The following is a 47,532-nucleotide window of genomic DNA, read 5'->3' on the forward strand; positions in this document are numbered from 1 at the left end:
GTCGGCTTCGAACTCGCCATAGGCCAGGCTCAATGCGTTGAGCAGGTCGAGATCGAAGGCGTTGCGCTTGGCCACCCGATCCAGACCGATCAGGAACACATGGCCATGTCGTTCGCGGCTGACTCGACTGGAGCTGGGCTGATTCATGGAGCGGTCCTCGGGGTGGGAAAGGCGTGCCAGACCGGCGGTCTGCACGGCAAAGGGTGAACCGTTTTAGCGCCATCACCCGCAAGGCCGGGCCTTTGAAAAATAGACGGCTGACCGATTATTCGCAAAGCCTGTTACACAACGGTGTATTCGGTGGGTTTCCGATAAAAAAAGCTCCCTTTTTGGGCGAATTCCGGTATAGTGCGCGCCGGCCTTTAACCGGGCCGCGTTTAGGTAGCGCAATTCCCCGAAGCCAGCTTCGGCTGCACGTCCGCCCAGCGGACTCTTCCTTGACGATTCTTTTCATTCATTCGTTTTCGCAAATCCCCGCCGACAAAGCTGCCAGGGCGACTCTTGAGTCTCAACACGGCATGTGCAGCTTTGGAGCATGGGTCTTTGCGGATGCACTTAGAGGCAGACCCATGACCCAGGAAATCGGCGGCTTCGCCGCTCTTGAACTTCATCCAAATATTGTCGCTGCAGTAGTCGCTACCGGCTATGAAGAGCCTTCGGCCATTCAGCAGCAGTCGATCCCGATCATTCTCGCCGGTCACGATATGATTGGTCAGGCGCAAACCGGTACCGGTAAAACCGCTGCCTTTGCCCTGCCAATTCTGCACCGCATTGATCCGTCCAAGCGCGAGCCGCAAGCTCTGATCCTGGCCCCAACTCGTGAGTTGGCGCTACAAGTTGCAACCGCTTTCGAAACCTACGCCAAGCAAATGCCGGGCGTAACTGTTGTGGCTGTCTACGGCGGCGCGCCGATGGGCCCACAATTGAAAGCAATCCGTAATGGCGCACAAATCGTTGTCGCCACTCCGGGCCGTCTGTGCGACCACCTGCGTCGCGACGAAAAAGTACTGGCGACCGTGAACCACCTAGTTCTCGACGAAGCCGACGAAATGCTCAAGCTGGGCTTCATGGACGACCTGGAAGTCATCTTCAAGGCCATGCCGGAAACCCGTCAGACCGTACTGTTCTCGGCAACCTTGCCTCAATCGATCCGTGCCATCGCCGAACGCCACCTGCGCGATCCGAAGCACGTCAAGATTCAGAGCAAGACCCAGACCGTTACCGCGATCGAGCAGGCTCACCTGCTGGTTCACGCTGACCAGAAGACTTCGGCCGTTCTCAGCTTGCTGGAAGTGGAAGATTTCGACGCCCTGATCATGTTCGTGCGCACCAAGCAAGCGACCCTGGATCTGGCCAGTGCCCTGGAAGCCAAAGGCTACAAAGCCGCTGCGCTGAACGGTGACATCGCCCAGAACCAGCGTGAGCGCGTGATCGACTCCCTCAAGGATGGCCGCCTGGACATCGTTGTGGCGACCGACGTTGCCGCTCGTGGCCTGGACGTTCCGCGCATCACTCACGTGTTCAACGTCGACATGCCGTACGATCCAGAGTCCTACGTTCACCGTATCGGCCGTACCGGCCGTGCCGGTCGCGAAGGCCGTGCGTTGCTGCTGGTGACTCCGCGTGAGCGCCGCATGCTGCAAGTGATCGAGCGTGTAACCGGTCAAAAGGTTGCTGAAGTTCGCCTGCCGGACGCTCAAGCCGTTCTGGATGCGCGCATCAAGAAACTGACCAACAGCCTGTCGCCGCTGGTGGCCGAGGCCGAATCGACTCACGGTGATCTGCTCGATCGCCTGACCGCCGACATCGGTTGCAGCCCGCGTGCCCTGGCCGCAGCCCTGCTGCGCAAGGCAACCAACGGTCAAGCGCTGAACCTGGCCGCTATCGAGAAAGAACGTCCACTGGTGCCGAACAATGCACCGCGTGGCGATCGTCCAGAGCGTTCCGGTGATCGTCCTGAGCGTGGCGACCGCGAGCGTCGTGCTCCGATGCCACTGGGCGAAGGCCGTGCACGTTGCCGTACCGCGCTGGGCGCGCGTGATGGTATCGCCGCCAAGAACCTGCTGGGCGCCATCCTCAACGAAGGTGGTCTGGCGCGTGAAGCGATCGGTCGCATCCAGGTGCGTGACAGCTTCAGCCTCGTCGAGCTGCCGGAAGATGGTCTTGAGAAGTTGCTGACCAAGCTGAAGGACACTCGCGTTGCCGGTAAGCAGTTGAAGCTGCGTCGCTACCGCGAAGATTGATCCGCTCTCGGGCTGATTGATCGAACATGAAAAATCCCCGACTGGTTCGGGGATTTTTTATGCCTGCTGATTTGTGGTCGGCCATGGATTTGTGTCGCCGCCCTTCGCGAGCAAGCCCGCTCCCACAGACGACCGCTTTACTTCAGAAAGAATGCGATCAAATGTGGGAGCGGGCTTGCTCGCGAAGGCCGTGACGCGGTCTGGCTGTCAGCCGAATCGATAGATGTCCATCCCCAGTGCGCCCATGGTGAATCCCTGGTGGGCAACCCCGAACTGCCCACCGGCAGCGCGGGCAAAGTACAGCGGCAACAAGTGTTCGTCGCTGGGATGGTTACGTACGGCATTCGGTGCTTGTGCGCGATAGTCGTGCAGCGCGGCCTCGTCGTTCGCTGCGAGTTTCTCGATCATCCAGTCCCGAAATGCCAGGGCCCAGGGCTCAACGCTCTCGGGGCCGGCATGCCAGTCCAGTTCCCGCAGGTTGTGAGTGATGCTGCCGGAGCCGATCAGCAGCACGCCATGCTCACGCAGGCTGGCCAGCGCGTGGCCAACGCGGGTCTGCAAGGCGGGGCCGCCACGGGTGGGCAGCGAAACCTGGACAATCGGGATATCTGCCTGGGGGTACATCAGCGATAACGGCACCCAGACGCCATGGTCGAAAGGCCGATTGCTGTCGATACGCGCAGGCAAGCCCGCGGTTTTCAATAACTCGGCAACCTCTGTGGCGAGTCGTGGATCGCCGGGTGCCGGGTATTCGACCTCGAAAAGGGCCTTGGGGAAGCCGCCGAAGTCATGCCAGGTTTCCGGTTGTGGACTGCCGCTGACCAGCAGCTCATTGCTTTCCCAGTGTGCGGAAACAATCACGATGGCTTTGGGCTTGGGTATCTCGGCGGCCAGGCGGGCGAGTGCCGGCCCGCTGGCACCGGGTTCCAGGGCGAGCATGGGGGAGCCGTGGGATATGTACAGGCTGGGGAACATGAATGAGCTCCTGAGAGTTAAGATGCAACATCTTCAGTCAGATCATTAATCTAAATCTAATATAAGTTTTAGAGTGTTTTGATCGAATTTTCGGGGTTATTTATGCAGCCTGAGTTTTGGCACAAAAAGTGGGCGGCGAACCAGATCGGCTTTCACCTGCCGCAGGTGAACCCTCATCTGAAGCGGTTCTGGCCAGCGTTAAGCCTTGAAGAAGGCGCACGCGTGTTGGTGCCGCTATGTGGAAAAAGCCTGGATTTGCTCTGGCTCGCCCATCAAGGCCATGAGGTCCTGGGAGTCGAACTGTCGGAAAAAGCCGTCGAGGAGTTTTTCAGCGAACATGGCTTTGATCCGGCCGTCAGCGAGCAGGGACCTTTCAAGGTCTATCGGGCAGGTTCCATTGAGCTTTGGTGCGGCGATTTCTTCGAGCTGACGGCCGGCGATGTTGCCGATTGCTCCGCGCTTTATGATCGCGCGGCGTTGATCGCGTTGCCGGCGGAAATGCGAGAGCGCTATGCCGCCCATTTGAAGCGGATTCTGCCGAGGGAGTCCCTTGGCCTGCTGATTACCCTGGACTATGACCAGGAGCAAATGCCCGGTCCGCCGTTTGCTGTGCTCGATGATGAGGTGCGGCGGTTGTTCGGGGACTCATGGGCGCTGAAGATCCTGGAAGATCAGGACGTGTTGAGCGAGAGCGGGAAGTTTCTGGAGGCAGGGGTCACGCGGCTTGAGGAGCGGGTGTATCGGGTTTCCAGTCAGTAATTACTTGTTAGTCCAGGCCTCTTCGCGGGCAAGCCCGCTCCCACAATGATCTGTGGCGTTCATAGATCCTGTGGGAGCGGGCTTGCCCGCGAAGGGGCCCTGAAAAGCACTGAAGCTTTTGAACAGACAAAAAAAGGCCCGCATCGCTGCGGGCCTTTTGCTTTGCTGTGGCGTGTATCAGCCCCGACGACGAGCCAGAGCGTCGATACGCTCTTCCAGCGGCGGGTGGCTCATGAACATGCGAGCGAACCCTTGCTTGATGCCACCGTTGATGCCGAAGGCGTTCAGGGTGTCGGGCATGTGCACCGGCAGACCTTGTTCCGCCCGCAGGCGTTGCAGGGCGCCGATCATCGCGGCGGTGCCGGCCAGGTTTGCACCGGCTTCGTCGGCACGGAATTCGCGCTTGCGCGAGAACCACATGACGATGGCGCTGGCGAGGATGCCCAGAACCAGTTCGGCGAAGATGGTTGCCACGTAGTAGGCAATGCCCTGGCCTTCTTCGTTCTTGAAGATCACCTTGTCGACGAAATTGCCGATGATCCGTGCGAAGAACATCACGAAGGTGTTCACCACGCCCTGGATCAACGCCAGGGTAACCATGTCGCCATTGGCTACGTGGCCGATTTCGTGGGCCAGGACGGCTTTCACTTCATCCGGCGAGAAGCGCTCGAGCAAGCCCTGGCTGACCGCGACCAATGCGTCGTTCTTGTTCCAGCCGGTGGCGAAGGCGTTCGCCTCGTAGGCCGGAAAGATACCGACTTCGGGCATCTTGATCCCGGCTTCGCGGGACAGTTGCTCGACGGTTTGCAGCAGCCATTGCTCGTGACGGGTGCGTGGCTGGGTGATGATCTGGGTGCTGGTGCTCATCTTCGCCATCCACTTGGAGATGAACAGCGAGAACAGGGAACCGGCGAAACCAAAGACCGCACAGAAGATCAGCAGCTGATTGAGGTTGAGATCAACCCCATTGGCCGCCATGAACCCGTTGAAGCCGAAAAGGCTCAGGGTGATGCTGGCAATCAGCACGACCGCCAGGTTAGTGGCCAAGAACAGCAGGATGCGCATCATGGTTGTAGGTATCTCCTCATGCTAAAGATGTAGCGTACTGCGGGGTATATAAGGTGCGGCACCGGGGTATTCAACCGGGTGACTATTTCAAACTGTGTCCTACGGCAACAGTCTAGCTGCTTGCAGGGCATTTCCGACAAGTATGCGGGAAGTGTTTGTCAGTCAATTCGTGTCGGAGGCCCCGCCTTTGTTAGGCGCGAGCAGGCAAGGCACTGACCGGCAGCGACAAAGCGACTGCCAGTGGCGCAATGCAAACAAATGTTGCCGGATGAATGACCGTGCGACCTGCGGGAAGGTCGCACGGTGACAGATCGCTTACTGGCGGTAGGACTTGAGGAAGCCACCGATGCGTCCGATGGCCATTTCCAGGTCATCGACACGGGGCAGGGTCACGACGCGGAAGTGGTCTGGCCATGGCCAGTTGAACGCGGTGCCTTGAACCACCAGCAGTTTCTCGGAGAGCAGCAGGTCGAGGACGAACTTTTCGTCGTTGTGGATCGGGCAGACCTTGGGATCGATCCGTGGGAATGCATACAGCGCGCCCATCGGCTTGACGCAGCTTACGCCCGGAATGTCGTTGAGCAACTCCCAGGTGCGATTGCGTTGTTCCAACAGTCGGCCCTGGGGCAGAACCAGGTCATTGATGCTCTGATAACCACCCAGGGCGGTCTGGATCGCGTGCTGGCTCGGCACGTTGGCGCACAGGCGCATGTTCGCCAGCATGTCGATGCCTTCGATGTAGCTCTGGGCGTGGTGTTTCGGGCCGGAAATGGCGATCCAGCCGGAACGGAAACCGGCCACGCGATAGGACTTGGACAGACCGTTGAAGGTCAGGCACAGCAGGTCCGGCGCCAGGGAGGCGGTGCAGATGTGTACGGCATCGTCGTAGAGGATCTTGTCGTAGATCTCGTCGGAGAACACCACCAGATTGTGCTGGCGGGCCAGTTCCAGCATGCCCAGCAGCACTTCCTTCGAATACACCGCACCGGTCGGGTTGTTCGGGTTGATGATCACCAGGGCCTTGGTGTTCGGGGTGATCTTGGCCTTGATGTCGGCCAGGTCCGGCCACCAGTTGGCTTGCTCGTCGCACAGGTAATGCACCGGATTGCCGCCGGACAGGCTCACGGCTGCGGTCCACAACGGATAGTCCGGTGCTGGCACCAGTACTTCGTCGCCATTGTTGAGCAGGGCCTGCATCGACATCACGATCAGTTCGGAAACGCCATTGCCCAGGTAGATGTCTTCAATGCCGACGCCTTCCACCTGCTTTTGCTGGTAGTACTGCATGACGGCCTTGCGCGCACTGAACAGGCCCTTGGAATCGCTGTAGCCCTGGGCGGTCGGCAGGTTGCGGATCACGTCCTGGAGGATTTCATCCGGTGCTTCGAAACCAAAGGGCGCCGGGTTGCCGATGTTCAGCTTGAGGATGCGATGGCCTTCCTCTTCCAGGCGCTTGGCGTGCTTGAGCACCGGGCCGCGAATGTCGTAGCAGACGTTGGCGAGCTTGTTCGATTTGCTGACCTGCATGGCGATGTGTTCCCGAAAATGAACGATCCAGACGGCGTTTGGGCAACCGTGCTGGGAATCCTGCGTATTCACACAGGCCTGACGCCTTGAGATGCAGCACCCATATTTCCGTTTGAATGCGCGTGGTCTGGCTGCCAGACTGGCGTTTGACGAGGCGCAATCATACGTGCCGCCCGATCCGTGGAAAAGGTACAGATCGGGCTTTTTCAGCCGCTGAGGTGTGATGATGGAAAAGTTGGAAAAAACCCTGGAAGAATGGAAGGCGATGCTCGACCCGGAGCAGTACAACGTGTGCCGCCTCAAAGGCACCGAACGTCCGTTTTCCGGCAAATACAACGCCACCAAGACCGACGGTATCTACCACTGCATCTGCTGTAGCGAGCCACTGTTCGACTCCACGACCAAGTTCGATTCCGGCTGCGGCTGGCCGAGTTTCTACGCGCCGATCGGCGACAGCGCCATGACCGAAATCCGCGATGTCAGTCATGGCATGATCCGCACCGAAGTGGTCTGCGCCAAATGCGATGCGCATCTTGGCCACGTGTTCCCCGACGGCCCGCCCCCGACGGGCCTGCGCTATTGCATCAATTCGGTGTGCCTGGACCTGGTACCCCGCGAGTAAGTCCCCGAAGCGATCCGATGATCGCTTTCCCGATATTTAAATTGTACACAATTCAATTGCTCGCTATTTTGTTTGTACTTCCATTCACTCGGAAACTCAAATATGAGCGACAACCTGCTGAGCATCCCTTGCACCACGATCAAGGGTGAACAAAAGACCCTGGCGGATTTCGCCGGCAAGGCCGTGCTGGTGGTCAACACGGCCAGCAAGTGCGGTTTCACTCCGCAGTACAAGGGCCTGGAAGAGCTGTGGCAGACCTATAAGGACCAGGGCCTGGTGGTGCTCGGCTTTCCCTGCAACCAGTTCGGCAAGCAAGAGCCGGGTAACGAAGGGGCGATCTCCGAGTTCTGCGAGCTGAACTTCGGAGTCAGCTTCCCGCTGTTCAAAAAGATCGAGGTCAATGGTGCCGACGCCCATCCGCTGTTCGTGCAACTGAAAAAACGCGCACCGGGTGTGCTGGGTTCCCAGGGCATCAAGTGGAACTTCACCAAGTTCCTGATTGGCAAGGACGGGCAACTGGTCAAGCGCTTCGCTCCGGCGACCAAGCCGCAGGACCTGACCCGCGAGATCGAAGCCCTGCTCAAATGAACACCTTGTCAATCGATTCGCTGAAGCTCGACAGCCAGCTGTGTTTCAAGCTGTACGCGGCTTCCCGGGCGGTGATTCGCGCCTACAAGCCAATGCTCGACCAGTTGGGCCTGACTTACCCTCAGTACCTGGCGATGCTGGTGCTGTGGGAGTGGCAGGAAGCGGCCCCGGAGCAGCCGACCGTCAAGGCGCTGGGCGAACGTCTGGCCCTGGATTCCGGCACGCTGACACCCTTGCTCAAGCGCCTGGAACAACTGCAACTGGTGCAGCGTCAGCGTTCGGCGCGCGATGAGCGTGAAGTGCACATGAGCCTGTCGCCAGCCGGCACGGCCTTGCGCGATCAGGTCGGGCCACTCAAGGCGCGCCTGTTGTGCGACAGCGGGGTCGATCTGAATCGTCTCAACGACTTGCGCGATGGCCTCGATCACCTGTTGGGGCAGATCAAGGCACTGTCGTAGCGGGGATCCACAAATCCAGCAGGGCGGCCAGTTCTTCGCGCCGGAAGGGTTTGGCCAGATAGTCGCTCATGCCCGCGGCACGACAGCGTTCGCGTTCCTCCGACATGGCGTTGGCCGTCAGGGCGACGATGGGCAGTTGAGGCCAGCGTCCGCTGCGGCGGATTTGCCGGCTGGCTTCATAGCCGTCCATCACCGGCATGTTGCAGTCCATCAGCACCAGGTCGAATTCCCGTTGCTCGAGCTGGTCCAGGGCCTCGCCACCATGAGCCGCGGTGGTGACCTCGCAGCCGAGTTTGCCGAGCATGCCCTTGGCCACCAACTGGTTGACCGGATTATCTTCCACCAACAGCACGCGCCCTCGGCGTTGCGGGCATTGCGTGTCGAGCCGGGTCTCGTTGACCGGGTGGGTTTGCGGTTGCAGGATCCGCCGCAACGTCTGAAGCAGCATATTGCGGGCCAAGGGGCGGGCCTGTTGTTGCAGGGGGGCGAGGGCGTTGACCTCTTCGCCGGGCATGAAGTTGCCATACGCGGTAATCAGCAGGATCGGCGCGCTGAGGGTGGGGCGCAAATTGAACAGGCATTCTGGGCAGTCGGTGATGAGCACGTCGGCGGTCAGGCCAAGCAGTGGGTCATCCATGGAACGCCGTTCATAGTCCAGCCCCCAGACAGGCAACTGGCTGTTCAACAGTTCCCCCAGCCCGCTGCTGGCGGCCGTGATGGCAATGACTTTGCCCTTGAGCGAAACAGCAGGCATTGAACGGGTATGACTGGGCAATGGCAAGTCCGCGCAGAACTGGCTGCCAAACCCCGCCTCGGAGCTGATGGTCAGGCGCCCCTGCATGGCTTCGCAAAGGTTGTAGGTCAGGGCCAGGCCCAGCCCGGTGCCGCCAAATTGGCGGGTAATACCGGCGCCGGCCTGGGTGAAAGGCTGGAGGATCTTGACCTGGGCATCCTGAGGAATGCCGATGCCGGTGTCGCACACTTCGATCCTGACGCCGTCGCCGAACGTCGACAGGCGCACGTCGACCCGCCCGAAACGGGTGAACTTGAGGGCGTTGGACAGCAGGTTACTGACGATCTGCCGCACCCGGGTCGGATCGCCGAGCACCAGTGCCGGGAAATACGGATCGATCAGGCAGGTCAGTTCGACGCTGGGGGCGGCGTTCTGCGACAACAGGTTGGCGGTGTCTTCGATCAGCGAGCCCAGGTCGAAGGGGATGTGTTCAAGTTCGAGTTGACCGGCATCGAACTTCGACAAATCGAGAATATCGTTGAGCAATTCCACCAGCACTTTGCCCGAGTCATGGGCGATCGACAGTTGCTGCTGTTGTTCGGCATTGAGCGGTCCGTCGAGGGACAGAGCGATCATCCCGAGCAAGCCATTGAGGGGCGTGCGGATTTCATGGCTCATGTTGGCCAGGAACACCGAGCGGGCTTCGGCCATGTCCAGTGCTGTGCGGCGCGCGACTTCCAGTTCCTCGTTGGATTGGCTCAGCCGGTCGTTGATCGCCTTGAGTTCGGCCGTGCGGGCCGAAACGATGTTTTCCAGTTGGCCGAGATATTCGGTCAGGCGGTTTTCCGCGTTGCGCCGCTGCTGGATTTCGGTGGCGATGTTCTTGAATTGCTGGTTGGCAGCCTTGACCAGCACACCGATCTCATCATTGGCGTGTCCGGAGGGACACACCAGTGAAGTCGGCTCGGTGCTGCTCGGGTCGCGACCGCTGAGTTCACGGATGACCCGCACCAGGGGTTTGGTCAGCATCACATAGAACAGTGCCAGCAGGATGCCGGACAGCAGCAGGCTGCGGGCGAATCCATTGAGCAGGGTCACTTCGGCCCGGCGCAGGAACCGGTCACCGAAGGCGTAAGTGTCGACGTTCAGCCGCAGCGTACCCAGGGATTCGCTGGGTAGATGATCCAGGTAAAGCCGGTCTTCGAACTGTCGGCTGGCGCCGAACAGGAAGTCACTGAGCATCCGGTAACCGTTTTCCACACCGGGTCGCTTGACGTTGGCCAGCACGGTGCCGTTGTTATCGATCAGTTTCGCGCTAGTGATCGCCGGCGATCGCAGCAAACCCAAGGTCAGTTCCTTGGCGAGTTCGGCGTCGATGTTGTAGGCGATTCGCGAGGCCGGGTTGTGGCTGATTTCCAGCAATGAAAGGATTTCACGATTGATGGAGGCGTCTTCACTGGCATAATCGATGCCTATTTGCAGCAGGCTGAGCAGCGTGCCCAGAATGAAACCGACCAGCACGGTAAGCCGGGCTTGCTTGAATGACAGCCGGTTGGTGAATTTGATGTCCATGGGGGGGTGAACCACTTCCGTTTCCTTTCGCTGCTCAAGCATAGTCGATCATGCCTGCCTGCTGATGTTCTCGCGAGGCCTGTACTGCTGGGGCCGCCGCTTGTGTGACGCTGTGTTTCGTCGCTGTATCACCATCATTACTGTGAACGAGCCCGAGGAGAAGTCGTGGATTCCCGATTGAATGCTTTTCTTGAACGCGCCGATGCCGTTCTGGCCCGTATCGAGCCGTTGCTGCCGGCCCCCCGGCCAGCCATCGACTGGACGCAATGCCTGGCCGCGCGCTGGCAGCGTGAGTCACGCGGCGGTTTTCTGATGCCGCTGGAGGTCAGCCTCGACATGCGTTTGTCGGACCTGATCGGCGTCGACCGGCAAGTCGGGCAGCTTGGACGCAATACCCAACAGTTCCTCGACGGCATGCCGGCCAACCATGCCTTGCTCTGGGGGTCGCGCGGTACCGGCAAGTCGTCGCTGGTGCGCGCCTTGCTGGCTGAGCACGCTCAAGCCGGTTTGCGCTTGATCGAGATTGAACGTGATCACCTGGCAGACCTGCCGCGGGTGGTCGAGCAGATCGGCAAACTGCCCCAGCGTTTCGTGCTGTTTTGCGATGACCTTTCGTTCGAGTCGGGCGAGGGTGATTACCGAGTGCTCAAGAGCGTCCTTGATGGCTCGCTGGAACAGGCGCCGGACAACGTTTTGCTGTACGCCACCTCCAACCGTCGACACCTGGTGCCGGAAAAGGAAAGTGACAACGAAAACTGGAAGCGGGTCGACGGCGAACTGCATCCGAGCGAGGCGGTGGAAGACAAGATCGCGCTGTCGGATCGCTTCGGCCTGTGGCTGTCGTTCTATCCGTTTACCCAGGAACACTTCCTCGACGTCGTCGAACACTGGATCGGCCAGTTGGCCGGCAAGGCCGGACTGGCCTGGCAGCGCACCGAGGAGCTGGACATCCTGGCGGTACGCTGGGCCACCGGCCGAGGTAATCGCAATGGGCGTTGCGCCTATCAATTTGCCCGTTATTGGGTCGGGCTGAAACTGTTGGAGCACAAGGCATGATCGATTTGCAGAAGAGCGGCAAGGGCCTCGAAGGCTACGGCATGTTGCACGCACAGCTTGAGTCCTTGTTGGCTGACGAGCGGGATTTCATCGCCAATGCCGCACAGTTCTCGGCGTTTCTTTTCAACCAGCTCGATGATTTGAATTGGGCCGGTTTCTACCTCAACCGTCATGAAGAACTGGTGTTGGGCCCGTTTCAGGGGCAGATCGCTTGTGTACGGATTCCGTTCGGCCGTGGCGTTTGCGGGGCGGCGGCAGCTACCTTGCAGACTCAACGAGTCGAAGATGTGCATGCGTTCCCCGGTCACATTGCCTGCGACAGCGCCTCGAACAGCGAACTGGTGGTGCCGCTGGTCAAGGACGGCCGATTGATCGGTGTGCTCGACCTCGACAGTCCGAAACTCGCGCGTTTCACCGCGCGGGACCAGGCCGGAATCGAACAGCTGGCAGCGATTTTCCTGCGCCTGACCGACTGCTGATCAAGACGCCAGGCCGGCCTTGGCCAGTAGACCCGAGGCGTCCACCGCATCGACCTGCCCGGGGTCGAGGAAGCGCCTGGCGTACTGCAGATAGATCTGTGTCTTGATGAACAGCCCGAATAGCTCCGGGTCGATGTGGGCATCACGGCACATGATCGCCATGATGCCCAGCGCCTCGCTCAAGGTCTTGGCTTTTTTGTAGGGGCGGTCGGCGGCCGTCAAGGCTTCGAAGATATCGGCAATCGCCATCATCCGCGCCGGCAGGCTCATTTCCTCTCGCTTCAAGCGTTTCGGATAACCACTGCCGTCCATTTTTTCGTGGTGCCCGCCGGCTATTTCCGCGACGCTGCGCAAGTGCTCGGGGAACGGCAGATGGTTGAGCATCAGAATCGTCTGAACGATGTGGTTATTGATGACATAACGCTCCTCGCTCGTCAGGGTGCCCCGGACAATGCTCAGGTTGTACAGTTCGCCCCGGTTGTATTTGTGGGGCGGAACGTCGAGTTTGAAGCCCAGGGGATTGTCTTGTGGTATCACTTCGTTTTCGCTGCGCTCGAACAGGTGTTCGGGTTTGTCCGCCAGTAAGGGTTCGCTGACTGGCAGGGTGGGGGTGGGCGTTCGGGCCTGACGCCGGTTTTCTTCCCAGGACACGCCCAGCCGGTCATCCAGGGTCCGGGTCCAGGTGCGTTCAGCCAGACTGCGCAGGCGTTGCAGGTCAGCGTCGGCCATGGCTTCGCCGCCGAGATTGCAACGGGCCACGAAGGCGAAATCATCATCCAGCCCTGCCAGGCTGGCATTGCGCAGTTCCGCCAGCGCTTGCTCGTCGCCGCCCAGGGCGATGGCCTGCCAGTAGCTGATCCAGGCATCGCGCTTTAGTACCTCGAATCGGGTACGAATTTCGTGGATGCGATCGGTCAGGGTTTCCAGTTTCGTGGCTTTGTCGACGACGTATTCCGGCGTGGTGACCTTGCCGCAATCGTGCAGCCAAGCGGCGATGTGCAGTGCCTCCCATTCATCTTCGGTCGGCTGATAGGCGCTGAAGGCGGGCTCCTGGCTGTCTGCCGCCGCCCGGGCAAGCATCAGGGTCAGTTCCGGTACGCGCTGGCAATGGCCGCCGGTGTAGGGGCTTTTGGCGTCGATGGCGCCGGCCAGCAGTTGAATGAAGGCGTCCAGCAGCTGTTTTTGCCGGGCCTGCAGGCGCTGGCTCTCGATGCACACGGCAGCCGCGCCGGACACCGCCTGGAGAAACGCAATGCGGTCCGGCCGCAGGTTGTCCAGATCGCTCTGCTCGCCGCTGTCGGCCAACAGCAATACCAGCAGACCCACGGTTTCGTTGTGGCGATTGTGCAGGCGGATCCCGATCAGATGGACCCGAGGACTTTCCAGGGCGAGCAGTATTTTCTGCAGATCACCCGCCTGCTCGAAACCCAGGTTGCTGACGACAGTGTCGACGTTGGCCAATTGGTGCAGCCATGGGGGGCTTTGCGGATTCTTGAGCGAGTGTCCGCGGATGTCGAAGGCTTGCAGGTTTTCGGTGGTGTTATTGATGACCAGTCCGTGGGGTTCCATGTGCTCGCCATCACCTTCACGCAAATAGATGAGGCCGGCCTGGGCTTGACCGATTTTCACGGTTTCAAACAACACCCGTTCCAGCAGCGGGGCGAAACGGGTTTCGGCGCTGAGGCTGTCTGTGATCTGGAAGAAGCTCGCCAGGGTGTCTTTCATCCGTGCCATCGACACACTCAACTGGTCGACTTCGAGCACCGGCGAGCGACGGGAAAGCGGAAAATTGAAATCGAAACTGCGAATCGCATCGGCCTCCTGCACCAGGGCGCGCAAGGGTTTGACCAGGATTCTTGACGTCAGCCAACCCAGCGGCACGCACAACAGCAAGGTTGCCAGGGTAATGATCGCACCTTGCCAGCGCATCCGGTACGCGTCGACGAGCAACTCGTCTTCCGGTACCAGCAGCGCCAGTTGCAGGCCTTGGGGGCCGCCTTCCTGCATGCTGCTACGGGCCACGATCCACTGCCGGCCGTTGGCGTTCAGGCGATTGCCCTGAGGGGAACCGTTGAGCAACGCACCCAGGGTGGGGCTCAGGTCCGCCGCCTTGATCAGGCGGGAAGTCTGATCATCGATGATCAGCCTGCGGCTGTCGGGATAGGCAATGGCATTGCCTTCGGCATCGAACAGCACGATTTCGGTATTGGGGGTCACGACGTGCTTGGCCAGGGTCGCGCTGAGTTCGGCCAGGGTCAGGTCAGCGGCCAGGATTGCCTTGTCGCCGCTGCGTCGTGCCAGTGTCGTGCCGATGTCGTGGGTGGAAAAGAAGATATAGGGTTCGGTGGTGACCTGGTCATTCTCGCCGCGGGCGCTGGTATACCAGGCACGATTGCGTGGATCGTACGTGTCGTTCAGTTTGTCCTGACGGCTGACAAGCGCCAGGTTCCGATCAAAAAACAACGACTGGGAGTGGGCCTGGCCGTTGCTGTCATGCTCGATGCTCCAGACCTGGTAAACCGCCGTGTCCGGGGCCTTGACCAGGGTTTTGACCTCAGGGGTACGCAGCGGGCGGACCATGAAAAAGTCACCATTGTCGTAGCCCAGGTACAGCGAAGCCAGGTTGGGGTTGTCTTCGAGTGACTGGCTGAACGGTTCGAGCAGTGCCAGGCGTTGGTCCAGATCAGGGGAACGGCCCGCCGGATTGAGTGCCAGCAGGCTCAACAGATGGCGAATGGGGTCATAGGTCGCGTGCAGGTCCAGCCGGACATCCTGCTCAATGCGGTTGAAGAGTTTTTCGCTGCTGGACAAGATGATCTGTGTGGTTTGCCCGTAGTTGAAAAGCCCCAGTACCGCCCCGGTCAGCAACAATAAAAAGGTGAACATCACGCTGATATGGACATGCAGCGGAAACCGGCGTGGATCCGTGCGCAGTGGGTCAGGCATAGCGGGTTTCTCCAACATGGTCAACACACTGCCGAGGGACCAAGCATAGTTAAGGCTCTGGCATTTTGCCTTCGTCATATTGCTCGATCTGATGTAGCAACGCGTCCTCCAGCTCAAGCATGGCGCGTTGCATGGATTTGCAGCATCCGGCCACTTTTTCGCGATCGAAATCTTCATGGCAGGCGGCTTCGAGTGCCTCGCAGCAGTCGATCAGGGGGGAGGCCTGTACTATCCGGGCTGCGCCTTTGATTTTGTGGGCGATGTCCCGCAGCGCCTGGGTATCCCCGGAGCTGGATAGCGACAAAAGCGTTGGCAGATCCTGGCGGTTGCTGCTCACCAGTTCGTTCAGCAATCGTCGGTTCAACACCGGGTTGCCCCCTGTCAGCAGTTTCAACCCGTGGAGGCTGAATGCCGGGGCTGCCTGGGTCGGTTCAATGCCTTGTATCCATTGACTCAAGGCTCCGAGGCTGAGGGGTTTGAACAGGCAGTCGTTCATTCCGGCCTGTTTACAGCGTTGTATTTCTTCCGGTTGAGCATTGGCGGTAAAGCCAAGAACGGTGCAGGGAGGGCGATGGAGTTGTCGCTCATGCTGGCGAATGGCACGGGCCAGCTCATAACCGTTCATGATCGGCATGTTGCAATCGGCGATCACCAGATCAAAAGGCTGGTCTTTCCATGCCTCCAATCCTTCCTGTCCATCGGCCGCGACGGCAAATCGATGCCCAAGAAACTCCAGTTGCTGGCACGTGAGCAATCGATTGGCCGAGTGATCGTCGACGACCAGAACATTCAATGGGGTTGTGGCAACGACGACCTGGGTTTCGACAACCTGGGCCAACTGTTGAAGTGGCAACGCTTCCAGCTGCAACAACACCTCCACTTGGGTGCCGATGCCCGGCTCGCTGTGCAATTGCAGGCTGCCGCCCATCATCTCGCAGAGATTGCGGCTGATCACCAGTCCCAGCCCTGCGCCTCCCCTGGCCGATTGCATGGCGTGGTCGGCCTGAGCGAAGGGTTCGAACAAGCGTTGTTGGTCCTGTTCGCTGATCCCGATACCACTGTCGTGAACCTGCACCCGCATCCGCACACGCCCAGGTTGCGTTGCCGGGTGCAGGTCGACAACGACCCGGACCTGGCCTTGTTCGGTAAACTTGATGGCATTGCTGATCAGGTTGGACAGCACCTGTTTGAAGCGCAATGGGTCCAGCAACACATCGAAGGTCGGTTTTGCCGATGAAAACTCCAGTACCAGTTCGAGCTCCTTCTGTCGGGCCAGGCCTTCGAAAATCCGCACGACCGAGGTTACAAGCTCACCCGGATTAACCCGCTCCGGACTCAGGCTCAAACGTCCTGATTCGATTCTGGCGATGTCCAGAATGTCGCCGATCAATTCCAGCAACCCTTTCGCCGAGTTGTAGGCGACATCGATGGCCGCACGCTCCGGGTGCTGATGATCAAGACGCTTGAGTGTCAGTTCAAGCATGCCGATGATTGCATTCATCGGTGTGCGGATCTCATGGCTCATCGTGGCCAGAAACGTGCTTTTGGCCCGGTTGGCGTTATCGGCGCGTTCTTTCGCGCAACGCAGATCATCAAGCAGTTGCCGCCGTTCGCTGATGTCGATCCAGCCACCGATAATGCCTTGCACTTTTGCGCTGGAATCCCGATAGGGAAGAATCCAGTGATAGATCGTCAGCCGCCGGCCACCAATGTGCAGCTCGCGATCGACGATCAACGGTCTGCCCTCGGCCACCACGCGCTGGTAGTCGGCCTGGTACTCCCGGGCTTCGAACACATTGCTCATCGATCCCTGCATGACGCTTTTGCCGATGACATCTTCACGCCGGGCGCAGAACGCTTGCAGGTAACTGTCGTTGCAACTTTGCAGCAGCCCCTGGCGATCACGCACGTAGATCGGATGGGGCGTGCCATTGACCAGCGATCGCATGAACTCGAACTGATCGTTCAACGCACGCTCGGCAGCCTTGCGTTGCTTGATCTGGCGTCGCATGTAGTCGTTCCACGCAACGGAAATCAGCAATAACACGCCTGCACCGATGACAATTTGGTAGAACAGTCTTTGATAGTTGCGCCAGGTGCTTTGCGAGGACGCCGAATAGCCGCGCCAGCGACTGTTGATGATGCCCAGTTCTTCCGGCGAGATGCTCAGCAAGGCCTTGTCGAGAATGGCGTTCAGCTCTTTGGCATCCCGAGCGGTAGCAAGGGAAAACGCCGCCTGCTTGGTGCCGATGGTGGTGCTGATTTGCAATGAGTGCTCGAACAGCCGCGAGGAAATGAAGTAATTGGCAATGACCAGTGAGTTCACCGCGCCCTCTGCCTGGCCTTCGGCGAGTAACTCAACGGCGCTGAAGGTATCCGGGGTTTCGATCAACTTGATCCGGGGAAACTCTCTGCGCAGGTAATCCATGAGCGGATTGCCGCGGGCAATGGCCAGGCGCTTGTCCTGTAAGTGCGTGAGGTTGGTCGGGCTGTCGGCGGCTTTGCGGGTCAGCAGGACGTAGGAATTTTCCAGAAAAGGGCGGGTAAAGTTCAGCTGGGTTTGACGTTCGGCGCTGGGGAGCAACGCGGCAATCACATCTACCCTGTTGTCCTTGATCTGTTTGATCATCTCGTCATCGCTTCGACTGCTCCGGATATCGAAGCGCAAGCCGGTACGCAGCCTGATCAGCTCAAGCAAATCCGCGGTGACCCCACGAAAATTGCCATTGCTATCGAAAAATGTCAGTGGCGCAAAGGCTTCGTTGACGACAACGCGCACAATCGGGTGGTGGCTCAGCCAGCGTTCTTCCCGGTCAGTGAGCTGCAGCTTTTGATCGGTCAGCAGAATGTCGCTGCCTGCGCTCCAGCGTTTGGCTATGTTTTCCCGTTCACTGGAGGGGATGGCCGTGATCATCGCGTTGATGATGCCAAGCAGTTCGGGGTTGTTCCGGTTGACGGCGAAGCTGAAACCAAAGGCTTCATGTTTGCCGAAGTTGGCCATGCGGATATTGTTCAGGTACCCCTTGTTGATCATGTAGTGAGTTGAAATGGTGTCACCGAGAAACACGTCCGCCTGATCGAAAGCAACGGCATTGATCGCATTCTGGTAGGACGGATAGGAGGTAAGGATCGCCTTCGGGTACAACGCCTTGACTTCCGCCAGCGGCAAGTAGTGATAGACCATGCTCAGGCGCAATCCGGCCAGGCCATCGGTGAGGGATCGGGTTTCCCCTTCGCGGGTCACCAGTACGGGTTGGTCGACGGCATAGGGTATGGACAGGGCAATGTCAGCATTGCCGGCTTCGAATCCATTGGCGGTACCGAGCAGATCGACTTCGCCGTTCTCCAGCGCAGCGATCGCGGCCCCTCGGGAATCGAAACGCTGAACCGTGACGGGCAGACCGGTTACTTTTTCCAGGAGACCGGCGTAATCGGCGGTAAACCCTTCATAGTCCCGGCCACTGGTGGTCAGGTCGAATGGGGGATAGTCCGGGGCCGACGTACCGAGCGTCAGTTGATTTTTTTGTGTTATCCATTGTCGCTGGGATTCATCCAGCCGAACCTCCAGCGCCCCGGCATTCGAGCGGCCGAGCAGCCTGTAGTTTTCATTGCCCGGTGCCCCGAACAACGAGGTGCTCACGCATAGACCCGCGGTCAGTTGAGCCAGATAAACCTTCAAACGGCTGGGCATCCAGGTTCTCATACGAGTGCGTTACGTTTTGCCATCTCGATCAGTTCAACCAGGGATTTGGCTTTGAGTTTTTGCATGAGGCGCTTTTTGTAGGTGCTCACGGTCTTGTTGCTCAGAAACATGCCCTTGGCAATTTCCTTGTTTGTGCGACCCTGGGCAAAAAGTTGCAAGACCATCAGTTCCCGGTCATTTACCGATTTGAACAGTTCCAGTTCGATGCAGCGTGTTTCATCTCCGCGGACGGGGTTCAAGGCCTCGCTCGGGAAATAGTTGTAACCTGCAAATACCGCTCTTATGGCGCTGACCAGTTCACTGATGTCCTCTTGTTTGCAGACATAGCCCGATGCACCCGATTGCATGCAACGAATACCAAAAAGTGTCGGGCATTGTGCTGTCAGTACCAGTGTTTTAAGAGGGGTACTCATTGCATTGAATCGGGATAGCACTTCCAGGCCATCCAGTTTTGGAATGCTGATGTCGAGAATGACCAGGTCCGGCATGCATTCGCGAACCATCTGCATGGCGTCGACCCCATTGTCAGTTTCGCCGACGACTTTGTAACCTTCATGTTCCAGCAGCATTCGAACGGCAAGGCGGATAACCGGGTGATCGTCGACAATAAAAACGGAGTTCATAATCAAGTCCCATGCGAGCTCAAATAAAGCGCGCACCATAGCTCAGATACTTGAAGGGACGCATGAACGGACCGACCTGTAGCAGCAATATAGGAAAAATCCTACAGATTAAAAAGAATAGGACTACGTATTAACTAGGTTTATTATTAGGAAAGCTGAAAAAAGTCCAAGAGCGGGTGTGCTTTAAAAGGAAGTTGTTTGTAAGTTTTTCACTGCGTATTTGTCAGTTTTTATATGTTTTTTTTCTATAGTGGTGCTGAGGTCAACAAGTCTCTAAATTCAGATTGTTTCAGTGGTTTTATCAAGTAACCCAATAATGGCAGCCGGTGTTCAGTGGCTGTTTTTTCAAGCTCATCCAGTTCAGACGACGTCAGGCTGCTCAGAATGATCGCTTGCCTGATCAGCCCTCGCTGGCTGGCGAACCGGACCAGATCCAGTCCCGTCAGATCGGGCAGGCACTGATCACATAAAAGGATGTCGAACGGTTGGTCGGCCTCGAGCAGTTGCTGCAGGGCGCCTTTGGCGCTGTCAGTGGTCGTCAGCCGGGTGAAGCCATAACTTTCCAGCAGGCATTGAGTGGCTATCAATTGGAAGGGATGGTCTTCCACCACGAGGATGCGTAGATCGTCTTTGGCCATGGGGCGCACTTCATCTGTCGAACAGAAGGGAGGGCGATTGTTTCGCGAGAGTACCGGGCAAGCGATCAGTTTGCTCGCCATGTGCTGTAGGGCGATTCGACGAAGTTTGAGTGCTGTTGGATGTTTAATGGGGGATCAGCCATAACGAATGCCGTAATGGCTGATCAATCGTTTCACCTCAGTGGCTGGCGCGGCCGGTCATTTCCAGGGCCATGTCACTGGCATAGCTGTCGGTCATGCCGGCGATGAAATCAATCATGCGCAAAAACGAAGTATGCAAGGGGCCGTGAGGATCGGGTGCATTGTTGCCCAGCAGGTCAAGGATACGGCGGCTCTTGAATGACGGCGTACGCCCGTTGTGCTGCTCCAGCGCAGCACCGCAAAAGGCGTTGAGCAGGATTTCCAGCGTGGTGTAGGCGCCGATCTCGTGCAGGGTCTTGCGCTTGTCCTGGAAGATTTTCTTGCGGGCCATGTCCTTGGCGTTCAGCACGCAACGCTTGGCGGGCCCGTGCATGTGTTCCACCAGATCGCCGGGCAATGTACCGGCCAGCAGCGCATCCTGTTGCTCGACGAAGGCGCGGGCCGCGGCATTGGTCAAGTGCTCGATGGCTTTGCCGCGCAGGATCGCCAGTTTGCGTCGGCGCGAATCGTCGGGACCGAGCTGGCGGTAGGTTTCCGGCAAGTCATCGCCCACCAGGCCCAGCAGCAGGGATTCGACTTCGGCGTATTCGAGCAACTCCATTTCCAGGCCGTCTTCCAGGTCGATCAGCGCATAGCAGATGTCGTCGGCGGCCTCCATCAGGTACACCAGCGGGTGCCGCGCCCAGCGTTGCTCCTCCAGTTGTGGCAGGCCGAGCTTATGGGCGATCTGCTCCAGCAGCGGCAGCTCGCTCTGATAACAGCCGAACTTGTGTTTCTTGTAGCCCAGCGAGTCGGCGTGCCTGGCCGTCCATGGATACTTCAGGTACGTGCCCAGCGTTGCATAGGTCAGACGGGTGCCGCCGTCGAACTGGTGATACTCCAGTTGGGTGAGTACCCGAAAGCCTTGGGCATTGCCTTCGAAATTCAGGAAGTCATTGCGCTCGGCTTCACTCATTGCATCCAGCCAGCCACGGCCGGCGGCTTGCTGGAACCAATGGCGGATCGCGTCTTCACCGGAATGGCCGAACGGCGGGTTGCCGATGTCGTGTGCCAGGCAGGCCGATTGCACCACCATGCCCAGGTCGCTGGGTTCGCACCATTCGGGCAGGGTCCTGCGGATGGTTTCGCCGACGCGCATGCCCAGTGAACGCCCCACGCAACTGACTTCCAGCGAGTGGGTCAGGCGCGTATGGATGTGATCATTGCTGGAGACCGGATGGACCTGGGTCTTGCGCCCGAGGCGGCGGAAAGCCCCCGAGAAAATGATGCGGTCGTGGTCTTTGTGAAAAGGGCTGCGGCCGAGTTCTTCAGGGCTGTGCAGAGGTTTTCCGAGGCGTTCGCGGGTAAGCAGAGTGTGCCAATCCAAGGCGGGTCTCTCCGTCAGGTGTCTGATGGCCTAGCTTCCCGTTTCGCGCCATGACCTGCAAGCGGAACTACAACCCGGCGGCGTCGATATCGAGGCCTCCTTGCAAGATCATTTTCTGGAGGGTGCCTGTTGACCGGGCAGGCGCACAGGATTGCACCCCTCGATAGAGGGGCGCATCCCGTCGACATGGCAAGAAAACAGCCAGAAAAAACTGATCAGTCTTTGCGCGAAGAACCCTGCAAGATCAGCTTGATCAGCGGCCCCAGTGTGGTGCCGAGGCGGACCAGCCGGGTCAGGCTGCTGAGACCATCCCCGTTTTTCGCACCCTTTCCGGTCAGAAAGCCCAGCAAGGTAACGGCAGCCACGCCCCAGAGTGGAGCGTGCTTGATGCCGAAGCCGTCCTGCAGGTTTTGCGTCATCCCGCGCACCCGTTGCAAGGGTTGCAGCAGTTGCGCGGACTCGTGGCGGATTTCCTGACGATGCATTTCCATGCGCAGGCGGATAAGGGCCTTGCGCATTTCCGCGCGCGAGCTGTTTTGTGGCAATTCAGGCAGGCTCATGGCAGCAGGCGCTCCCGATCATTGGCCAACTCTTCCAGGGTGCCATGGAAGGGCGAGGACTCATCGAAAATCGCTGCTCTCAAGCGCATTCCACAGAATATGGCGGCGAGGGAGTAGAACACACAGAGCCCGATGATGGCGGCCAGGCGATAGGTGTCCCAGAACAGGATAAGCACCAGCGTCGACAGTCCTACCAGCAGCAGCAACGCAAACACCAGCGTCAGGCCGGCAAACAGCAACAGGCTGACGGTGCGGGCTTTTTGTTCCTGCAATTCGATGCCGAACAGCTCGACATGGCTGTGCAGCAACCCCAGAAAGGCAGCACCCAGGCGCCGCGATGAGGAGCTTGTACCCGTCACGGACGGGCCGGATTCGCCGATCGACATATCAGCGCCGACTTGCCAGCAGGCCGATCAGGAATCCCACGCCGGCCGCGATCCCGACAGATTGCCAAGGGTTGGCCTGGACATAGTCTTCAGTGGCGGTGACAGCAGCCTTGCCGTGTTCGCGCAGGGAGTCTTCGGTCAGTTTCAGGGTTTCACGGGCACGCAAGAGGCTCTCGTGGATCTGCTCGCGCAACTCGTCGGCCTGATCGCCGGCCAGGGTCGCGGTGTGCTCCAGCAAGCGTTCTGTGTCACTGACCAGTGTCTGAAAGTCGTTCATCAGGATTTCTTGAGCAGTCTTTGCCTGGGGGCGGGCCATGGTGGATCTCCTTAAGTGGCTTTCTGATGCGTTCGAGTATGAGCCTTCGGCGAAGGTTCAGTACAAATGGCTGGTACAACTTTTGCTGGGTCGTGGTGCGCCGGTCCGCACCATTGCGCTATTGCCGGGCATGATTTCAGTAAAACCGTAGGACCAACAATCAAAAACTCGCGTAAACGTCCAGGGCGCGTTTTTCCTGGGCGGCGTCCGCGCCCCAAAGTGGTTCAACGGGATCAGTGCGCTGATGCCTTGAAGCTGCAACTTGGTGCGTTGGCAGTCATCGCGAACTGCTTTGGTGCTTTTTTCTGCCATAAGGTCTGCCCATTCCATGGAAAATCTGCAAAGCGCTGTGGACACCCTGGTCCATAGCTCCAACACATTGTTCATTTTGATCGGCGCGGTCATGGTTCTGGCCATGCACGCCGGTTTCGCCTTTCTCGAAGTCGGAACCGTGCGCCAGAAAAACCAGGTCAATGCGTTGTCGAAAATCCTCAGCGACTTCGCCGTTTCGACACTGGCCTACTTCTTTATAGGCTATTGGATTTCCTATGGCGTGACGTTCATGCAGCCAGCGGCCGTGCTCAATGCCGACCATGGTTATGGACTGGTGAAGTTTTTCTTCCTGCTGACCTTTGCCGCGGCGATCCCGGCGATCATTTCCGGAGGGATCGCCGAGCGTGCCCGGTTTGTCCCCCAGCTGTGTGCAACCGCGTTGATCGTCGCGTTCATCTATCCGTTCTTCGAAGGCATTGTCTGGAACGGGAACCTGGGTTTGCAAGCCTGGTTGCTGGAGCGTTTTGGCGCCGGTTTCCATGATTTCGCAGGCTCCGTGGTGGTGCATGCCATGGGCGGTTGGCTGGCACTGGCGGCGGTGCTGTTGCTCGGGCCGCGTAATGGCCGCTATCGCGAGGGCCGGCTGGTCGCGTTCGCGCCATCGAGCATCCCGTTTCTGGCACTGGGCTCGTGGATCCTGATTGTTGGCTGGTTCGGTTTCAACGTCATGAGTGCACAAACCCTGCAAGGTGTCAGCGGACTGGTGGCGGTGAACTCGTTGATGGCCATGGTTGGCGGTACCGTGGCGGCGCTGATTGTCGGGCGCAACGACCCCGGCTTTCTGCACAACGGCCCGTTGGCGGGGCTCGTGGCAATCTGTGCCGGTTCCGACCTGATGCATCCTGTGGGGGCGCTGGTCACTGGTGCCGTCGCGGGGGCGCTGTTTGTCTGGTGCTTTACCGCGGCCCAAGGCAAATGGCGCATCGACGATGTGTTGGGGGTGTGGCCGTTGCATGGCTTGTGCGGCGTGTGGGGCGGCATCGCCTGCGGCATTTTTGGCCAGACCGCTTTGGGCGGGCTGGGCGGGGTCAGCCTGATCAGCCAGATGATCGGCACCGCGCTGGGTATCACCGTGGCATTGGCCGGCGGGTTTGCTGTGTATGGCGTGATCAAGGCGCTGCATGGATTGCGCCTGAGCCAGGAAGAGGAGTATTACGGCGCGGACCTGTCGATCCACAAGATCGGCGCCGTGAGCCAGGACTGACTCGGGTCTCTTTATCGCCGGTTGCATCAGGGCAGGGAGGGCTCAATGGCTCGACGGTTTTTCGGGGCAGGCCTAGAATGGTCACTTTATTTTCTGGTTGAGCGCTCATGCTTCCCGAATGTCAGCTGTTCGGCACCCTTGGATGCCATCTCTGTGAAGTAGCCGAAGCCATGTTGATGGAGTTCGTCGAGCGCGGCCTGCTGGTGGAACTGGTGGATATCGCTGACGATGAAACATGGTTCGCAGCCTACAGCCTGCGAATTCCGGTGTTGCGACGAGTCGATACCGGCGCTGAACTGGGCTGGCCGTTCAGTGCCGATCAGGTGGTGGCGTTTCTGCGTTGAGCGGTTCTTGTGCTGGGGCATGTCCCGCCTGTCGAACTTTGCGATTGATCCTCTTGGCTTATTCGGTGTTGATCGGATACTGTATGCGCATACAGTTATTTGCGGTGCCTGCCTTGCCGTTCCTGATTTTCGGGAGTGAGCAGGCAAGCCCGGGCGTCAGAGGGATGAATCGTGGTCAATGTCGAACAGTTGAAGAACAGCGTGAACCGGATGTCCGCGGACGTTGTGCGCGAGGCTGTCCTTGAGTTGCGTCTGGATGGTCTGGTGACCGAGGGGAAAACACCCTTCAACAAAACGCATTTCAATACCTGTTTCGCAGAAATCGAAGCCTTGTTTCAGCGCGCGGGTTATCACCGGCAACTGGATGTCGTGGGTTATCAGGGATTGTTGTACGCCCTGTATGACCCCGCTCGCTGGGAGGCGGTCGATGTACTGCGCTGGCTCAAGGAGTACACCGAAGCGGCGGCGCGCGCACAGGTCCCGGCTTGAGGAATCTTGGGAGGAGTTCTCAATTGGTTTTCACGCCGCGCCGGAAAAACTAATTGAGAACGCCCCCTAGGTTCATTCCCCTTGCTGTTGGATAATGCCGCTCTGCACTGAGGTTAGAGCTTTCGTATGTCCACTTCTTCATTTTCCGCGGCACACAGTCAGGCCAGTACGCTCTACTTGCCACCTGGCCCGTGGCAGACCGTTGTCGATTGCCTGTGTGAGCATTTCAGCGCCATCAGTCGTGAACAATGGCTGGACAGGATTGCCCGTGGCCGGGTCCTCGATGGGCAGGGCATTGCGATTGCCCTCGATCTGGCCTACAGGGAAGGCTTGCGGATTCATTATTTTCGCGAAGTGCCGGATGAAAAACCGATCCCGGTGATCGAGTCGATTCTGTACGCGGACGAGCACCTGGTGGTGGCCGACAAGCCACATTTCCTGCCCGTGACGCCGGCTGGCGAATACGTCGAACAGACGCTGCTGCGGCGCTTGATCCGACGCCTGGACAATTCGCACCTGGTGCCATTACATCGCATCGACCGGCACACCGCGGGGCTGGTGCTGTTTTCCTCCAATCCGCAGACCCGTTCGGCTTATCAGTCGTTGTTTCCAACCCGGCAAATCGAAAAACGCTACGAGGCCATCGCAAAGGCGTTGCCCGGCCTGGCTTTCCCGTTGGTGCATAAAAGCCGACTGGTCGATGGCGAGCCGTTCTTCCGCATGCAGGAAGGTCCGGGGGCCAGCAACACCGAGACGGCGGTCGAAGTCAGGGAGAAACAGGGGGATCTCTGGCGTTATGGTCTTTACCCGGTGACGGGCAAGAAACATCAGCTACGGGTACATATGGCGGCGTTGGGCGCCGGTATCTGCAACGACCCGTTTTACCCCGATGTGCTCAAGGATGCGCAGGATGACTACGCCAATCCTTTGAAACTGCTGGCTCAGGGGCTGAAATTTATCGATCCGGTCACCGGCCGGATGCGTGAGTTCGAGAGTGAAATCACCCTGCAATGGTGATCAGGAAGCGATTCTGGAACGCTGTTCTCCAGGCATGAAAAAGCCCGCATCGAGCGGGCTTTTCCATATCCGGCGAGTAAAGGATTACAGCTCCTTGACGGTCCGAACCTGGTCTTTGTTGATGCGGGTCTGTTTGCCGTCGAGCTGTTCGAATTCGTAGAAACCGGAATCCTTGTCGAACTGTGGCGTGTCGACGGCCTGGATTTCTCGACCGTCATTCAAGGTGATCACCGTAGGCGATGCGCAACCGGCGAGGGTGGCAAGGCCCAGTGCGAGCATGAAAGTGGCGAGGGTCCGTTGAGTCATGAGTTGTGTCTCCGAAAAAGAATTCTTTGGTTGCTGAACTTGAGACGTGCACCGTCCACGCAAGTTCCTGATCAATATCAGTCTGACACAGTGTCATGACCGCTTAAAAGTTCCGGCGTGTTGAGATTTGCCAGCCGAGGGTCGTTGTCCGGGCATTGCAGCGCGGTCGCGCCGAGCTTGCGCATCAACCGGCCAGGGCTGCGCTCACCCTCGCTCCAGGCATTCTCAAATGCTGCCCTGTGTAGCACGGGAATCACACACAACAACGGCTCCCAGTGGTCATCATGCCGCACCATCAAGGGCTTGTCCGGATGCAGGTTGGCGGCCTCGCGCATAGTGCCGATCAGCGCGGCATCGATGCCCGGAACGTCACACGGCATGACCAGCAGATGGCTATGGCGAGCAGCTTTCAGGCCTGCGCGAATACCGGCCAGCGGCCCGGGGAAGTCACCTTCATCATCGTGGACCAACTGGTCGGCGTAGGGGGCGTACTTCTCAAGGTTTCGATTGCAGGAGATGATCAGGTCATCGGTCAGCGGGCGGGTCTTGCGATGCAAGTGAGCAATCAGCGGTTCGCCGCGCCAGTCCAGCAACCCTTTGTCCCGTCCCCCCATGCGTTGGCCGCGGCCGCCCGCCAGGAGCAGAATGGAGCAGGGTGGCAATTGTGAATTCGTGGTCATGGCAGGCCTCCATGGGGGCGGCGAAAAAACGGAGCGCTGTGATATAACACCGGGCTGTTTCTCCTACAACTGGACGAGCCTATGAAAGCCAAGGCTGATGTACCTTTCGCACCGCTGAATATTGCAGTGCTGACGGTCAGCGATACCCGCACACTGGAAACCGACACCTCAGGTCAGGCCTTTGTCGACGGATTGACCGCTGCCGGTCATTATCTGGCCGCCCGGGTGTTGCTCAAAGATGACCTCTACAAAATTCGCGCGCAAGTCGCCAACTGGATTGCCGACGATGTCGTGCAGGTGGTGCTGATCACCGGCGGCACCGGTTTTACCGGGCGTGACAGCACGCCGGAAGCCGTCGGTTGCCTGCTGGACAAACAAGTCGATGGATTTGGTGAGCTGTTCCGCCAGATCTCGGTTGCCGATATCGGCACCTCGACCGTTCAGTCCCGGGCGTTGGCCGGTCTGGCCAACGGCACGCTGGTTTGCTGCTTGCCGGGCTCGACCAATGCCGTGCGCACCGCTTGGAACGGCATACTGGCCGAACAGCTGGATTCGCGGCATCGACCGTGCAATTTCGTGCCCCATTTGAAACAGGCCGCGCCTTGTGAATCCCGTGGGTAAGCCTGGCAAGTCCGGCAGCCTGATGCCTGTCGAGCAGGCGTTGGCGCGCTTGCTGGAAATGGCCGAGACCTCGAGGATTGTCGAGCGTGAGCGCTTGCCGTTGGCGCAGGTACAAGGGCGTGTGCTGGCTGAAGATCTGGTGTCGACGCTCGATCTGCCGCCCTGGCCCAACAGCGCCATGGACGGTTATGCCTTGCGCGTGGCTGACTGGGCGGGAGAGCCGTTGCGGGTCAGTCAGAAGGTCTTTGCCGGTCAGGCCCCCGATCCGTTGCAGCCGGGAACCTGTGCACGCATATTCACCGGGGCGCCTGTTCCCGCCGGTGCCGATTGCGTCGAGATGCAGGAAAACGCCGAGGTTCTGGCCGATGAGCGAGTACGTTTCACTCAAACCTTGACCCAAGGCCAGAACATTCGCCCACAAGGCCAGGAAACCACCGTCGGCGAGTTGATTCTGCCGGCAGGTACGCGGCTGGGGCCGATCGAGCAAGGATTGGCTGCCTCCTTGGGATGCGCTGAGCTGGAGGTGGTTCGCAAGGTGCGCGTGGCGGTGCTGTCTACCGGCGACGAGTTGATTGAGCCAGGGCAGACGCTGGGGCCAGGGCAGATCTACAACAGCAACCGGGTGTTGTTGTGCAGCTGGTTGCAACGTTTGGGGTGTGAGGTCGTCGACGCGGGGATTCTTCCGGACAATCTGGAAACCACTCGCTCCCGATTGGGTGAGTTGAAGGATGTCGACCTGATCCTCTCGACCGGTGGCGTATCGGTGGGGGAAGCCGATTTTCTGGGCATCGCCTTGCGCGAAGAAGGCGAACTGACGCTGTGGAAACTCGCCATCAAACCCGGTAAACCGCTGACGTTCGGACATTTTCGCGGTGTGCCGGTGATCGGCTTGCCGGGCAATCCGGCATCGACTCTCGTGACATTTGCCTTGTTGACCCGGCCCTATCTCCTGCGCCGTCAGGGTGTGCAAGACGTAGAGCCGCTGAAGGTGCAGGTGCCGGCGGGGTTTGACTGGCTCCAGCCTGGCAATCGGCGTGAGTATTTGCGCGGACGGCTGGAAAACGGCAGGGCGACGATCTACAAAAACCAGAGTTCCGGTGTGTTGCGCAGCGCTGCCTGGGCTGATGGACTGGTAGAGGTCCTGGAAGGTCGCACGCTGGTTCAGGGCGATAGCGTTTTCTTCATTCCGCTGAGCGAAGTCCTGGGCTGATAGCTTCAGCGGCTTTGTCACGCAAGACCCGGTTGATTGAACCGGGTCTTGCGTGGTTGGCCATTCAATGCGCCAGAAGCAATGAAATGACCTGCTCGAAACGGCTATTGGCGATCCAGCCAAGGAGGCCGAGGATCACGGCTGTTCCGCAGGCGGAATAGACAAGCCGGTGCTTGATGGATTTGACGTCATCCCGGGCTTCTTCCATGTCCCTGCGTATGCACTTGAGGTGTGTTTCCAGCTCGGTGACGCGAGGTTCCATATCAACTTCTCCCGTGGCTTTTGTGCTGTTGCGGCATTCAGCTCGATGGCCTGCATTTTTATTGTCTGTGAGCGGCAAGACCGAAATGGCCGGTGACGCGAGGTTTTGGCATTGCATGGCACGTCCTTGTGATATCCAGCTGGCACCCAAAAATCTATCAATTCAGATTTCCGGTCAATTGAGCCGATTCCTCATGTTTTGTAAGAAAAGTCCTGTTGTGTGAGGGCCAAGACCTTTCGGCTGCAAATAATTCGATTTCTCGCGACTTTTATCGGAGCCTTCGCGGTCAACATCATCCCAGATGCCGTTCAAACGGGGAGTGAAGTGATGAGCGATCGCAAGGCGCTATTGATTCTGCATGGCAAGCAAGCACTCAACGAAGCGGTTCGCACCGCCGTCGAAAACCGGCGTGAGCGAGGTTGGGAACTGGCTGTTCGGTTGACCTGGGAAGCCGGCGATGCGCAGAGGCTGGTGGGCGAAGCGCTGGCGGCCGGGTATCGATACATCATTGCCGGTGGTGGCGATGGCACCTTGCGCGATATTGCCGAAGCCATGGGCGAGCATCCAGAAAAGGCCAGCCTGGTATTGATGCCGCTAGGTACCGCCAATGATTTTGCGCGTGCGGCGGGTGTGCCCCTGGAGCCAGATCAGGCGCTGGAGCTGCTTGATCGCGTGCCGACCGCCATTGATCTGGGGGAGGTCGACGGGCAGATATTCCTGAACATGGCGACCGGTGGGTTCGGCAGTCATGTCACGGCGAACACGCCGGAGGATCTGAAGAAAATCCTCGGCGGTGCGGCGTACCTGTTCACTGGCCTCTCACGCTTCAATGAGCTGCATACCGCCTACGGTGAATTGCAGGGGCCGGATTTTCACTGGAGTGGCGACCTGCTGGCACTGGGCATCGGCAATGGCCGGCAGGCTGGCGGTGGGCGGGCGTTGTGCCCGCAGGCACTGGTTGATGACGGTTTGCTGGATGTCAGCATCCTGCCGGCACCGCAGGAGGTGGTCGGGACCTTGAAAAACCTGCTGACCGAAGGTTTTGGCATCGACAGCATGTTTGTCCGGGCGCGCCTGCCCTGGGTCGAGATCAAGGTTTCGGAAGGGCTTTACATCAACCTTGATGGTGAACCGCTGGAAGGGGACAACCTGCGTTTCTCGGTGCGCCCGGCGGCGTTACTCGTGCATCTGCCCGAGGGTTCGCCGCTGTTACGGGCCAGCGAAGTACCTAGTCATCGAGGCTGATGATTTGTTCACGCACGGCAAATAGCACGAGGCCTGCCACATCGTAGATCTGCAAGCGCTTCATGACCTGCGAGCGGTGAGTTTCGACGGTCTTGACGCTCAGCCCCAGGCCGTTGGCGATCTCTCGGGTGGATTTTCCGCGAACGATCAACCGCAGGATTTCCAGCTGACGTGCCGTCAGGTTGTGCGAGTCGGCGGGTTCGGCTTGGTGCTTCTGGTTTCGGGTCAGCGCCTGGTTGATCACTGTATGGGCAATGGCCGGGCTCAGATAGCGCTCGTTGTTGCGCAAGGCCTCCAGTGCGTGTTCGAGTTCAGTCGCCGTGGTGTCCTTGAGCAGGTAGCCATGGGCTCCGGACTCCAGCGCCTGCATGATCAGGGCCGGGTCGGTGTGCATCGAGAGGATCAGCACCTTGCTCTGCGGGCGCACCCGCTTCAGCTGCTGCAGGGCTTCGAGGCCGCCGGTCTGGCGCATCGAAATATCCAGCAGGACAATATCCGGGGACAGATGGCCGACCATTTCGAGCAGCTGCGAGCCGTCACTGGCCTCACCGATGACGGCATAGCCGGGCAGATCCATTACCAGGGCGCGCACGCCAGCCCTGATCAGCGAGTGGTCATCCACCAGTAGTAAATTACAAGTCAATGCATAACCTTATTCGAACTGGCCCGTTCGAGCGCACGGGGCGCCCAGGGAAAAAGAGCTTCGATTTGAGTGCCTTTGCCCGGCTCGCTGGTCACGGTCAGTGTGCCGCCCAGTTGATCGATCCGTTCCGACATCCCGGCCATTCCGCGCTGCCCTTCACGACCGGGGTCTGTTGCGGGGGCGAAGCCCTGACCATCGTCGCTGATCTGCAACTTCAGGCCTTGGGGCAGGCGCTGCAGGCACACTAGCAGGTTCTTGGCCTGGGCATGTCGCAGGATGTTGGTGACCGCTTCCTGGGTGATACGGAAAGCTGCCACGGCCATTTCCTCCGGTATGCCGGTCAGGCGCTGCTGGCATTCCAGACTCCAGTGCACCGGGGTGTTGGCCAGGGTCTTGAGCAGGTGCGCCCGCAGACTGGCTTCCAGCCCAAGGCTGGTCAACTGCCGGGGATTGAGAATGGCGGATACGTCACGAACCTTGGCCAGGGTTTCTTCCAGCGTGTCGCAGAGGACCGCGCATTGTCCCTGGAGCTCTTCGGGCATCCGGCGTTTGAGCCAGTCACTTTGCAGTTTGGCGGCGGTCAGCAATTGACCGATGTCGTCATGCAGTTCGCGGCTCAATCGGTGACGCTCGTTTTCCTGGACCTGCAACAGTCGGTCGGCCAGTTCCTGGGGCTGGAATTTGATCGATTTGCGCGAGAGGCAGTACTGCACGGCAACACTGGTCAGCGTCGCAACGTTGAGCACCAGCAAAGACAGGGGCAACGGCATGGACAAGCCATAGGCCAGTAGACTGCCGAGGGTCGAGCAGGCGCATAGCGACAGCGTAAATGTGCGTGCATTTTCCCGGGAGGGTGGCCACTTGGCGATTGACTTGAGGCTGGCGTGCATAGCGGATGGAGCCAATGGATGTTCGCTGCGGGCTGACCGGTCATGCTGGCTGACAGGCCCCTTTTTTTTATGTGGAGCGCCGACGAGTTCAGCTGCGAACTGCAGCGAACTGTATCCGGCTGCAATTCACACTGCCATTAATTGGCGTCAACTAACAGGCGGCATAGTAGCACTTAAGATACCGTTGGTCGCGTCCGTATATATGTCCGAAAAGTCAGGAGTCCAGTCGTCTGGACGATGATTCCATAATGGAACAAGTTGGTTGTTGCCGTCGCAAAATGCCGATTACCCCGGGTTTTGTTGATATCAGGGAATACCCGGGTCAAGGCAGGTGCGCAATTGTCGATGGGCAAGAGTGGTTGTTAAAAAAATGTCGCTTTTAGCTATGAAATATTCATTTGCGACATGTGCGCACTCAAGTTATAGCGCGGTATTGATTAGCGGAACATGCCATGCGGCATGCTTTGACAAGTTCAGGCCTGTCGCTCCGAATAGGAGACGAGGGTGAAAGGCCTGGCGTTGACCGGTGGTTGAAACCGGCTTTGCCCTACCTGGAAGGCAAAGGCTTCTATCAGGGTGGCCTGCTCGCTGTCGTCGAGACTGAGTTGTCCGGTGGTCTGGTCGATGAGTTCGAGTTGCCAGGCAATCAGGGTCAGGCAGTCTTTCAGGGCACTGAGCGCCTCGTCGTGCAGGCTCATGGTGTTCTGAGCGTGATTGAGCAGGCCATGAATATGCAGAGAGAATTCAGACACGGCCGCCAACGCCAGGGTATCGGCCTTGTTGGCCAGCTTGAGCAATGTGCTGAGCATGCAGTCGATGGCGTCCTTGTCATTGCGGATCAGCTGCAGATGACTCAGGCATTCCTCGGTTTTAGCCAGGAGTTTTTCAGCCTCGACAAGAAACTCCGGGAGCCGCTGGGCCCACTCTTTTTGGTCGTTCGGCATACTTATCTCCACAACGTCATGTCAAATGAGGGGATATCGTGTGTGTCGACGAGGGCGGTCGGAACCCCGGCATTGCCGAGTCGTCGGGTCAACCGACTGCGGCTGGCCCGGAAGCAGGCTGGGGAACACGAGAAGGTGGTTGGCCACTGACTTGCGATCGCACACAAAAGCCTGACTCCGTTCATGCAATGAGAATGGCGTCACATTAATGGCTATTGGATATTGCGAATATCAGGTTGCACCTGATTGTTGGTAGGGGAATCCCTTACGCAGGGGAACCTTTCGCGAGAACCAGGGTCGCGTGGCGTAGAAGTGCAGCAGATGTAATCACGGCGCCAGTAAAGCATGATGTTAATGTGACATCAATGGCCGGGCGTGGCATTTTAGAGAGGGTCAAGCTTCGGCAAAAACAGCCGATAACCTTCCTTAAGTGAATTCATCCGAACAAGACCTGGAGTCATTGATGGCCGGCATTCTCGACACGGTAGACCAACGCACGCAACTGGTGGGTGAGAATCGCCTGGAAATTCTCATGTTCCGGCTCGCCGGACGGCAATTGTTCGCGATCAACGTCTTTAAAGTACAGGAAGTCCTGCAACTGCCAAAGTTGACACTGATGCCACAGCGCCATCCCTTTGTGTGCGGCGTGGTCAACCTGCGTGGCCAGACCCTGCCAGTGATCGATCTGTCCCAGGCCATTGGCATGCGCCCGTTGGTGCCGGGGCCTGGCAGCACGATTATCGTCACCGAATACAACCGTTCGGTTCAGGCTTTCCTGGTCGGTGGCGTGGACCGGATCGTCAACATGAACTGGGAAGCCATCCTGCCGCCCCCGAGCAGCGCCGGCCGCCAGCACTACTTGACAGCCATCAGCAAGGTCGATGACCAACTGGTGGAAATCATCGACGTCGAAAAGGTCCTGGCCGAAATCGTCCCGTACAACGCCAAGGTCTCCCGCGACAAGCTCGAAGATCCGGTGCTGGAGCGGGCCCGTGGCCGTGAGGTGCTACTGGTGGACGACTCCAACGTGGCCCTGGCGCAATTGCGCGATACCCTTGGGCAACTGGGCGTGAAGATGCACATCGCCAGCGATGGGTTGAAGGCCTTGAACATGCTCAAGGCCTGGGCCGATACCGGCGTGGACATGACCGAAAAACTGCTGATGGTCTTCACCGATGCGGAAATGCCGGAAATGGATGGTTATCGCCTGACCACCGAGATTCGCAACGACCCGCGCCTGCGCGGTTTGTACGTGGTGCTGCACACCTCGCTGTCCGGCAGCTTCAACGACTCGATGGTCAAAAAGGTCGGCTGCGACAATTTCCTCTCAAAGTTTCAGCCGGACAAACTCGTCGACGTGGTGCGCCAGCGCCTGATGCTTGACGAAGTACCGGCCTGAGCGGGTCTGCATAACCTGTGGGAGCGAGCAAGCCCGCTCCCACAGGGTTTACGGTGTCTGATCGTCAGTCTTTGATTCGATCATCAAGCTCGTATAGGGTAGCGTTTTGCCTGACAGGGAGCTGGCCATGTTGCGTCTGAGCGCGCTGTATCGTTATCCGTTGAAGTCCGCCAAGGGCGAGACGCTGCAACAGAGCGGTCTCGATAAACTCGGGCTGGACGGCGATCGCCGCTGGATGCTGGTGGATGAAGCCAGCGGTCGTTTCCTGACCCAGCGTGCGGTGGCGCAGATGAGCCAGTTGTCGGCGCTCTGGAATGCCGAGGGTGGCTTGACTCTCAGCGCGCCTGGCCATTCGCCGATCGACATAGCCTTGCCCGGCAACGATGCACAACTGCGTGGCGTGACGATCTGGCGCGATACCTTGCGAGTCCCCGATGCAGGCGATGAAGCGGGGGCCTGGGTCAGTCGGTTCATCGGCAAACCGACACGTCTGGTGCAAGTGCCGCTGGATCGGGCGCGGATGACGGAGGCCGGCTATGGCAAGGATGACGACCAGGTGGCGTTCGCCGATGGCTATCCGCTGTTGCTGATTGGCCAGGCTTCCCTCGAGGACTTGTCGCAACGGGTCGGGCGTCCGTTGGAGATGCTGCGTTTCCGGCCGAACCTGGTGATCGAAGGCAGTGCAGCGTTCGCCGAGGACGGCTGGAAGCGTATCCGTATCGGCGAGGTCGAGTTCCGCGTGGTCAAGTCCTGTTCACGCTGTATCCTGACCACCATCGACCCGCAGACCGGGGAGCGCAGCGAAGACCGCGAACCCCTGGCCACCTTGCAGAAATACCGCTCCCAGGCGGACGGTGCAATGTTCGGCCAGAACCTGGTCAACGACGGCTACGGTCGACTCGAAGTCGGCATGCCGGTGGAGATCCTCGAGTAACGTTGCGCAGAAAAAAATGCCCGTGTCGAAAAACACGGGCATTTTTTATTGCGGTGAAGTCCGGCGGGTTTAGCCGCGGTATTCGCACAGGTAAGCGGTGTCGACGGCGACTTTCAGCTGGAACTTGCTGTTGGCCGGCACGTTGAACTGGCTGCCGGCGGCGAAGGTTTCCCAGTCGCTGCTGTCTGGCAGCTTGACGGTCAGTGCACCGCTGACCACGTGCATGATTTCACGCTGGCTGGTGCCGAATTCGTACTCGCCCGGAGCCATGACGCCGATGGTCGCTGGACCTTCTGCGGTGCCAAAGGCGATCGACTTGACGGTGCCGTCGAAGTACTCGTTGACTTTAAACATGGGCGATTCCTCGAAAAGGGCTAAAAAGGGCCGGCCAGTATGCACAAGGCCCCGGGAGTCGTCACCTGTCTAAAGCGGAAGAACCAGCGGCAGCAGGCGTGCGGTATTGCGCGCATCTTCCAGCGCCCGGTGTTGCTGGCCGGTGAACTGCAGGCCGGCCAGTTGCAGGGCGCCGTTGAGCCCCAGCGGGCGTTCCAGGCGCCTGGCCTTGGCAAAGCGCTGCTTGAGGTTCATGTGCGGCACGTTGGCCAGCACGCTGGCGAGTTCCAGGCGCTGCCATTCCTGAAGCAGTTGTTTGCGATCGTAATCGCCCCAACTGACCCAGCCTTCCAGTCGCGTGTGGTGTTGGCCGAGCCAGCGTTCAAACGCCGGCCAGACTTCGCCCAGCGGTTGCGCGGCATCGATGTTGGCTTGGGTGATGTGCGTCAGCTCGCGGCAAAACGGCGTCAGTAACGGCCGCCGCACAGGGCGGACGAAGCGCTGGAAGTGGTCCAGTTCGCGTCCCTTGCGGTCTACCAGAGTGGCGCCGATTTCGATGATTTCCATATCCGTTACGGGCCAACCCCCTTCATCGGTGGTGGCCTCCAGATCAATGACCAGCCAATGAGGCATTGCAGGGTTCCTGGTATCCGCGTCCTGTAGGGTTTGAGCGTAGCCAAACCCGACAGTTCCGCCTAGCGGCTTATTCGACCTCCAAAAGAATCTGCCGGTTTTTCACTTGATCCCCGACTTTGACTTGCAAGCGTTTGAGAACACCGTCGACGCCCGATTTCAATGGGTGCTCCATTTTCATCGCCTCCAGCACCACCAGCAGTTGGCCCTTGGTCACCTGGCTGCCTTCATTGACCAGGACGTCGACAATCGCCCCGTCCATCGGGGCCTTGAGGGTGCCGGAGCTGACGCTGGCCTGGCCGGTAACCTGCGCCTGAGTACGATCCACGAACTGCAGGCTGCCCGGTCGGGTAAACAACCAGAGACGCCCGGCCTCCAGGCGATAGGCGTGGCGTTGGCGAACGCCTTCGATTTCCAGGGTGGCCCGACGTCCGTCGCTGTGGATGATCTTCAGTTCGAGGCTGCGCCCGGCGACCTGAATGCGCAACGGCTCGCCCGGGATCGCCTGCAACGCCACCGGCCAGTCCTGATCCTCAAGGCCGATGCGATAGTGCAGCGGCACGCTGGCATTGTTGCGCCAACCGGCAAGAGGGGCCGGATGAGCCTGTGCCGCCGCCTGATAAAACAGGGCGGCGGCGATGGCCAAGTGGTGCGCACCAGGGGGTTCACGATGCATGCAGGGGTGGTCGGCGAAATGCTGCGGGATGAAGCCGGTGCTGAAATCACCGCTGGCGAACTGCGGGTGTTCCAGCAGGCTGGCAAGCAGGCGTTGATTGCTTTGCAGCCCCAGCAGCACGCTGTCTTGTACCGCCCGCAGCAATTTGCGCCTGGCTTCTTCGCGGGTGGCGCCGTGGGCGATGAGCTTGCCGAGCATCGGGTCGTAGAAAGGACTGATGAGCTGGCCTTCGATCAGGCCGTGGTCGATCCGTACGCCGTCCTGCAATGCCGGCTCCCAGGCCACGACGCGCCCTGTTTGCGGCAGGAAACCCTGGGCCGGGTCTTCGGCATACAGGCGCACTTCCATGGCATGGCCGGTGAGTTGCACCTGATCCTGGCGCAAGGGCAGCGGTTGCCCTTCTGCAATGTTCAGTTGCCAGGCCACCAGGTCCAGCCCGGTGATCAGTTCGGTCACCGGGTGCTCCACTTGCAGCCGGGTGTTCATCTCCAGGAAATAGAACTGCCCGCGCGCATCCAGCAAAAACTCCACGGTGCCCGCGCCGACGTACTTCACCGCTCGCCCGGCCTTGAGCGCCGCTTCGCCCATGGCCTGGCGCAGCTCGGCGGTCATCACCGGGCAGGGCGCTTCCTCGATGACTTTCTGATGCCGGCGCTGCACCGAGCAATCGCGTTCGCCGAGGTAAATCAGGTTGCCATGCCGGTCACCGAACAACTGGATCTCGACGTGACGGGGTTCGACCAGTGCCTGTTCGAGAATCAGTTCGCCGCTGCCAAAACCGTTCAGGGCTTCGGAGCGCGCGGTGCGAATCTGTTCCAGCAAGTCGCTGGCGTCGTGCACCAGGCGCATGCCGCGTCCACCGCCGCCGGCGCTGGCCTTGATCATCAATGGATAGCCGATGCGCTCGGCCTCGCGGCTCAGGGTGGCGTCGTCCTGCCCGGCGCCTTGATAGCCGTTGATGCACGGCACACCGGCTTCGATCATGGCGATCTTCGACAGGCGCTTGCTGCCCATCAGTTCGATGGCCTCGGGGCTGGGGCCGATGAAGGTGATGCCGGCATCCCTGCACGCGAGGGCAAACCCGGCGTTTTCCGAGAGGAAGCCGTAGCCCGGATGGATCGCATCCGCGCCTGTGCGCCGGGCTGCGTCGAGGATGGCCGGGATATTCAGGTAAGACTGTTGCACCGGGGCCGGGCCGAGCTTGACCGCCTCGTCGGCCATCCGCACGTGCAGCGCATCGGTGTCGGCATCGCTGAACACGGCGACCGTGCGATAGCCCAGCGCCTGGGCCGTGCGCTGGATGCGGCAGGCGATTTCACCGCGGTTGGCGATGAGGATTTTCTTGAGTCCGGGCATGGGTTGGCTCTCTGGATTTTGCGGTGTTTGTTCGGGCCTCTTCGCGAGCAAGCCCGCTCCCACATTTGAAATGCATTCCAGTGTGGGAGCTGGCTTGCCAGCGGAGCTTTTAAATGGCCCAGCCCGGTTTGCGTTTTTGCACGAAGGCCATCGTTCCCTCGACGCCTTCTGCTCCGGTCACCGCTTCGCTGAACCATTCGGCAGTCTGATCCAGCAGGGCATCCGACGGTTGTCCGGCACTGGCCAGCAAGAGTTTCTTGGTCGCCGCATTCGCCCCCGGCGCGCAGCACAACACATGGGCCAACACCTCATCGAGGCGTTCGGCCAGGGCCTGCGGATCGTGCTCGACAAAATGCACCAGCCCCATGCGCCGCGCCTGGGTACCATCGAAACGCGCCGCCGTCAGGGCCAGGCGCCGGGCCTGGGTCAAGCCGATGCGCTGCACCACGAACGGCGCGATCTGCGCCGGCAACAGGCCGAGGCTGGTTTCCGGCAGGCCGAATTGCGCCTGGTGATCGGCCAGGGCGATATCGCTGACGCAGGCCAGACCGAGACCTCCGCCGAGCACCGCACCCTGCAGCACCGTGATCACCACTTGCGGTGCGTGTTGCACCTCTTGCAACAGCGCGCCGAACACCCGGTTCAGATCCCGGTGCGCAGTCGAGCCTTGAGCGCGGGCGTTGGCCATGTCTTTGATGTCGCCACCGGCACAGAAGTGCCCGCCGACGCCGCCGATCACCAGTGCGCGAACCCCGGGTTTATCGCTTACCGCAGCCAGCACAGCGCGCAACTCGGAAACCATCTGCAGGCTCATCGCGTTACGGCATTCCGGGCGGTTGAGGGTGATGTGCAACACGCCGTTGTGCAGCTCCAGCAGCAAGGTCTGGCAAACCGGCAGGTTGTTCATTTCTTTTTCCCCGGCAGAATACCCATGAGTTTGCAGATGATCCCCAGCATGATTTCGTCGGCGCCACCGCCGATCGACACCAGCCGTACATCGCGGTAAGCCCGGGCCACCGGGTTGTCCCACATGAAGCCCATACCGCCCCAGTATTGCAGGCAGCTATCACTGACTTCGCGGCCCAGCCGCCCGGCCTTGAGCTTGGCCATGGAGGCCAGGCGCGTGACGTCCTGGCCTTTGATGTATTGCTCGGTGGCCTGATAGACCAGCGCCCGCAGGCATTCGATTTCGGTTTGCAGCTCAGCCAGACGGAAGTGGATCACCTGATTGTCGATCAGTGCGTTGCCGAAGGTTTTGCGCTCCTTGCAGTATTCGATGGTGCTGTCGACGCAGTACTCCAGGCCCTTGATCATGTTGGCCGCGCCGAACAGGCGTTCCTCCTGGAACTGCAGCATCTGCATCATGAACCCCGCGCCTTCATGGCCGATGCGGTTGCGCTGCGGCACGCGTACGTTGTCGAAAAACACCTGGGCGGTTTCCGAACTGCGCATGCCGAGCTTGTCCAGGTGGGAGCTCAGGCTGATACCAGGCGTGTTCATCGGCACCATGATCAGCGATTTATTGATGTGCGGCTTGTCGTCCGAGGTGTTGGCCAACAGGCAGATGAAGTCGGCGCTGGGCGAGTTGGTGATCCACATCTTGCTGCCGTTGATCACGTAGTCGTCGCCGTCTTTGCGCGCCGTGGTTTTCAGCCCGGCGACATCAGAGCCTGCGCCGACTTCGGAGACACCGATGCAGCCGACCTGCTCGCCGCTGATGGCCGGGCGCAGGAATTCCTCGCGCAGCTCATCGGAGCCGAACCGTGCCAGCGCAGGCGTGCACATGTCGGTCTGCACGCCGATGGACATCGGAATGCCGCCGCAATGAATGGTGCCGAACTCTTCGGCGGCGACGATCGAATAGCTGTAGTCGAGCCCCATGCCGCCGAATTTTTCCGGTTTGGAAATACCCAGCAATCCGAGGTCACCGGCCTTGCGGAAGATTTCGTGGATGGGGAAGCGTCCGGCCTTTTCCCATTCCTCGACGTGGGGGTTGATCTCGTGCTCGACGAACTGGCGAACGGTGCGGCGCAGTGCTTCGTGTTCCTGGGTGAAGATCATTTTTATTGTTCTCCTTGAGCCGGCCTAGAGCCGGGCTACGCCAAAACTGTTGGCTTGCAATGGCCGCACCTGGGCCTCGTGACAGATATCCAGCAGATAACCGAGCAAGGTCCGGGTATCGCGCGGGTCGATCAAACCGTCGTCCCACAGATTGGCGCTGCCGTAGAGCGCCGTGGACTGGCTGTCGAGTTTCTGCGCGGTGACCTGTTCGAGCATGTCGAGCATTTTCGGATCGGGCACCAGGCCGTCCTTGGCCTGTTTGGCCTCGGTGACGATGCGCAGCACTTTGCCCGCTTGGGCGCCACCCATCACGGCGGTGCGGCTGTTGGGCCAGGCGAAGATGAATCGCGGGTCGAGGCCGCGACCGCACATTGCATAGTTTCCCGCGCCGTAGGAGCCACCGACGACGATGGTCAGCTTCGGCACCCGGGCGTTGGCCACCGCCTGAATCATCTTCGCGCCGTGCTTGATCACGCCTTGCTGTTCCGATTCTGTGCCGACCATGAACCCGGTGGTGTTGTGGAAAAACAGCAGCGGCGTCTGGCTCTGGTCGCACAGCTGGATGAACTGGGCGGCCTTGCTCGCACCTTTGGGCGTGATCGGGCCGTTGTTGCCGATGAAACCACAGGCGCGGCCCTGAATTTTCAGATGACCGCACACAGTCTGCTGATCGAACTCGCCCTTGAATTCAAGAAAGTTCGAAGCGTCGGCAATACGGGCGATGATTTCGCGCACGTCATAGGGCTTTTTCGGATCATCCGGGATCAGCCCCAGCAGTTCGTCGATGGGGTAGAGCGGTTCCTCCCAGCGACGTTCGGGTAGTGGGGGCAACTGCTCGTTCCATGGCAACAGGCTGACGATCTCGCGTACCTGACGCACGCCGTCGGCATCGTTTTCAGCCAGGTATTCGGCAGTGCCGGCGGTTTGTGCGTGCATCTCGGCACCGCCCAGTTCTTCATCGGTGGCGACTTCGCCGGTGGCGGCCTTGAGCAGTGGCGGGCCGGCGAGAAACAGCTTGGCCTTGCCGCGCACCACCACCACGTAATCCGACAGCCCCGGCTGATAGGCACCGCCCGCCGTGGCAGAGCCGTGCACTACGGTGACCTGCGGCAACCCCATGGCCGACATCCGTGCCTGATTGGCAAAGCTGCGCGCGCCTTCGACGAAAATTTCCGCCGCGTAATTGAGGTTGGCGCCGCCGCTTTCGGCAAGGGTGATCACCGGCAGTTTGTTTTCCATGGCGATCTGTTGCAGGCGCAGGGATTTCTTCAAGCCGCTGGGGGAGATGGTTCCGCCCCTGATCGCGCTGTTGTTCGCCACCACCAGCACGCGCACGCCGGACACATAGCCGACGCCCGCAATCAAGCCGCCACCGGCGCAGCTGCCATCCTTGTCGTCATGCAGCTTGTAGCCGGCCAGGCTCGCCAGTTCGAGAAACGGCGCGCCAGGGTCCAGCAGCAGGTTGAGGCGTTCCCGGGGCAGCAACTGGCCGCGTTTTTCGAACTTCGGCCTGGCTTCGGCAGCCTTGTTCAGCAGGTTCTGCTCGAGCACGCGAACTTGCTCGATGGCGCTCAGCATCGCCGCACGGTTCTGGGCGAACGGCTCGCTGTGGGGATCGAGTTGCGACTGAATCACCGGCATGGGTTATTCCTTGTCCTTCAATACGTCGGGTATGTAGGCGCGGTGGAAACCGTTGTACGACTCGCTGTTGGTCGCTTTGTGGATCGGCCAGGCGCGGCCGCCGAGGCTGGCGGCGCCGTCGATGCGCAAGGTGCTGCCGCTGACGAACGCCGCTGCCGGGCTGAGCAGGAAAACAATCGCCGCGCTGACCTCCGATTCGGTGCCGATGCGCTTGAGCGGCACATGTTCGCGCAGGGTCGGGATCACGGCCTTGAAGGCGCCTTCGTAGGTGTCCATGCCGCTGGAGGCTATCCACCCCGGGGCCACGGCGTTGACCCGCACCCCGGCATGACCCCATTCGTACGCGGCGGTCTTGGTCAGATTGTCCATGCCCGAACGTGCCGCGCCGGAGTGGCCCATGCCGGGCATGCCGCCCCACATGTCGGCGAGCATGTTGACGATGGCGCCGCCATGCTGGCTCATGGACTGGTTGAACACTTCCCGGGCCATCAGGAAACCGCCCACCAGATTGGTGCGCATCACGGTTTCGAAACCCTTCTGATTGATCGAGGCCAAAGGCGACGGGTACTGCCCGCCAGCGTTGTTGACCAGACCGTGAATGGGACCATGCTTGCGGATCAGTTCGCTGACCAGGTGCTGCACCGATTCCTCCTCGCGGATGTCGCAAACCGCCCAGTCGGCCTTGCCGCCGTCGTCGGCGATCTCCGCCGCAACGTTTTTCAGCTTGTCGGCCTTGCGCCCGACCAGCAGCACATGGGCGCCGAGGGCCGCCAGTTCGTGGGCGGTGCAGCGGCCGATGCCACTACCGCCACCGGTGACGATGATGTTTTGGCCGGCAAACAAATCGGCTTTGAAAATCGAATCGTAGGCCATGGCGGCAATCCTCTAGTTGAACTGGTCGGCGATGCGCTGCGGCACCGGGATCTGGATTTCCAGCAGTTGCTGGGCGAAGGCCTTGCCTTGCGGATCGATGCGCAGGCTGGCGACACCGCCGCCGCCGAGGGCGTTCTCCAGCAGGAAATTCAGGCTGTGGCTGGCGGGCAAGTACCAGCGCTCGACTCGCCCGTGGACTGGATCGAGGACGTGGCCCATCCAGTCGACGATCACTTCCGGGGTCAAGGCTTCTGCAATCCATGGCAGGAATTCCGGCACGCGGGCCATGACGCCGATGTTGCTGTGGTTGCCCTTGTCGCCCGAGCGGGCGACCGCCAGTTTGACCAGGGCCACGCTGGCGTCGGCCAGGCCAAGCGGTTTCGGTGGCGTGAGCGTGGCTGGCAGGTCCAGCGGGTCAAGCACATCGAGGGCGGGCAGGGCACACGGGTGGCGCTGGCCCATGAAATCAATGTCCAGCGTGCAGGCGGTTTTGTCGATCAGGAACGAGAACAGCCGGATCAGCGGATACACCGTTGGCCGGCCACCGACAATGCCGGTCAGCCCCGGCGCCATGCCGGTGGCGGCTTGGGCGATTTCCCGGGAGAACACGATCAACGCCTGCTTGTCCGGATGGCGCACCGCGAGTTTGATCACCACTTCGCGACTGTCCTGACGCTGGCCGTGGGGGCCATAGGTGGCCTCGCTGCCCAGCAACTCGATACTCACGTCGCTGTAGGGCGCCCAGCCGCGCAGGCGGAACATTTCCGAGGTCTTGTTGATGATCGCATCACCGACCCGCCGCGCCTTGTCGACGGCATCGATGCCGGCGATCAGGCAACTGGCGGTGCAGCGGAAACCATCGGGGTACGTGGCGCTGACCTTGTATTGCGCGGTCGGCGGCAGGCCTTTGGCGCCATGCACCTGCACCGCGTTCTTGCCTTGTTGCAGCAGTTTGACCTGAGTGAAATCGCACACCACGTCGGGCAGCAGGTAGGCACGTGGGTCGCCGATTTCATACAGCATCTGTTCGCCCACCGTCAGTGGCGTGACCAGCCCACCCGTACCTTCCGGTTTGCTGACGATGAACTGGCTGTCGGCGCTGACTTCGACGATGGGAAAACCGATGTGTTCGTAGTCGGGCACGTCGCGCCAGTCGGTAAAGTTGCCGCCCGTGCACTGGGCGCCGCATTCGATGATGTGCCCGGCCAGTGCCGCCTGGGCGAGCTTGTCGTAGTCGTGCCACGACCAGCCGAACTCATGCACCAGCGCGGCGCTGACCACCGCACTGTCGACCACGCGCCCGGTGATCACGATGTCCGCCCCCAGGCGCAGGGCTTCGACGATGCCGGGTACACCGAGATAGGCGTTGGTCGAGACACACATCGATGGCAGGGGCGCGCCACTGAACATTTCATGAATGCCCAGGTTGCGCAGCTGTTTGAATTGCGGTTGCAGGTCGTCACCCAGCAGCACGGCGATCTTCAGCGCCACCCCGGCCTTGTCGCAGGCCGCTTGCAGGGCGGCGGCGCAGGCTTGGGGATTGACCCCGCCGGCATTGCTGATGACCCGGATGTTCTGCTGCGCGAGATGCGGCAGCAAGGGCGCGAGCACTTCGATGAAGTCGCCCGCATAGCCGGCCTGGGGATCTTTCATCCGCGCGCCGGCCATGATCGACAGGGTGATTTCGGCCAGGTAATCGAAGACCAGATAGTCCAGATGCCCGTGTTCGACCAGTTGCGCGGCAGCGGTCGAGGTATCGCCCCAGAAGGCACTGGCGCAACCGATGCGAATTGTTTTAGGCGCAGTCCATTCCATAACCACCTCCAACCGAAGTTCATCGACATTACCAAGCAAGCGCTTGGTTTGTAAATGGCTTGATTATCTTCTGCCCAAGCGCTTGCTTGGTTGCATCCATGCGCTTAAATTGCCCGCGCAACCCCGCTGTTTTCGGGGGGATCTGCGTTATTGATTGAACGACTGTAGGAGAGAACGGGTGGACGAGCAAAAAGCCCTGAGGGTGATGCGCCAATTGGTCGACGATGGCCAACTGACCGACCCGGACAGCGCCCGTGGCAAGCTGCTGCAAGTGGCGGCCCACCTGTTCCGCAATAAAGGTTATGAACGTACGACCGTGCGCGACCTGGCCGGCGCCGTGGGCATTCAGTCGGGAAGCATTTTCCATCACTTCAAGAGCAAGGACGAAATCCTGCGGGCGGTGATGGAGGAGACCATTCTCTACAACACCGCGTTGATGCGTGCGGCCATCGCCGAGGCCGGCAATGTACGCGAGCAGGTGCTGGCGCTGATCCGGTGTGAATTGCAGTCGATCATGGGCGGCAGCGGCGAGGCCATGGCCGTGCTGGTCTACGAATGGCGCTCGCTGTCCGAAGAGGGTCAGGCCAAGGTCCTGGCGTTGCGGGACATCTACGAAGACATCTGGCTGCAAGTGCTGGGTGAAGCCAAGAGCGCCGGGTTTATCCGTGGCGATGTGTTCATCACCCGCCGCTTCCTGACCGGCGCATTGTCCTGGACCACCACCTGGTTTCGCGCCGGCGGCAGCATGAGCCTCGATCAGTTGGCCGATGAGGCGTTGATTCTGGTGCTGGAAGACCGGCAATAAGCTTGTATTGGCCTACATTAAACTGGCTAACTGGACGAAACCGCCTAGCTTAAATGCATTGGTACCGTTTTATTGGGGAGTGGGGGCGTTTTGATGGGTTTGCCAATTCGGACAGCCTCGCGGCTGTTGCTGTCGATGCTTGCGGCGTCAACGATGATGCCGTCCCAGGCTGCGCAACTGGTGCGTATTGGTGCCGCGCACTTTCCGCCCTACACCGTGCGCCCGGAATCCGGGGCCGATACCGGGTTGCTGCCGCAACTGGTCGAGGCCCTGAATGCATCGCAAACTGACTACCAGTTTGTCCTGGTGCCCACTTCCATTCCCCGGCGCTTCGGTGACTTCAAGCAGGACCGGGTCGACATGGCCATCTTCGAAAATCCCGCCTGGGGTTGGGAGGAGATCCCCCACACGGCCGTCGACATGGGGCTGGAGGACGCCGAGATTTTTGTCGCGCAACGCCTGCCCGATCGACAGCAAAGCTATTTTGCCGACCTGAAAGGCAAGCGTCTGGCCCTGTTCAGCGGCTATCACTACGAATTCGCCAACTTCAATGCCGACCCTCTGTACCTCGCGAAAAACTACAACGCCACACTGACCTATTCTCATGACAGCAATCTGCTGATGGTATTACGCGACCGGGCCGACATTGCCCTGGTCACGCGCTCTTACCTGAACGACTATTTTTTGCGCAATCCGAATGTCGCCAAGGAGTTGTTGGCGTCCGATCGCATCGATCAGGTCTATCACCACTACGCAATTCTGCGTCCGACCGCCCCCATCAGCGGCGAGGCCTTCGGCAAGTTGTTGCAAGGCTTGCGGGACAACGGCCAGATGTTGAAGATTTTCGAGCCGTACAAGATTGCGCTGGTGCCGGTCCCGCGCAACGAACCGGCGCCACAAGCCGCCAAATGATGGTCTTTGCCTAAATTTCCCGCCGTGGCTCACGTCACCTCGTTGAACTGTCGACGATTATCGTGAGCCCGACCCATGTCCAATCTGAATGACCTGACTGCCCTGTGCCTGCCGACAGGCAGTCGTCTTGCCGCCGATGAAACCGATTGCCGCCTGAGCCTCAGCCTGGAAGGGCAACCGTTGCCCGCCCTGCGGCTCAGTCGTGGCCCGGAGTTGCGCGTGCAACTGGAGGAGCGTTTCAGTCGCCTTGAAGGGCAGGCATTGTGGGCGGCCTGTTACTGGCTGTTCGCTCGCGACCCCGACTGTCAGCGTCTGATCTGGCAACTGCAAGAGGTACCGACCGAAGCCGTGTCCAGCGGTCTGCTGATTCCGACTCCCGTCAGTGGCCAGTATCACTGCGAGCGCACTGTGTTCTGGCAGTTGTCGCAGCCGTGGCTGGGGCATTCCCTGACCGGCAGCTACCCGCAGCAAATGCTCATTACTGATGGCAAGCGTCATCCACGGCGGCCGGTCAAGCCTCGTGGTGAAGTGTATCGACGCTTCGATGCGCGGCTGGGCGCCCGGGTTTCCCTGCGCACGCTGGACATCGAGCAAGACCTGGTGCGCTTCAACCGTTGGCAGAACAGCCCGCGTGTCGCGAGTTTCTGGCAGGAGGAGGGCAGCCTCGAACAGCATCGCCAATACCTGAGCAAACTCGAAGCCGATCCGCACACACTGACGCTGATCGGTTGTTTCGACGATCAGCCCTTCGCTTATTTCGAAGCCTACTGGGCCAGGGAAGATCGCATTGCACCCTTCTATGAGGCCGGCGATTACGACCGTGGCATTCACATGCTGGTGGGCGAAGAAAATCACCGCGGTCCGCACAAGGTGGCGAGCTGGTTATCGGCGCTGGTGCATTACCTGTTTCTCGATGATCCGCGCACCCAGCGCGTGGTTGCCGAGCCCCGTGCCGATAACGCGAAGATGATCGGGTACATGCAGGAGCAGCGCTTTCACTGCGAGAAAGAGTTCGACTTCCCGCACAAGCGCGCGGCCTTGATGGCGTTGGGGCGGGAGCGGTTTTTTGATCGGTGCGCACTGGCTTGATGCTTGAAGCTCAAGATTCGTTGCGGTCTTGAGTCAGCCTTCGTCGGAACGCCGCCCG

Annotated in this window: 46 protein-coding genes (1 of these 46 running past the window's edge); 19 read left to right on the plus strand and 27 right to left on the minus strand. The window is 59.8% G+C overall.

Translation table 11 applies throughout. The features are described from left to right. On the minus strand, nucleotides 1-147 hold the 5' end (the start) of the coding sequence (locus PMI34_RS17090) for a crotonase/enoyl-CoA hydratase family protein (protein ID WP_008049080.1). Its footprint begins 645 nt before the window's first position; 147 of the gene's 792 nt are visible here — the first part of the coding sequence; its start codon is at nucleotides 145-147; its stop codon lies beyond the left edge, outside the window. A 422-nt stretch (nucleotides 148-569) separates the two neighbouring features. On the opposite strand from PMI34_RS17090, the gene PMI34_RS17085 reads away from it, so the two are divergent. Further along, nucleotides 570-2,243: a DEAD/DEAH box helicase gene (locus tag PMI34_RS17085; RefSeq protein WP_007973525.1), complete on the plus strand. Its 1,674-nt coding sequence runs from the start codon at nucleotides 570-572 to the stop codon at nucleotides 2,241-2,243. A gap of 207 nt (nucleotides 2,244-2,450) precedes the next feature. Here the strand turns inward: PMI34_RS17085 and PMI34_RS17080 are convergent, their stop codons facing one another. Further along, nucleotides 2,451-3,218, minus strand: coding sequence for a DODA-type extradiol aromatic ring-opening family dioxygenase (locus PMI34_RS17080; protein ID WP_008049081.1), 768 nt, complete (start codon nucleotides 3,216-3,218; stop codon nucleotides 2,451-2,453). Between the two features lie 102 nt (nucleotides 3,219-3,320). On the opposite strand from PMI34_RS17080, the gene PMI34_RS17075 reads away from it, so the two are divergent. After that, nucleotides 3,321-3,977 (plus strand): thiopurine S-methyltransferase, encoded by a 657-nt coding sequence (locus tag PMI34_RS17075; RefSeq protein ID WP_008049082.1) that lies wholly within the window; start codon nucleotides 3,321-3,323, stop codon nucleotides 3,975-3,977. Between the two features lie 177 nt (nucleotides 3,978-4,154). Here the strand turns inward: PMI34_RS17075 and htpX are convergent, their stop codons facing one another. Together htpX and PMI34_RS17065 are read right to left on the minus strand one after the other, a co-directional pair. Then, nucleotides 4,155-5,045, minus strand: coding sequence for a protease HtpX (htpX, locus tag PMI34_RS17070; RefSeq protein WP_007973520.1), 891 nt, complete (start codon nucleotides 5,043-5,045; stop codon nucleotides 4,155-4,157). 315 nt (nucleotides 5,046-5,360) lie between these two features. Then, nucleotides 5,361-6,572: a pyridoxal phosphate-dependent aminotransferase gene (locus tag PMI34_RS17065; RefSeq protein ID WP_007973513.1), complete on the minus strand. Its 1,212-nt coding sequence runs from the start codon at nucleotides 6,570-6,572 to the stop codon at nucleotides 5,361-5,363. Between the two features lie 226 nt (nucleotides 6,573-6,798). On the opposite strand from PMI34_RS17065, the gene msrB reads away from it, so the two are divergent. From msrB to PMI34_RS17050, 3 genes are all read left to right on the plus strand, one after another. Then, nucleotides 6,799-7,194, plus strand: coding sequence for a peptide-methionine (R)-S-oxide reductase MsrB (gene msrB, locus PMI34_RS17060; protein ID WP_008049084.1), 396 nt, complete (start codon nucleotides 6,799-6,801; stop codon nucleotides 7,192-7,194). A 102-nt stretch (nucleotides 7,195-7,296) separates the two neighbouring features. After that, nucleotides 7,297-7,782 (plus strand): glutathione peroxidase, encoded by a 486-nt coding sequence (locus PMI34_RS17055; RefSeq protein ID WP_007983498.1) that lies wholly within the window; start codon nucleotides 7,297-7,299, stop codon nucleotides 7,780-7,782. Beyond that, on the plus strand, nucleotides 7,779-8,240 hold the full coding sequence (locus PMI34_RS17050; RefSeq protein ID WP_008049085.1) for a MarR family winged helix-turn-helix transcriptional regulator: 462 nt from the start codon (nucleotides 7,779-7,781) through the stop codon (nucleotides 8,238-8,240). The genes PMI34_RS17055 and PMI34_RS17050 overlap by 4 nt, the downstream gene beginning before the upstream one ends. Here the strand turns inward: PMI34_RS17050 and PMI34_RS17045 are convergent. Continuing rightward, nucleotides 8,224-10,587, minus strand: coding sequence for a hybrid sensor histidine kinase/response regulator (locus tag PMI34_RS17045; protein WP_008049086.1), 2,364 nt, complete (start codon nucleotides 10,585-10,587; stop codon nucleotides 8,224-8,226). The two genes, PMI34_RS17050 and PMI34_RS17045, sit on opposite strands and share 17 nt — an antisense overlap. A 123-nt stretch (nucleotides 10,588-10,710) precedes the next feature. Here PMI34_RS17045 and PMI34_RS17040 point away from each other — a divergent pair, with 123 nt between their 5' ends. Next, on the plus strand, nucleotides 10,711-11,601 hold the full coding sequence (locus tag PMI34_RS17040) for an ATP-binding protein (protein ID WP_008049087.1): 891 nt from the start codon (nucleotides 10,711-10,713) through the stop codon (nucleotides 11,599-11,601). Further along, nucleotides 11,598-12,080: a GAF domain-containing protein gene (locus PMI34_RS17035; protein ID WP_008049089.1), complete on the plus strand. Its 483-nt coding sequence runs from the start codon at nucleotides 11,598-11,600 to the stop codon at nucleotides 12,078-12,080. The genes PMI34_RS17040 and PMI34_RS17035 overlap by 4 nt, the downstream gene beginning before the upstream one ends. Here PMI34_RS17035 and PMI34_RS17030 read toward each other — a convergent pair whose 3' ends face one another. The 8 genes from PMI34_RS17030 to PMI34_RS16995 all read right to left on the minus strand — a co-directional run bounded on the left by PMI34_RS17030 (nucleotide 12,081) and on the right by PMI34_RS16995 (nucleotide 22,759). Continuing rightward, nucleotides 12,081-15,026, minus strand: coding sequence for an HD domain-containing phosphohydrolase (locus tag PMI34_RS17030; protein ID WP_008049090.1), 2,946 nt, complete (start codon nucleotides 15,024-15,026; stop codon nucleotides 12,081-12,083). A 49-nt stretch (nucleotides 15,027-15,075) separates the two neighbouring features. Further along, complete coding sequence (locus tag PMI34_RS17025; protein ID WP_008049096.1) at nucleotides 15,076-18,717, minus strand: transporter substrate-binding domain-containing protein; 3,642 nt, start codon at nucleotides 18,715-18,717, stop codon at nucleotides 15,076-15,078. Between the two features lie 8 nt (nucleotides 18,718-18,725). Further along, the gene (locus PMI34_RS17020; RefSeq protein WP_008049098.1) at nucleotides 18,726-19,352 is read right to left on the minus strand and encodes a response regulator transcription factor; all 627 of its coding nucleotides are present in this window, start codon (nucleotides 19,350-19,352) and stop codon (nucleotides 18,726-18,728) included. Nucleotides 19,353-19,597: 245 nt separating this feature from the next. Then, the gene (locus tag PMI34_RS17015; protein ID WP_032829565.1) at nucleotides 19,598-19,990 is read right to left on the minus strand and encodes a response regulator; all 393 of its coding nucleotides are present in this window, start codon (nucleotides 19,988-19,990) and stop codon (nucleotides 19,598-19,600) included. Nucleotides 19,991-20,168: 178 nt separating this feature from the next. Next, nucleotides 20,169-21,497, minus strand: a complete 1,329-nt coding sequence (locus tag PMI34_RS17010; protein WP_008049102.1) for a deoxyguanosinetriphosphate triphosphohydrolase — start codon at nucleotides 21,495-21,497, stop codon at nucleotides 20,169-20,171. 215 nt (nucleotides 21,498-21,712) lie between these two features. Continuing rightward, nucleotides 21,713-22,057 carry a hypothetical protein gene (locus tag PMI34_RS17005; RefSeq protein WP_008049103.1) on the minus strand — a complete coding sequence of 115 codons (345 nt, stop codon included), beginning with the start codon at nucleotides 22,055-22,057 and terminating at the stop codon, nucleotides 21,713-21,715. Beyond that, the gene (locus PMI34_RS17000; RefSeq protein WP_008049104.1) at nucleotides 22,054-22,443 is read right to left on the minus strand and encodes a phage holin family protein; all 390 of its coding nucleotides are present in this window, start codon (nucleotides 22,441-22,443) and stop codon (nucleotides 22,054-22,056) included. Before PMI34_RS17000 ends, PMI34_RS17005 begins: the two co-directional genes overlap by 4 nt. 1 nt (nucleotide 22,444) lies before the next feature. Further along, nucleotides 22,445-22,759, minus strand: a complete 315-nt coding sequence (locus PMI34_RS16995) for a DUF883 family protein (RefSeq protein ID WP_008049105.1) — start codon at nucleotides 22,757-22,759, stop codon at nucleotides 22,445-22,447. 328 nt (nucleotides 22,760-23,087) lie between these two features. Between PMI34_RS16995 and PMI34_RS16990 the strand changes: the two genes are divergently transcribed. The 4 genes from PMI34_RS16990 to PMI34_RS16975 all read left to right on the plus strand — a co-directional run bounded on the left by PMI34_RS16990 (nucleotide 23,088) and on the right by PMI34_RS16975 (nucleotide 26,146). Next, nucleotides 23,088-24,296 carry an ammonium transporter gene (locus tag PMI34_RS16990; protein WP_008049106.1) on the plus strand — a complete coding sequence of 403 codons (1,209 nt, stop codon included), beginning with the start codon at nucleotides 23,088-23,090 and terminating at the stop codon, nucleotides 24,294-24,296. A 107-nt stretch (nucleotides 24,297-24,403) separates the two neighbouring features. Further along, complete coding sequence (locus PMI34_RS16985) at nucleotides 24,404-24,640, plus strand: glutaredoxin family protein (protein WP_008049107.1); 237 nt, start codon at nucleotides 24,404-24,406, stop codon at nucleotides 24,638-24,640. A gap of 171 nt (nucleotides 24,641-24,811) precedes the next feature. Beyond that, entirely contained in the window at nucleotides 24,812-25,129 is a 318-nt protein-coding gene (locus PMI34_RS16980) for a hypothetical protein (RefSeq protein ID WP_008049108.1), read from the plus strand. Nucleotides 25,130-25,255: 126 nt separating this feature from the next. Beyond that, nucleotides 25,256-26,146 carry a pseudouridine synthase gene (locus PMI34_RS16975; protein ID WP_008049109.1) on the plus strand — a complete coding sequence of 297 codons (891 nt, stop codon included), beginning with the start codon at nucleotides 25,256-25,258 and terminating at the stop codon, nucleotides 26,144-26,146. 84 nt (nucleotides 26,147-26,230) lie between these two features. Here PMI34_RS16975 and PMI34_RS16970 read toward each other — a convergent pair whose 3' ends face one another. Then, nucleotides 26,231-26,452, minus strand: a complete 222-nt coding sequence (locus tag PMI34_RS16970) for a YgdI/YgdR family lipoprotein (RefSeq protein WP_007994800.1) — start codon at nucleotides 26,450-26,452, stop codon at nucleotides 26,231-26,233. Nucleotides 26,453-26,529: 77 nt separating this feature from the next. Then, nucleotides 26,530-27,132, minus strand: a complete 603-nt coding sequence (mobA, locus tag PMI34_RS16965) for a molybdenum cofactor guanylyltransferase MobA (RefSeq protein ID WP_008049111.1) — start codon at nucleotides 27,130-27,132, stop codon at nucleotides 26,530-26,532. An 81-nt stretch (nucleotides 27,133-27,213) separates the two neighbouring features. Between mobA and moaB the strand changes: the two genes are divergently transcribed. Both moaB and PMI34_RS16955 read left to right on the plus strand, forming a co-directional pair. Further along, nucleotides 27,214-27,753, plus strand: coding sequence for a molybdenum cofactor biosynthesis protein B (gene moaB / locus PMI34_RS16960; protein WP_008049112.1), 540 nt, complete (start codon nucleotides 27,214-27,216; stop codon nucleotides 27,751-27,753). Between the two features lie 22 nt (nucleotides 27,754-27,775). Then, complete coding sequence (locus tag PMI34_RS16955; RefSeq protein WP_162130355.1) at nucleotides 27,776-28,963, plus strand: molybdopterin molybdotransferase MoeA; 1,188 nt, start codon at nucleotides 27,776-27,778, stop codon at nucleotides 28,961-28,963. Between the two features lie 64 nt (nucleotides 28,964-29,027). Here the strand turns inward: PMI34_RS16955 and PMI34_RS29270 are convergent, their stop codons facing one another. Further along, nucleotides 29,028-29,342 (minus strand): hypothetical protein, encoded by a 315-nt coding sequence (locus PMI34_RS29270; RefSeq protein WP_238538779.1) that lies wholly within the window; start codon nucleotides 29,340-29,342, stop codon nucleotides 29,028-29,030. A gap of 210 nt (nucleotides 29,343-29,552) precedes the next feature. On the opposite strand from PMI34_RS29270, the gene yegS reads away from it, so the two are divergent. Then, complete coding sequence (gene yegS / locus PMI34_RS16945; RefSeq protein ID WP_008049116.1) at nucleotides 29,553-30,470, plus strand: lipid kinase YegS; 918 nt, start codon at nucleotides 29,553-29,555, stop codon at nucleotides 30,468-30,470. Here the strand turns inward: yegS and PMI34_RS16940 are convergent. From PMI34_RS16940 to PMI34_RS16930, 3 genes are all read right to left on the minus strand, one after another. Then, nucleotides 30,454-31,113, minus strand: a complete 660-nt coding sequence (locus PMI34_RS16940) for a response regulator (RefSeq protein WP_032829568.1) — start codon at nucleotides 31,111-31,113, stop codon at nucleotides 30,454-30,456. The two genes, yegS and PMI34_RS16940, sit on opposite strands and share 17 nt — an antisense overlap. Next, the gene (locus tag PMI34_RS16935) at nucleotides 31,110-32,003 is read right to left on the minus strand and encodes a sensor histidine kinase (RefSeq protein WP_008049118.1); all 894 of its coding nucleotides are present in this window, start codon (nucleotides 32,001-32,003) and stop codon (nucleotides 31,110-31,112) included. Before PMI34_RS16935 ends, PMI34_RS16940 begins: the two co-directional genes overlap by 4 nt. 473 nt (nucleotides 32,004-32,476) lie before the next feature. Beyond that, on the minus strand, nucleotides 32,477-32,947 hold the full coding sequence (locus PMI34_RS16930; protein ID WP_008049119.1) for a hypothetical protein: 471 nt from the start codon (nucleotides 32,945-32,947) through the stop codon (nucleotides 32,477-32,479). Between the two features lie 463 nt (nucleotides 32,948-33,410). Between PMI34_RS16930 and PMI34_RS16925 the strand changes: the two genes are divergently transcribed. Together PMI34_RS16925 and PMI34_RS16920 are read left to right on the plus strand one after the other, a co-directional pair. Then, nucleotides 33,411-34,346, plus strand: a complete 936-nt coding sequence (locus PMI34_RS16925) for a chemotaxis protein CheV (RefSeq protein ID WP_007973464.1) — start codon at nucleotides 33,411-33,413, stop codon at nucleotides 34,344-34,346. 127 nt (nucleotides 34,347-34,473) lie between these two features. After that, entirely contained in the window at nucleotides 34,474-35,280 is an 807-nt protein-coding gene (locus PMI34_RS16920) for an MOSC domain-containing protein (RefSeq protein WP_008049120.1), read from the plus strand. Between the two features lie 69 nt (nucleotides 35,281-35,349). Here PMI34_RS16920 and ppnP read toward each other — a convergent pair whose 3' ends face one another. From ppnP to PMI34_RS16880, 8 genes are all read right to left on the minus strand, one after another. Further along, nucleotides 35,350-35,634 carry a pyrimidine/purine nucleoside phosphorylase gene (gene ppnP / locus PMI34_RS16915; protein WP_007940055.1) on the minus strand — a complete coding sequence of 95 codons (285 nt, stop codon included), beginning with the start codon at nucleotides 35,632-35,634 and terminating at the stop codon, nucleotides 35,350-35,352. 69 nt (nucleotides 35,635-35,703) lie between these two features. Then, entirely contained in the window at nucleotides 35,704-36,246 is a 543-nt protein-coding gene (locus PMI34_RS16910; RefSeq protein WP_008049121.1) for an exonuclease domain-containing protein, read from the minus strand. Between the two features lie 70 nt (nucleotides 36,247-36,316). Further along, nucleotides 36,317-38,278, minus strand: a complete 1,962-nt coding sequence (locus PMI34_RS16905; protein WP_008049122.1) for an acetyl/propionyl/methylcrotonyl-CoA carboxylase subunit alpha — start codon at nucleotides 38,276-38,278, stop codon at nucleotides 36,317-36,319. Nucleotides 38,279-38,387: 109 nt separating this feature from the next. After that, nucleotides 38,388-39,185 carry an enoyl-CoA hydratase/isomerase family protein gene (locus tag PMI34_RS16900; protein WP_008049123.1) on the minus strand — a complete coding sequence of 266 codons (798 nt, stop codon included), beginning with the start codon at nucleotides 39,183-39,185 and terminating at the stop codon, nucleotides 38,388-38,390. Further along, nucleotides 39,182-40,339, minus strand: coding sequence for a citronellyl-CoA dehydrogenase (gene atuD / locus PMI34_RS16895; RefSeq protein WP_008049124.1), 1,158 nt, complete (start codon nucleotides 40,337-40,339; stop codon nucleotides 39,182-39,184). Before atuD ends, PMI34_RS16900 begins: the two co-directional genes overlap by 4 nt. Before the next feature lie 24 nt (nucleotides 40,340-40,363). After that, the gene (atuC, locus tag PMI34_RS16890; RefSeq protein ID WP_008049125.1) at nucleotides 40,364-41,980 is read right to left on the minus strand and encodes a geranyl-CoA carboxylase subunit beta; all 1,617 of its coding nucleotides are present in this window, start codon (nucleotides 41,978-41,980) and stop codon (nucleotides 40,364-40,366) included. A 3-nt stretch (nucleotides 41,981-41,983) separates the two neighbouring features. Further along, nucleotides 41,984-42,853, minus strand: a complete 870-nt coding sequence (locus PMI34_RS16885; protein WP_008049126.1) for an SDR family oxidoreductase — start codon at nucleotides 42,851-42,853, stop codon at nucleotides 41,984-41,986. Between the two features lie 12 nt (nucleotides 42,854-42,865). Further along, nucleotides 42,866-44,668 (minus strand): acyclic terpene utilization AtuA family protein, encoded by a 1,803-nt coding sequence (locus tag PMI34_RS16880; protein ID WP_008049128.1) that lies wholly within the window; start codon nucleotides 44,666-44,668, stop codon nucleotides 42,866-42,868. A 178-nt stretch (nucleotides 44,669-44,846) separates the two neighbouring features. On the opposite strand from PMI34_RS16880, the gene PMI34_RS16875 reads away from it, so the two are divergent. The 3 genes from PMI34_RS16875 (at nucleotide 44,847) to PMI34_RS16865 (ending at nucleotide 47,474) form a co-directional block, all read left to right on the plus strand. After that, entirely contained in the window at nucleotides 44,847-45,473 is a 627-nt protein-coding gene (locus PMI34_RS16875; protein WP_008049130.1) for a TetR/AcrR family transcriptional regulator, read from the plus strand. 93 nt (nucleotides 45,474-45,566) lie between these two features. Continuing rightward, nucleotides 45,567-46,385, plus strand: a complete 819-nt coding sequence (locus PMI34_RS16870; protein WP_008049131.1) for a substrate-binding periplasmic protein — start codon at nucleotides 45,567-45,569, stop codon at nucleotides 46,383-46,385. A 75-nt stretch (nucleotides 46,386-46,460) separates the two neighbouring features. Further along, nucleotides 46,461-47,474 carry a GNAT family N-acetyltransferase gene (locus PMI34_RS16865; protein ID WP_008049132.1) on the plus strand — a complete coding sequence of 338 codons (1,014 nt, stop codon included), beginning with the start codon at nucleotides 46,461-46,463 and terminating at the stop codon, nucleotides 47,472-47,474. The last annotated feature ends 58 nt before the right edge of the window (nucleotides 47,475-47,532 follow it).

It is taken from the genome of Pseudomonas sp. GM74 (assembly GCF_000282455.1).
Classification (GTDB): Bacteria; Pseudomonadota; Gammaproteobacteria; order Pseudomonadales; family Pseudomonadaceae; genus Aquipseudomonas.

What these genes read in the sequence shown, in the direction of transcription:
- PMI34_RS17085 (WP_007973525.1), top strand. Translation starts at nt 570, where the DNA reads ATGACCCAGGAAATCGGCGGCTTCGCCGCTCTTGAACTTCATCCAAAT.
- PMI34_RS17080 (WP_008049081.1), bottom strand. Translation starts at nt 3,218, where the DNA reads ATGTTCCCCAGCCTGTACATATCCCACGGCTCCCCCATGCTCGCCCTG.
- PMI34_RS17075 (WP_008049082.1), top strand. Translation starts at nt 3,321, where the DNA reads ATGCAGCCTGAGTTTTGGCACAAAAAGTGGGCGGCGAACCAGATCGGC.
- htpX (WP_007973520.1), bottom strand. Translation starts at nt 5,045, where the DNA reads ATGATGCGCATCCTGCTGTTCTTGGCCACTAACCTGGCGGTCGTGCTG.
- PMI34_RS17065 (WP_007973513.1), bottom strand. Translation starts at nt 6,572, where the DNA reads ATGCAGGTCAGCAAATCGAACAAGCTCGCCAACGTCTGCTACGACATT.
- msrB (WP_008049084.1), top strand. Translation starts at nt 6,799, where the DNA reads ATGGAAAAGTTGGAAAAAACCCTGGAAGAATGGAAGGCGATGCTCGAC.
- PMI34_RS17055 (WP_007983498.1), top strand. Translation starts at nt 7,297, where the DNA reads ATGAGCGACAACCTGCTGAGCATCCCTTGCACCACGATCAAGGGTGAA.
- PMI34_RS17050 (WP_008049085.1), top strand. Translation starts at nt 7,779, where the DNA reads ATGAACACCTTGTCAATCGATTCGCTGAAGCTCGACAGCCAGCTGTGT.
- PMI34_RS17045 (WP_008049086.1), bottom strand. Translation starts at nt 10,587, where the DNA reads ATGCTTGAGCAGCGAAAGGAAACGGAAGTGGTTCACCCCCCCATGGAC.
- PMI34_RS17035 (WP_008049089.1), top strand. Translation starts at nt 11,598, where the DNA reads ATGATCGATTTGCAGAAGAGCGGCAAGGGCCTCGAAGGCTACGGCATG.
- PMI34_RS17030 (WP_008049090.1), bottom strand. Translation starts at nt 15,026, where the DNA reads ATGCCTGACCCACTGCGCACGGATCCACGCCGGTTTCCGCTGCATGTC.
- PMI34_RS17025 (WP_008049096.1), bottom strand. Translation starts at nt 18,717, where the DNA reads ATGCCCAGCCGTTTGAAGGTTTATCTGGCTCAACTGACCGCGGGTCTA.
- PMI34_RS17020 (WP_008049098.1), bottom strand. Translation starts at nt 19,352, where the DNA reads ATGAACTCCGTTTTTATTGTCGACGATCACCCGGTTATCCGCCTTGCC.
- PMI34_RS17015 (WP_032829565.1), bottom strand. Translation starts at nt 19,990, where the DNA reads ATGGCCAAAGACGATCTACGCATCCTCGTGGTGGAAGACCATCCCTTC.
- PMI34_RS17005 (WP_008049103.1), bottom strand. Translation starts at nt 22,057, where the DNA reads ATGAGCCTGCCTGAATTGCCACAAAACAGCTCGCGCGCGGAAATGCGC.
- PMI34_RS17000 (WP_008049104.1), bottom strand. Translation starts at nt 22,443, where the DNA reads ATGTCGATCGGCGAATCCGGCCCGTCCGTGACGGGTACAAGCTCCTCA.
- PMI34_RS16995 (WP_008049105.1), bottom strand. Translation starts at nt 22,759, where the DNA reads ATGGCCCGCCCCCAGGCAAAGACTGCTCAAGAAATCCTGATGAACGAC.
- PMI34_RS16990 (WP_008049106.1), top strand. Translation starts at nt 23,088, where the DNA reads ATGGAAAATCTGCAAAGCGCTGTGGACACCCTGGTCCATAGCTCCAAC.
- PMI34_RS16985 (WP_008049107.1), top strand. Translation starts at nt 24,404, where the DNA reads ATGCTTCCCGAATGTCAGCTGTTCGGCACCCTTGGATGCCATCTCTGT.
- PMI34_RS16975 (WP_008049109.1), top strand. Translation starts at nt 25,256, where the DNA reads ATGTCCACTTCTTCATTTTCCGCGGCACACAGTCAGGCCAGTACGCTC.
- PMI34_RS16970 (WP_007994800.1), bottom strand. Translation starts at nt 26,452, where the DNA reads ATGACTCAACGGACCCTCGCCACTTTCATGCTCGCACTGGGCCTTGCC.
- mobA (WP_008049111.1), bottom strand. Translation starts at nt 27,132, where the DNA reads ATGACCACGAATTCACAATTGCCACCCTGCTCCATTCTGCTCCTGGCG.
- moaB (WP_008049112.1), top strand. Translation starts at nt 27,214, where the DNA reads ATGAAAGCCAAGGCTGATGTACCTTTCGCACCGCTGAATATTGCAGTG.
- PMI34_RS16955 (WP_162130355.1), top strand. Translation starts at nt 27,776, where the DNA reads ATGCCTGTCGAGCAGGCGTTGGCGCGCTTGCTGGAAATGGCCGAGACC.
- PMI34_RS29270 (WP_238538779.1), bottom strand. Translation starts at nt 29,342, where the DNA reads ATGCAATGCCAAAACCTCGCGTCACCGGCCATTTCGGTCTTGCCGCTC.
- yegS (WP_008049116.1), top strand. Translation starts at nt 29,553, where the DNA reads ATGAGCGATCGCAAGGCGCTATTGATTCTGCATGGCAAGCAAGCACTC.
- PMI34_RS16935 (WP_008049118.1), bottom strand. Translation starts at nt 32,003, where the DNA reads ATGCACGCCAGCCTCAAGTCAATCGCCAAGTGGCCACCCTCCCGGGAA.
- PMI34_RS16930 (WP_008049119.1), bottom strand. Translation starts at nt 32,947, where the DNA reads ATGCCGAACGACCAAAAAGAGTGGGCCCAGCGGCTCCCGGAGTTTCTT.
- PMI34_RS16925 (WP_007973464.1), top strand. Translation starts at nt 33,411, where the DNA reads ATGGCCGGCATTCTCGACACGGTAGACCAACGCACGCAACTGGTGGGT.
- PMI34_RS16920 (WP_008049120.1), top strand. Translation starts at nt 34,474, where the DNA reads ATGTTGCGTCTGAGCGCGCTGTATCGTTATCCGTTGAAGTCCGCCAAG.
- ppnP (WP_007940055.1), bottom strand. Translation starts at nt 35,634, where the DNA reads ATGTTTAAAGTCAACGAGTACTTCGACGGCACCGTCAAGTCGATCGCC.
- PMI34_RS16910 (WP_008049121.1), bottom strand. Translation starts at nt 36,246, where the DNA reads ATGCCTCATTGGCTGGTCATTGATCTGGAGGCCACCACCGATGAAGGG.
- PMI34_RS16905 (WP_008049122.1), bottom strand. Translation starts at nt 38,278, where the DNA reads ATGCCCGGACTCAAGAAAATCCTCATCGCCAACCGCGGTGAAATCGCC.
- PMI34_RS16900 (WP_008049123.1), bottom strand. Translation starts at nt 39,185, where the DNA reads ATGAACAACCTGCCGGTTTGCCAGACCTTGCTGCTGGAGCTGCACAAC.
- atuD (WP_008049124.1), bottom strand. Translation starts at nt 40,339, where the DNA reads ATGATCTTCACCCAGGAACACGAAGCACTGCGCCGCACCGTTCGCCAG.
- atuC (WP_008049125.1), bottom strand. Translation starts at nt 41,980, where the DNA reads ATGCCGGTGATTCAGTCGCAACTCGATCCCCACAGCGAGCCGTTCGCC.
- PMI34_RS16885 (WP_008049126.1), bottom strand. Translation starts at nt 42,853, where the DNA reads ATGGCCTACGATTCGATTTTCAAAGCCGATTTGTTTGCCGGCCAAAAC.
- PMI34_RS16880 (WP_008049128.1), bottom strand. Translation starts at nt 44,668, where the DNA reads ATGGAATGGACTGCGCCTAAAACAATTCGCATCGGTTGCGCCAGTGCC.
- PMI34_RS16870 (WP_008049131.1), top strand. Translation starts at nt 45,567, where the DNA reads ATGGGTTTGCCAATTCGGACAGCCTCGCGGCTGTTGCTGTCGATGCTT.
- PMI34_RS16865 (WP_008049132.1), top strand. Translation starts at nt 46,461, where the DNA reads ATGTCCAATCTGAATGACCTGACTGCCCTGTGCCTGCCGACAGGCAGT.